This window comes from Pseudodesulfovibrio nedwellii (assembly GCF_027923765.1).
Classification (GTDB): domain Bacteria; phylum Desulfobacterota; class Desulfovibrionia; order Desulfovibrionales; family Desulfovibrionaceae; genus Pseudodesulfovibrio; species Pseudodesulfovibrio nedwellii.
In genome coordinates, this window is the sequence record NZ_AP026709.1 from 2,151,619 (window position 1) to 2,209,289 (window position 57,671).

58 protein-coding genes (2 of these 58 only partly in view) are annotated in these 57,671 nt (G+C 50.8%); 22 read left to right on the forward strand and 36 right to left on the reverse strand.

Going from position 1 to position 57,671, the window contains the following annotated elements; translation table 11 throughout:
- Together cobA and SYK_RS10100 are read right to left on the reverse strand one after the other, a co-directional pair.
- Window positions 1–1,292, reverse strand: the 5' portion of a protein-coding gene (gene cobA / locus SYK_RS10095; RefSeq protein ID WP_281760137.1) for a uroporphyrinogen-III C-methyltransferase. It extends 217 nt beyond the left edge of the window; the window shows 1,292 of its 1,509 coding nt (coding positions 1–1,292); the start codon lies at window positions 1,290–1,292; its stop codon lies beyond the left edge, outside the window.
- Between the two features lie 184 nt (window positions 1,293–1,476).
- Window positions 1,477–4,143, reverse strand: a complete 2,667-nt coding sequence (locus SYK_RS10100) for a valine--tRNA ligase (RefSeq protein WP_281760138.1) — start codon at window positions 4,141–4,143, stop codon at window positions 1,477–1,479.
- Window positions 4,144–4,274: 131 nt separating this feature from the next.
- On the opposite strand from SYK_RS10100, the gene SYK_RS10105 reads away from it, so the two are divergent.
- The gene (locus tag SYK_RS10105) at window positions 4,275–5,525 is read left to right on the forward strand and encodes a BPL-N domain-containing protein (RefSeq protein ID WP_281760139.1); all 1,251 of its coding nucleotides are present in this window, start codon (window positions 4,275–4,277) and stop codon (window positions 5,523–5,525) included.
- Between the two features lie 146 nt (window positions 5,526–5,671).
- The gene (locus SYK_RS10110; protein ID WP_281760140.1) at window positions 5,672–7,573 is read left to right on the forward strand and encodes a flagellar assembly protein A; all 1,902 of its coding nucleotides are present in this window, start codon (window positions 5,672–5,674) and stop codon (window positions 7,571–7,573) included.
- Here the strand turns inward: SYK_RS10110 and truA are convergent, their stop codons facing one another.
- A complete protein-coding gene (gene truA / locus SYK_RS10115) occupies window positions 7,574–8,320 on the reverse strand; it encodes a tRNA pseudouridine(38-40) synthase TruA (RefSeq protein ID WP_281760141.1) in 747 nt (248 codons plus the stop codon). It lies immediately after the preceding gene.
- Between the two features lie 98 nt (window positions 8,321–8,418).
- Window positions 8,419–9,168, reverse strand: coding sequence for an RNA methyltransferase (locus SYK_RS10120; protein ID WP_281760142.1), 750 nt, complete (start codon window positions 9,166–9,168; stop codon window positions 8,419–8,421).
- 312 nt (window positions 9,169–9,480) lie between these two features.
- On the opposite strand from SYK_RS10120, the gene SYK_RS10125 reads away from it, so the two are divergent.
- Both SYK_RS10125 and SYK_RS10130 read left to right on the forward strand, forming a co-directional pair.
- Complete coding sequence (locus SYK_RS10125; protein WP_281760143.1) at window positions 9,481–10,449, forward strand: TAXI family TRAP transporter solute-binding subunit; 969 nt, start codon at window positions 9,481–9,483, stop codon at window positions 10,447–10,449.
- Window positions 10,450–10,638: 189 nt separating this feature from the next.
- Window positions 10,639–12,567, forward strand: a complete 1,929-nt coding sequence (locus SYK_RS10130; RefSeq protein ID WP_281760144.1) for a TRAP transporter permease — start codon at window positions 10,639–10,641, stop codon at window positions 12,565–12,567.
- Window positions 12,568–12,693: 126 nt separating this feature from the next.
- Here the strand turns inward: SYK_RS10130 and SYK_RS10135 are convergent, their stop codons facing one another.
- On the reverse strand, window positions 12,694–13,611 hold the full coding sequence (locus SYK_RS10135) for a diguanylate cyclase (protein ID WP_281760145.1): 918 nt from the start codon (window positions 13,609–13,611) through the stop codon (window positions 12,694–12,696).
- Window positions 13,612–13,872: 261 nt separating this feature from the next.
- Here SYK_RS10135 and SYK_RS10140 point away from each other — a divergent pair, with 261 nt between their 5' ends.
- The 3 genes from SYK_RS10140 (at window position 13,873) to thpR (ending at window position 16,306) form a co-directional block, all read left to right on the forward strand.
- On the forward strand, window positions 13,873–15,192 hold the full coding sequence (locus tag SYK_RS10140) for a malic enzyme-like NAD(P)-binding protein (protein WP_281760146.1): 1,320 nt from the start codon (window positions 13,873–13,875) through the stop codon (window positions 15,190–15,192).
- Window positions 15,193–15,566: 374 nt separating this feature from the next.
- Window positions 15,567–15,746, forward strand: a complete 180-nt coding sequence (locus tag SYK_RS10145; protein ID WP_281760147.1) for a hypothetical protein — start codon at window positions 15,567–15,569, stop codon at window positions 15,744–15,746.
- Window positions 15,747–15,748: 2 nt separating this feature from the next.
- Window positions 15,749–16,306 carry an RNA 2',3'-cyclic phosphodiesterase gene (gene thpR, locus SYK_RS10150; protein WP_281760148.1) on the forward strand — a complete coding sequence of 186 codons (558 nt, stop codon included), beginning with the start codon at window positions 15,749–15,751 and terminating at the stop codon, window positions 16,304–16,306.
- On the opposite strand, the gene SYK_RS10155 is transcribed toward thpR, so the two are convergent.
- Window positions 16,303–17,070: an exodeoxyribonuclease III gene (locus SYK_RS10155; RefSeq protein WP_281760149.1), complete on the reverse strand. Its 768-nt coding sequence runs from the start codon at window positions 17,068–17,070 to the stop codon at window positions 16,303–16,305. The genes thpR and SYK_RS10155 overlap by 4 nt on opposite strands.
- Here SYK_RS10155 and SYK_RS10160 point away from each other — a divergent pair.
- Window positions 17,069–17,269, forward strand: a complete 201-nt coding sequence (locus SYK_RS10160; RefSeq protein WP_281760150.1) for a hypothetical protein — start codon at window positions 17,069–17,071, stop codon at window positions 17,267–17,269. The genes SYK_RS10155 and SYK_RS10160 overlap by 2 nt on opposite strands.
- 90 nt (window positions 17,270–17,359) lie before the next feature.
- Here SYK_RS10160 and SYK_RS10165 read toward each other — a convergent pair whose 3' ends face one another.
- Window positions 17,360–17,947: a DJ-1/PfpI family protein gene (locus SYK_RS10165; protein ID WP_281760151.1), complete on the reverse strand. Its 588-nt coding sequence runs from the start codon at window positions 17,945–17,947 to the stop codon at window positions 17,360–17,362.
- 124 nt (window positions 17,948–18,071) lie between these two features.
- On the opposite strand from SYK_RS10165, the gene SYK_RS10170 reads away from it, so the two are divergent.
- Window positions 18,072–19,241 (forward strand): BaiN/RdsA family NAD(P)/FAD-dependent oxidoreductase, encoded by a 1,170-nt coding sequence (locus tag SYK_RS10170; RefSeq protein WP_281760152.1) that lies wholly within the window; start codon window positions 18,072–18,074, stop codon window positions 19,239–19,241.
- A gap of 112 nt (window positions 19,242–19,353) precedes the next feature.
- Here the strand turns inward: SYK_RS10170 and rdgB are convergent, their stop codons facing one another.
- Window positions 19,354–19,968 (reverse strand): RdgB/HAM1 family non-canonical purine NTP pyrophosphatase, encoded by a 615-nt coding sequence (gene rdgB, locus SYK_RS10175; RefSeq protein ID WP_281763265.1) that lies wholly within the window; start codon window positions 19,966–19,968, stop codon window positions 19,354–19,356.
- Window positions 19,969–20,053: 85 nt separating this feature from the next.
- Window positions 20,054–21,562: a two-component system sensor histidine kinase NtrB gene (locus tag SYK_RS10180; RefSeq protein ID WP_281760153.1), complete on the reverse strand. Its 1,509-nt coding sequence runs from the start codon at window positions 21,560–21,562 to the stop codon at window positions 20,054–20,056.
- 75 nt (window positions 21,563–21,637) lie between these two features.
- Here SYK_RS10180 and rimO point away from each other — a divergent pair, with 75 nt between their 5' ends.
- Window positions 21,638–22,966: a 30S ribosomal protein S12 methylthiotransferase RimO gene (gene rimO, locus SYK_RS10185; RefSeq protein ID WP_281760154.1), complete on the forward strand. Its 1,329-nt coding sequence runs from the start codon at window positions 21,638–21,640 to the stop codon at window positions 22,964–22,966.
- 91 nt (window positions 22,967–23,057) lie between these two features.
- Here rimO and SYK_RS10190 read toward each other — a convergent pair whose 3' ends face one another.
- Window positions 23,058–23,522 (reverse strand): hypothetical protein, encoded by a 465-nt coding sequence (locus SYK_RS10190; protein ID WP_281760155.1) that lies wholly within the window; start codon window positions 23,520–23,522, stop codon window positions 23,058–23,060.
- Between the two features lie 275 nt (window positions 23,523–23,797).
- Here SYK_RS10190 and SYK_RS10195 point away from each other — a divergent pair, with 275 nt between their 5' ends.
- The 4 genes from SYK_RS10195 (at window position 23,798) to serS (ending at window position 27,377) form a co-directional block, all read left to right on the forward strand.
- Window positions 23,798–24,238, forward strand: a complete 441-nt coding sequence (locus SYK_RS10195) for a universal stress protein (RefSeq protein WP_281760156.1) — start codon at window positions 23,798–23,800, stop codon at window positions 24,236–24,238.
- Between the two features lie 77 nt (window positions 24,239–24,315).
- On the forward strand, window positions 24,316–25,416 hold the full coding sequence (gene hisC / locus SYK_RS10200; protein WP_281760157.1) for a histidinol-phosphate transaminase: 1,101 nt from the start codon (window positions 24,316–24,318) through the stop codon (window positions 25,414–25,416).
- Window positions 25,409–26,068, forward strand: coding sequence for a (d)CMP kinase (gene cmk, locus SYK_RS10205; protein ID WP_281760158.1), 660 nt, complete (start codon window positions 25,409–25,411; stop codon window positions 26,066–26,068). Before hisC ends, cmk begins: the two co-directional genes overlap by 8 nt.
- A 31-nt stretch (window positions 26,069–26,099) precedes the next feature.
- Window positions 26,100–27,377: a serine--tRNA ligase gene (gene serS / locus SYK_RS10210; protein WP_281760159.1), complete on the forward strand. Its 1,278-nt coding sequence runs from the start codon at window positions 26,100–26,102 to the stop codon at window positions 27,375–27,377.
- A 120-nt stretch (window positions 27,378–27,497) separates the two neighbouring features.
- Here the strand turns inward: serS and SYK_RS10215 are convergent, their stop codons facing one another.
- The 19 genes from SYK_RS10215 to argJ all read right to left on the reverse strand — a co-directional run bounded on the left by SYK_RS10215 (window position 27,498) and on the right by argJ (window position 45,609).
- On the reverse strand, window positions 27,498–28,172 hold the full coding sequence (locus tag SYK_RS10215; RefSeq protein ID WP_281760160.1) for a MotE family protein: 675 nt from the start codon (window positions 28,170–28,172) through the stop codon (window positions 27,498–27,500).
- On the reverse strand, window positions 28,132–28,572 hold the full coding sequence (gene fliJ / locus SYK_RS10220; RefSeq protein WP_281760161.1) for a flagellar export protein FliJ: 441 nt from the start codon (window positions 28,570–28,572) through the stop codon (window positions 28,132–28,134). The genes SYK_RS10215 and fliJ overlap by 41 nt, the downstream gene beginning before the upstream one ends.
- A 40-nt stretch (window positions 28,573–28,612) precedes the next feature.
- Complete coding sequence (locus SYK_RS10225) at window positions 28,613–28,786, reverse strand: hypothetical protein (RefSeq protein ID WP_281760162.1); 174 nt, start codon at window positions 28,784–28,786, stop codon at window positions 28,613–28,615.
- A gap of 83 nt (window positions 28,787–28,869) precedes the next feature.
- Window positions 28,870–30,207, reverse strand: a complete 1,338-nt coding sequence (locus tag SYK_RS10230) for a hypothetical protein (RefSeq protein ID WP_281760163.1) — start codon at window positions 30,205–30,207, stop codon at window positions 28,870–28,872.
- A 71-nt stretch (window positions 30,208–30,278) separates the two neighbouring features.
- Window positions 30,279–31,466 carry a DNA polymerase IV gene (gene dinB / locus SYK_RS10235; RefSeq protein ID WP_287411238.1) on the reverse strand — a complete coding sequence of 396 codons (1,188 nt, stop codon included), beginning with the start codon at window positions 31,464–31,466 and terminating at the stop codon, window positions 30,279–30,281.
- 34 nt (window positions 31,467–31,500) lie between these two features.
- The gene (locus SYK_RS10240) at window positions 31,501–32,904 is read right to left on the reverse strand and encodes a cobyrinic acid a,c-diamide synthase CobB (RefSeq protein WP_281760165.1); all 1,404 of its coding nucleotides are present in this window, start codon (window positions 32,902–32,904) and stop codon (window positions 31,501–31,503) included.
- 53 nt (window positions 32,905–32,957) lie between these two features.
- Window positions 32,958–33,689: a tetratricopeptide repeat protein gene (locus SYK_RS10245; RefSeq protein ID WP_281760166.1), complete on the reverse strand. Its 732-nt coding sequence runs from the start codon at window positions 33,687–33,689 to the stop codon at window positions 32,958–32,960.
- A 75-nt stretch (window positions 33,690–33,764) separates the two neighbouring features.
- Complete coding sequence (gene nhaA / locus SYK_RS10250; RefSeq protein WP_281760167.1) at window positions 33,765–35,135, reverse strand: Na+/H+ antiporter NhaA; 1,371 nt, start codon at window positions 35,133–35,135, stop codon at window positions 33,765–33,767.
- Window positions 35,136–35,170: 35 nt separating this feature from the next.
- Window positions 35,171–37,744, reverse strand: coding sequence for an EAL domain-containing protein (locus SYK_RS10255; RefSeq protein ID WP_281760168.1), 2,574 nt, complete (start codon window positions 37,742–37,744; stop codon window positions 35,171–35,173).
- Window positions 37,744–38,982, reverse strand: a complete 1,239-nt coding sequence (locus SYK_RS10260; protein ID WP_281760169.1) for an ABC transporter substrate-binding protein — start codon at window positions 38,980–38,982, stop codon at window positions 37,744–37,746. Before SYK_RS10260 ends, SYK_RS10255 begins: the two co-directional genes overlap by 1 nt.
- 195 nt (window positions 38,983–39,177) lie before the next feature.
- Window positions 39,178–39,657: a metallophosphoesterase family protein gene (locus SYK_RS10265; protein WP_281760170.1), complete on the reverse strand. Its 480-nt coding sequence runs from the start codon at window positions 39,655–39,657 to the stop codon at window positions 39,178–39,180.
- A gap of 27 nt (window positions 39,658–39,684) precedes the next feature.
- Window positions 39,685–40,509 carry an MlaA family lipoprotein gene (locus tag SYK_RS10270; protein WP_281760171.1) on the reverse strand — a complete coding sequence of 275 codons (825 nt, stop codon included), beginning with the start codon at window positions 40,507–40,509 and terminating at the stop codon, window positions 39,685–39,687.
- Window positions 40,506–41,153 carry a Tgt2/MlaC family protein gene (locus SYK_RS10275; protein WP_281760172.1) on the reverse strand — a complete coding sequence of 216 codons (648 nt, stop codon included), beginning with the start codon at window positions 41,151–41,153 and terminating at the stop codon, window positions 40,506–40,508. Before SYK_RS10275 ends, SYK_RS10270 begins: the two co-directional genes overlap by 4 nt.
- A 23-nt stretch (window positions 41,154–41,176) precedes the next feature.
- Window positions 41,177–41,623 carry an outer membrane lipid asymmetry maintenance protein MlaD gene (gene mlaD / locus SYK_RS10280; RefSeq protein ID WP_281760173.1) on the reverse strand — a complete coding sequence of 149 codons (447 nt, stop codon included), beginning with the start codon at window positions 41,621–41,623 and terminating at the stop codon, window positions 41,177–41,179.
- Window positions 41,617–42,471, reverse strand: coding sequence for an ABC transporter ATP-binding protein (locus SYK_RS10285; RefSeq protein ID WP_281760174.1), 855 nt, complete (start codon window positions 42,469–42,471; stop codon window positions 41,617–41,619). Before SYK_RS10285 ends, mlaD begins: the two co-directional genes overlap by 7 nt.
- A gap of 8 nt (window positions 42,472–42,479) precedes the next feature.
- Window positions 42,480–43,286: an MlaE family ABC transporter permease gene (locus tag SYK_RS10290; RefSeq protein ID WP_281760175.1), complete on the reverse strand. Its 807-nt coding sequence runs from the start codon at window positions 43,284–43,286 to the stop codon at window positions 42,480–42,482.
- Window positions 43,287–43,467: 181 nt separating this feature from the next.
- On the reverse strand, window positions 43,468–44,082 hold the full coding sequence (locus SYK_RS10295) for an HD domain-containing protein (protein ID WP_281760176.1): 615 nt from the start codon (window positions 44,080–44,082) through the stop codon (window positions 43,468–43,470).
- A gap of 138 nt (window positions 44,083–44,220) precedes the next feature.
- Complete coding sequence (locus SYK_RS10300; protein ID WP_281760177.1) at window positions 44,221–44,418, reverse strand: tautomerase family protein; 198 nt, start codon at window positions 44,416–44,418, stop codon at window positions 44,221–44,223.
- Window positions 44,419–44,427: 9 nt separating this feature from the next.
- Entirely contained in the window at window positions 44,428–45,609 is a 1,182-nt protein-coding gene (gene argJ / locus SYK_RS10305; RefSeq protein ID WP_281760178.1) for a bifunctional glutamate N-acetyltransferase/amino-acid acetyltransferase ArgJ, read from the reverse strand.
- 114 nt (window positions 45,610–45,723) lie between these two features.
- On the opposite strand from argJ, the gene SYK_RS10310 reads away from it, so the two are divergent.
- On the forward strand, window positions 45,724–46,458 hold the full coding sequence (locus tag SYK_RS10310) for a sulfite exporter TauE/SafE family protein (RefSeq protein ID WP_281760179.1): 735 nt from the start codon (window positions 45,724–45,726) through the stop codon (window positions 46,456–46,458).
- Window positions 46,459–46,523: 65 nt separating this feature from the next.
- Window positions 46,524–47,003 (forward strand): DUF3124 domain-containing protein, encoded by a 480-nt coding sequence (locus tag SYK_RS10315; protein WP_281760180.1) that lies wholly within the window; start codon window positions 46,524–46,526, stop codon window positions 47,001–47,003.
- Window positions 47,004–47,030: 27 nt separating this feature from the next.
- Here the strand turns inward: SYK_RS10315 and SYK_RS10320 are convergent, their stop codons facing one another.
- Entirely contained in the window at window positions 47,031–47,516 is a 486-nt protein-coding gene (locus SYK_RS10320; protein WP_281760181.1) for a CinA family protein, read from the reverse strand.
- Between the two features lie 86 nt (window positions 47,517–47,602).
- On the opposite strand from SYK_RS10320, the gene SYK_RS10325 reads away from it, so the two are divergent.
- Both SYK_RS10325 and SYK_RS10330 read left to right on the forward strand, forming a co-directional pair.
- Window positions 47,603–48,025: a hypothetical protein gene (locus SYK_RS10325; RefSeq protein WP_281760182.1), complete on the forward strand. Its 423-nt coding sequence runs from the start codon at window positions 47,603–47,605 to the stop codon at window positions 48,023–48,025.
- A 968-nt stretch (window positions 48,026–48,993) separates the two neighbouring features.
- Window positions 48,994–49,347: a DVU0772 family protein gene (locus SYK_RS10330; RefSeq protein ID WP_281760183.1), complete on the forward strand. Its 354-nt coding sequence runs from the start codon at window positions 48,994–48,996 to the stop codon at window positions 49,345–49,347.
- Window positions 49,348–49,435: 88 nt separating this feature from the next.
- Here SYK_RS10330 and rnhA read toward each other — a convergent pair whose 3' ends face one another.
- The 6 genes from rnhA to SYK_RS10360 all read right to left on the reverse strand — a co-directional run bounded on the left by rnhA (window position 49,436) and on the right by SYK_RS10360 (window position 54,241).
- Window positions 49,436–49,921, reverse strand: coding sequence for a ribonuclease HI (gene rnhA, locus SYK_RS10335; RefSeq protein WP_281760184.1), 486 nt, complete (start codon window positions 49,919–49,921; stop codon window positions 49,436–49,438).
- Window positions 49,914–50,429, reverse strand: a complete 516-nt coding sequence (locus SYK_RS10340) for a hypothetical protein (protein WP_281760185.1) — start codon at window positions 50,427–50,429, stop codon at window positions 49,914–49,916. Before SYK_RS10340 ends, rnhA begins: the two co-directional genes overlap by 8 nt.
- Window positions 50,430–50,474: 45 nt before the next feature.
- Window positions 50,475–51,704: an ABC transporter permease gene (locus SYK_RS10345; protein WP_281760186.1), complete on the reverse strand. Its 1,230-nt coding sequence runs from the start codon at window positions 51,702–51,704 to the stop codon at window positions 50,475–50,477.
- 253 nt (window positions 51,705–51,957) lie between these two features.
- Window positions 51,958–52,668: an ABC transporter ATP-binding protein gene (locus SYK_RS10350; RefSeq protein WP_281760187.1), complete on the reverse strand. Its 711-nt coding sequence runs from the start codon at window positions 52,666–52,668 to the stop codon at window positions 51,958–51,960.
- A 2-nt stretch (window positions 52,669–52,670) separates the two neighbouring features.
- Entirely contained in the window at window positions 52,671–53,759 is a 1,089-nt protein-coding gene (locus SYK_RS10355; RefSeq protein WP_281760188.1) for an efflux RND transporter periplasmic adaptor subunit, read from the reverse strand.
- Window positions 53,756–54,241, reverse strand: coding sequence for a YkgJ family cysteine cluster protein (locus tag SYK_RS10360; RefSeq protein WP_281760189.1), 486 nt, complete (start codon window positions 54,239–54,241; stop codon window positions 53,756–53,758). The genes SYK_RS10355 and SYK_RS10360 overlap by 4 nt, the downstream gene beginning before the upstream one ends.
- 129 nt (window positions 54,242–54,370) lie before the next feature.
- Here SYK_RS10360 and hflK point away from each other — a divergent pair, with 129 nt between their 5' ends.
- From hflK to SYK_RS10380, 4 genes are all read left to right on the forward strand, one after another.
- The gene (gene hflK, locus SYK_RS10365) at window positions 54,371–55,444 is read left to right on the forward strand and encodes an FtsH protease activity modulator HflK (protein ID WP_281760190.1); all 1,074 of its coding nucleotides are present in this window, start codon (window positions 54,371–54,373) and stop codon (window positions 55,442–55,444) included.
- 12 nt (window positions 55,445–55,456) lie between these two features.
- Window positions 55,457–56,308 (forward strand): protease modulator HflC, encoded by an 852-nt coding sequence (hflC, locus tag SYK_RS10370; RefSeq protein ID WP_281760191.1) that lies wholly within the window; start codon window positions 55,457–55,459, stop codon window positions 56,306–56,308.
- Between the two features lie 280 nt (window positions 56,309–56,588).
- Entirely contained in the window at window positions 56,589–57,311 is a 723-nt protein-coding gene (locus tag SYK_RS10375) for a LexA family transcriptional regulator (RefSeq protein ID WP_281760192.1), read from the forward strand.
- A gap of 107 nt (window positions 57,312–57,418) precedes the next feature.
- A protein-coding gene (locus tag SYK_RS10380) for a diguanylate cyclase (RefSeq protein WP_281760193.1) crosses the window boundary here: on the forward strand, window positions 57,419–57,671 show its 5' portion. Its footprint extends 1,055 nt past the window's final position; the window shows 253 of its 1,308 coding nt (coding positions 1–253); its start codon is at window positions 57,419–57,421; its stop codon lies beyond the right edge, outside the window.

Here is a 57,671-nt window from a genome sequence, read left to right on the forward strand (position 1 = left end):
TCACCGTTTTCCAAAGAAGCTTCAATTTCATCACCAGAAGCCTGAACTAATTTAGTCTCGTAGACTGGCAGAACCGTGACGTTACATCCGGCTTTCTTCAACTCCTCAGGCAAAACTTCACGGGCGACCCTTGCGCGGGGGATAAGTACATCCGCTCCCTGAATGTCGAGAGCAAGCAATCCCTTGACCACGTGTTCGGCCACGTACTTCTCAGGCACAAAATCAGGCTCAATGCCACGAGCACGAAGTTCGTCTGCCGTTGCAGGGCCAATGGCCGCAATCTGCATACCACAGAAGATACGGGAATCCAGACCGATTGCCTTGAGTTGTTCCCAGAAAAACTTCACGCCGTTAACCGAGGTAAAAATCACCCATTGGTATCGGGCAAGCTGCAAAATGGCGGTCTCGACATCGGCGTAGTCATCAATATGTTCCACAGAAATGGTCGGGAACTCGTGAACACATGCGCCATGGCCACGTAAAATATCCACCAGACCGGAAGCCTGTTCACGAGCACGGGTCACGACAACACCCTGACCGAGCATGGGTTTCTTTTCAAACCATGCCAGCTTCTCATGCAGGGAGCAGACGCCGCCGACAATGATGATGGACGGAGCCTTCCAATCACGTTTTTTGGCTTCATCTGCCACATTTTCCAATGTAGAAACGAACGATGTCTGGTTGCAACGAGTGCCCCAACGGACCAATGCCACTGGAGTATCAGCTGCACGGCCATTGTCCATGAGGTTCTTGGCGATCATGGGCAAATTGCCCACACCCATGTAGAAAACCAGTGTAGAAGTGGACTGACCGTACACGGCCCAGTTGTTACCGGATTCGCTTTTGGTCGGGTCTTCGTGGCCGGTAATGAAACAAACAGATGTGGTGTGGTCACGGTGTGTAACCGGGATACCGGCATAGGCTGCGGCAGCTACTCCGGCAGTGATACCGGGGACAACTTCAAAGTCGATACCGGCCTCGACCAGTTCTTCGCCTTCTTCGCCGCCACGACCGAACACATACGGATCGCCGCCTTTAAGTCGACAAATAACTTTGCCGGACCGTGCTTTCTCAACAATCAGATCGTTGATCTTGTCCTGAGGCAAAGTATGGTCTCCACCTTTTTTGCCCACATACAAAATCTCGCACTCCGGCTTGCACCACTTCAAAAAGTCAGCGTTGGCCAAATAGTCGTAGATCATGATGTCACAGGTCTCGATAATCTCTTTCGCACGCAAAGTAAGCATGCCCGGATCGCCCGGACCCGCTCCAACTAAAAATACGTTTGCCATGATGTTTGCCTCCGGCGGCTGGGGGAAGGGGAGGAAAAACCCTTTGAAAAGGGCTTTTCCTCCCCTTCCCCCAGACCCCCATCCCCTCCTTTTCCCAAACTTTTTATCGCGCTTCGCGAAAGTGGAAATGGAGTGAGAGTCTGATTTTCTATTTATATATTGTAGGTCAACACAATCGTTTATGTTAGCCCATCACGCTTTCGAGGCGTGCTTTGAGTTCGGCCAGCTTGGTCTTTTCTTCTTCCATCTCAGCCAACTTTTTTTTCTCGCCTTCGACAACCGCCTCGGGAGCGTTGTTCACGAAGCCGGGGTTGGAAAGCTTGCCGGACACGCCCTTCATAGTCTTTTCGAGCTTGACCATGTTCTTGTCCAAACGAGCCAATTCAGATTCGAAATCCACTACGCCTTCTAACGGGACAGACAATTCATTGCCCTGTACCACGGCTGCGCCGGAAGCCTTGGGCGCTTTCACATCCGGGCCGATGGTCACAGTATCAAAACGGGCAAGTGACTGAATCAGGTTGACGTTCGCCTCGAGCACAGCCTTGTCCTCGTCGGACACGGTCTTAATGAGCAAGTCGAGCTTCTTGGCCGGCTCGATCAAAAGTTCGGTACGAATATTACGGGTACCGGAGACCACACCCATGAAGAGTTCCATCTCCTTGACAGCGGCATCATTCAGGCACTCGTCACGGGTATCCGGGAACGGCAGTGTTGCTATATCCTCAGGACGATCATCGCCAGCCGGACGGGGCAATACGGACCAAATTTCCTGCGTGATAAACGGCGTTACCGGATGAAGCAGGACCATGATCTCGGACAAAACGGTCCACAGCACTTTCTGTGTGACAGCCTTAGCCTTTTCGTCCTCGCCGTACAGCGCAGGCTTGACCATTTCCAAATACCAGTCACAGAATTCGCTCCAAATAAACTTGTAAAGAATCTGGGCGATCTCGTTGAACTTGTATTCCTCGGTAGCCTTGGTAATGGATTTCTTGACCTCTTCAAGGCGATGCAGAATCCACTGATTTGCAAGGTCATCCGCTTCGGAGAGTTCCACTGCCGGGATTTCGTCTGGCAGGTTCATCATGGCGAAACGAGTAGCGTTCCAAATCTTATTCATGAAATGCTTGTAGCCTTCGATACGCTGCTCCGAAAGCTTGATATCACGGCCCATGGCAGCAAAGCTCGTCAGAGTGAAACGCAGAGCATCTGCTCCATACTTCCCGATCATATCCAACGGATCGATAACGTTGCCCGTGGATTTGGACATCTTCTTGCCCTTTTCGTCACGGACAAGGGCGTGGATGTAGACATGATGAAACGGAATTTCATCCATAAACTGGAGACCCATCATCATCATGCGTGCAACCCAGAAGAACAGGATGTCGAAGCCGGTAACCAGACAGGAAGTCGGGTAATACTTCGCCAATTCCTTGGTCTCATCGGGCCAACCCATAGTCGAAAACGGCCAGAGAGCGGATGAGAACCAGGTATCGAGCACATCTTCGTCACGAACAATTTTCGCGGAACCGCACTTGCAGCATGTGGTCGGATCGTCGATGGCCACGGTCAGTTCGCCGCACTCCTCGCAAGTCCAGGCCGGGATGCGGTGTCCCCACCAAATCTGACGGGAGATACACCAGTCACGAATCTCGTCCAACCAATTATAATATGTCTTGGTCCAATGTTCCGGGAAAATCTGCGTCTTGGAAGGTATGGCAGCGCGAGCTTTTTCAGCCAACGGTTTCATGGACACGAACCACTGTGTGGAAACATGCGGCTCAATCACGGATTTGCAACGATAGCAAACGCCAACCTTATGGTCGTGATCCTCGATGGATTTAAGCTGTCCAAGAGTTTCAAGTTCTTCGAGAATAAGCTTGCGGGCAGCCACGGTGTCGAGTCCCTGATATCTCTCAGGGGCATTTTCGTTGACGACGCCGTCCTCGTTCAACACGGAAATAATTTCGAGATTGTGCTTACGCCCCAGTTCCCAGTCATTCATGTCATGGGCCGGAGTCACCTTAAGACAACCAGTTCCAAACTCAATATCGACATACTTATCACCAATAATCGGCAATTCACGGCCAATAATGGGCAGAATCGCAGTCTTGCCGATCAAATGATTGAAACGATCATCCTCGGGGTGCACGGCGATGGCCGTATCACCCAGCATGGTCTCAGGACGGGTGGTGGCGATAATCAATGTGCCGGAACCGTCGCCCAGTTTGTACTCGACATGGTGGAGCTTGCCGGGCTTCGGCTCATGCTCGACCTCATCGTCAGCCAAGGCGGTGTGGCAACGGTTACACCAGTTGATGATGTAGTCACCCTTGTAAATCAAACCTTGCTCGTACAGCTCGACAAACACCTTGCGAACAGCCTTGGCGCGCTGATCATCAAAGGTGAAACATTCACGGCTCCAGTCAACGGATGCGCCCATACGGCGGATCTGACTCAAAATATGATCGCCCTTTTCCTGCTTCCAATCCCAGACGCGCTCAATGAACTTTTCACGACCGAGATCATGACGGGTGAGGCCTTCTTCCTTGAGCTGACGTTCAACCACGTTCTGTGTAGCGATACCGGCATGATCCATACCCGGAACCCACAACACGTTCTTGCCCTGCTGACGGTTGAACCGGCAAAGGATATCCATGATGGTCAGGTTGAGTGCGTGCCCCATGTGCAACACGCCGGTGACGTTCGGTGGCGGAATGACGATGGAATAAGGATCGCCTTCAGCCTCGGGATCGGGCGTAAAAGTCTTGTTTTCTTCCCAGTGGTTTTCCCACTTTTCCTCGACATCCCACGGTTCGTAGGCTTTGGCCAACTCTTTACGTGCCATGAAAATCCTTCCTTTATGAGGGCAAAAACGTCGACACGTGGTGCCGACGGCCTGAAATATCGTATGGTTGCGCTTGCCTCTCGGGGCAGGCCTTGATAGCGTGCGCACTACCCTTGTCGAGGGGGCCGCATATGTCAAGTATACATATATATTGGGACGAGTCTCATTTTTGGGGATTATTAGTCACACGGGCGTTGTCCGCGTGGGGTATCCCGCATCGTCTTGTACGCGGCCATGAAATAGCTGATGGAGCGCTCTCTGGCAAGCTTGGTGACACGCCCAAGGTTCTTATCGTCCCCGGTGGACGCGCCAAAGGCAAGGCAGATCGCCTGACCGCTCGCGGTATGGATTCCATCCGTAATTTCGTCCACAACGGTGGAACCTATATCGGATTCTGCGGCGGCACAGGAATGGCTCTCAGCGAACCCTACGGGCTGGGACTATCGCCATGGACACGTAAAGGGTATAAAAACCGCTTACATCACTTCCTCTCCGGCCATGTTAAAGCCACACTCGCCAGCGAACATTCACTGATTCCCGAAGGGATGGACACTGCTCTGCTCCCGGTTTGGTGGCCCGGAAGATTTGAACCAAGGAATGATTCCGTGACAGTGTTGGCTCGATACGGCAAACCCGGCCCCGATTTCTGGGTGGCTGATATCAATCTTTCCACCCTGCCCAAAGGAACCATGACCGACTGGGAAAACCTGTACGGCATCCATTTACGCCCCAATTTCATGGAAGGGTTACCCTGCGTCACGGCCAACGATTTTGGCCGGGGCAAAGTCATATTGAGCTACGCTCATCTGGAGACACCCGCTTCTCCACACGCCAACCGTTGGCTCCAGCATCTTCTGGGCGAAGCTCTGAACGAACAATTCGATAACGGCCCGGTTCCGGCATGGGACGTTGCCGCACGCCCGGAAAACTGGGACGATGACATCCTGCAAAATGCCAGAAAGGCTATGGAACAGATCATCACCACAGGCACCGAACACTTTCTGCTGTTCTGGCGCAACCCATGGCTGCTTGGCTGGCGGCGCGGCATCCCCGGCGCGGGCATTAACTCCCTGTATTCACTCATCTGCGAATCCCTAGCCACCAAACCAGACGACAAGACGCTCATCTTCTGGGCCAAAAATCGTCATCGCTTCAAGGAACTCATGGACTTGCTCATCAACGGCCTGACCGGTTACCTGCTGGCCGAACGGCTCTCCATGACCGTCTTCCACTCCGACCCGTTGGCAATTTCCAAGGAAAACCTTCGCGAACAACGGCGCGCCCTGTTTGGCATCCCCCCAGAGCCAGGTGGCATTCATGCCGACCTCGTGACACTCCTTGAAGAACTTTACTGGCACCTCTCCCTACAAGGCGAATCATAACTATTTTTGAAAACATCGGTTTTTTCAAATAATTGCCAGACTCAAGAGTCCTGTGATAGATAATCACCGATGTCTTGCACACAATTTCCCCGACCAGTGCGCAGACCTACATTCGTGCAACCTTTCTGTGATTCGCGGTGGAATTAATGGCAGATGAAAAAGCACTCAAGAAAAACCCGGACGCTCGGTTTCGCTTTGCCCTGTCAGAAGACGGCATGAAACTCGGCGTGAACCGCTATTTCCCGCCAAACGGCGGGAAGAATCCTAGTGTAGAACTTCTTCGCAAGCAGGTAGCCGAAGCCGGGGTTCAACTTCCCATCGATAACGACGCAGCCCAACGCATCATTGACGCCATTACACAAGGCAACGAGTTCAAAGGCATTGCCCTTGTCCGCGGCATTCCTGCAACAGAACCCATGGATGCGACACTCATGGGCCTAGGAGATCTGGAATTCCCAGTTTTTCCGGGGGACAGATTTATTCGTTTCCGTCAGGCCCAGCAGTCAGGAAATGGACAAACCATTGACGGGCGAGAGTTGACACCAAAGGGCAACTTCACGCCGGAAGATCTTTCTGTCGAAACAGGTGAAAACGTCGAGTGGGACCCTATTACCGAGTCCTACGTCGCTCAGATATGGGGCATGGCGCGGGTCAAGGACAACGTTGTCTCTGTTGACCCCATCGCACATATTTCAGACGACGCCGTCGTTGTCACAGGGAATCTGCACCATCAAGATTTTAAGGGGACACCCATCACCCCGGCACGCATCGACAAGGAAATGCGTGATCTCGGAGTTGTCATTGATCTGGACATGGACCTGCTTGATACAAAACTGGCTCAGGCCAAAGATCTCGGCATCCCCCTACAAGATCAAATTTTCGTCAAGGGCGGACATCCTGTTCCAGGACGCGACGGATGGCTGGAATACCTTGTGACCACCCGCGAAACGGCAGGCACCGAAGACGAATCCGGCCGTTTGGATTTTCGCAACCGCGGAACCTATCCCATGGTCAACCCGGGACAAATTATAGGCAGACTGCATCCGCCCACCGCAGGAGAAGGTGGCATCGATATTTACGGCAAGACAATTCCCGCCCATGAAGGAAAAGCCCTGCACGTCCACCTCGGTGAAAATGTCATTGTTCAAGACGACAAAGTGACATTCGAATCCAAGGCCAAGGGTGTCGTGGTCATGGAAAAAGGAACACTTTCCGTCACTGAATGCCTGATTATCCCCGGCAACGTGGACCTCAACTCCGGCAATGTGAAAGTCGAACATGGCTCGGTCAAGATTCTCGGCTCAATTCAAGCTGGCTTCTCCGTCTCTGCTCCATTGCATGTCATTGTGGAAGACTCCATCGAAAGTGCCACAGTCTATGCAGGAGGTCAGGTGGAGGTAAAAGGCGGCATCCTCATGCCGGACGGCGGTCAGATTGTCTGTGATGGCGACGTCATTGCTGGCTATCTCGCCAATGCCAATATCAAGGCCGGAGGTGATGTTTATGTGGCCAATGAAATCCTGAACTCCACAATTCAAGCTGAAGGCCGCCTTTTTGCCACTTCAGGCAAAGGCGTTATCAACGGCGGCACGATCCTGACCCGCAAGGGGCATGAGATAAACGAGGTCGGTTCAGAGCTTGGAGTTACGACAGTCATCGGCGTATACATGGAATATCAGGAAGATGAAGAACTGCTTCTGGAACGCAAAAAGATCGTCCAAGCCATCAAGAAAATCGACGAGGCCCTCGGCTCGGAACCGCCAAAAGCTATTCTCTCCCGAACACCCAAGGAAAAACGTCAGGCCGTGGCCGAAGTTCTCAAGCATCGAGCCACTCTTGTCCAACGACGCAAGACCATCAACGAACGGATCACAGAATTGGCACTGGCTCACCAGCAGGAAATGGACGGTATCGATATCAAGATCAAACGGCTGGCCTACCCCGGCACGACCATCCAATTCGGGAAAAAAGCCAAACAAATCGCCAAACGAATGGAGGCCTGCACGTTCTATTTCAGCTTGAAAGACCGTGACATCGCCATCAAATAATCAGTAGGGATACTCAACTCGTACAAGGGTCAACCCTTGCGGCGGCACAGTAGCTGGAGCCAATGTGCGATCGCGGGATTCAAGAATGGTCAACACGTCTTCCGGCGTCAATTTCCCGCGCCCGCAGGCCACAAGACAACCGATCATATTACGCACCATCTGCTTCAAAAAGCCTTTGGCAGTAAACCGCCAGACTGACTCATATTCCGTGATGCCGGGATGCCGGGAAATATCGTTCACGAGCCGAATGGTTGTTCCAACCACGGTTCCTTTATTCTGGAAAGCAGCAAAGTCGTATTCACCCACAAGAACTTGCGCAGCCACTTCCATGGCCTCAAGGTCAACCTTTCCACAATTCCACACGAACCGACTACGCTGAGGCAGACAAAAATCTCGCTCGTGCCACAGTGTATATTCATATGTCTTTGAGCCAGCGGAATACCGGGCATGAAAATCTGACGGAACGACTTCCTGAGAAACCACGCGAACATCCTTGGGCAACAAACCGTTAAGGCTCCGCCTCCACGGGTGCGCCGCGCATTTCTCCTCGCAATCAAAATGCACCACCTGCCCCAGAGCATGGACACCGGAGTCAGTCCGTCCTGAACCATGAACACGAACCGGACCACCCATAATGACCGCAAGGGCTTTTTCAAGCTCTCCCTGCACGGTCCTGTCATTGGGTTGTAACTGCCAGCCACAGTAATCAGTGCCGTCATAGGCGATAGTAAGTCGAATGCGAATCATGGGGGTGGGTATACGCTATACAAGGGACATTTGAAAAGTCGCTTTATGGAGCGAATCCGAAGGGACCGAGGAGCTCTTTTCTGACGTAAAAAGTGGCATTACTTTTTCACGCCGGGACCATATGTTTTGACAAACCACTGTACCTGTCGAGAAATGCCCATAAGCAAATTGAACTCGTTGCGCCTCAAGTTTATTTTGGAAAAGAACCGCCGCACTGGCAACATCCAGTAATCCGGATTGTCATCCTTAAGAAAATTAATGGCGAGCAATGTTTCCTGAAAATTATGGAACATGGTTTCCTGCTCCTGAACGGTCGCGGGCCTTTCTTCAGGCGGACCACCCGGGACAAAGGGTGTATCCAATGACCGCTTGAAACATTCATACAAAACAACAACCACGGCCTGCGCAAGATTCAGCGAAGTGCCTTCCTGACTTGTAGGAATGGTCATCAAACCGGAGCAAAGAGCCGTCTCTTCATTGGTCAACCCCTTATCCTCCGGGCCAAAAACCAAAGCGACCCGGCCTCCTCCGCGTAAACGTTCGTCAACAACCCCGGCCAAAGAATCAGGGGTCAGGATGCCCTTACGCCAGCCGCCGGTCCGTGCTGTCGTGCCAAAAACGGCAGTACACCCATCCACAGCTTGCGCCAACGTTTCGACAATGGTCGCGGATTCAAGCACATGGCGAGCATGGACTGTAGCAAGCGGCAAAGCCTTTTCCATATTGAAACCACATGGGGCCACCACCACAAGGTTGGACACCCCCATATTCAAACAAGCGCGGGCCACCGAACCAATGTTTTCAGGGTATTTTGGTCTGAAAAGAACAACTCTTAATTCTTCAAGCATGTGTACCTCCTCAATCAAACAGCGTGAAGGCATGTAGCACACGCCATACAAATAGCAAAAGTGAGGAATTCAACCGCGGTGGAGGTCACGACTTTGACCGTTCAGTCAAAAAACCCAATGATATTAAATCCCTAATAAAATCAGTACGTGACAGACCTTAAACAAGAGAAATCCGTTGAAATATTTGGCGTACTGTGCCACAACGTTCTATCGATCGAAGAATTTCGTTCGAGGTGTTTTTTACCACGTTATAGATCGATGGTAAAAATAGTTGCGGTCCTTACTAACTTCTGTGGTCCTTTAGGAGGAAACATGAAACGGATTATCATCCTGGCCCTTGCGCTTGCCGTTGTCCTCGGCATGTCTTTTTCTGCGCATGCGAAAAAACGCTATGTCTTCGGCGGCGGGCCTGCTGGTGGAACCTTCCAGGTTGTCGCCAACGGTATCCAGGTATTTGAACCTGTCAAAAACAGTGAGAACTTCTCTATCAAGGCGCAGTCTTCCGGCGGCTCCGTCGAAAACCTTCGCACCACCAACGCCGGTCGTGTTGCATTCTCCACCGTTTATGCCGGTCATGTCTTTCTTGGTCGTAACGGCCAGATGAAAAATGATCCCCGCAAATACGAAAAAGTCATGGCCGTAGGCTACCTCTATGGTGCTCCTGCCCAGCTTGTCGTACGCAAGGGTTCCGGCATCAAGTCCACAAAGGACCTGGAAGGCAAGAAAGTCGGTGTCGGCAATGCCGGTTCTGGGGCATTTGCCAACTGTGAACTTTTCTTCACCCACATGGGCGTTTGGGACAAGATCCAACGAAACGCCATGGGTTACAATGACGCTGCTCAGGCTTTCGGTAACGAACAGCTCGACGCATTCTGGCTGTTTACCGCTTTTCCGTCCGGCGCTGTCATCATGGCTGCTCAGACCAATGACATCGAGCTCATTGATCTGGCCGCAGACGCCAATGCCACCGGTTACTTCGAGAAGTACCCCTACTTCGGTAAATTGTCCGTTCCCGCCGGTACATACCGTGGCGTGGATCAGGACGTTCCCTCCTTCTTTGACTCCGCCCTGCTCGTCGCCAATGCCGATGTGCCTGAAGAAGTCGTGTACGAGATGATGTCCGCTGTCTGGTCAGACGCTGGCCTCAAGCACATGCTCGAACAAAAGAAGACCTTCAAGGACATGTCGGTTGCCAACGGCATCAAGGGTATCGACCCCAACGTCATCCCTCTGCATCCCGGCGCAATCAAGTTCTGGAAAGAAAAGGGCGTCCTCAAATAGACGACCAATCGGTCTAAAAGACCCTACAGAAACTCGGACGGACGGGCCGCAAGGCCCGTCCGCTTTCAAGGGCGGGCGGCTATGTCCGATCCCGTGCCCTGTCATATATCATCACTCCCCCCAGGCCTGTGGCTTCTGGTGGTGTGACGTTCCAACCGCGACCCATCGCGCGGTCGCCACGAGTGTACAATGTACGACAAGTTGACAAAAATTGAGCAATTCTTTTTTGATTTTCTGTCCGTGGGCTTGGTCCTGTTCTACTCATGGTCCGCCATTTTCGAGCCTGCGGCCACCCAATACCATCGGGGTATTTATGTTATCGTGACCTATATCCTGGTCTTCCTGATCTACAAATCCAGAAACCTTTTTTTCCGTATAATTGATTACCTGCTCATGGCGGCATCGGCTGTCACCATAGGGTATTGGATCGTCAACTTCGAAGCCATCAACTACCGTACAGGTATTGAGACAAATCTGGACCAATGGATGGCCATGGTCGGCGTATTAATCGGCGTTGAACTGGCACGGCGCGTTGTGGGCAATGTCTTCGTCGTTATCGGCGTGGGCATGTTGATGTTTGGCATGTACGGCGAACATATGCCGGAACTCATTGCCCATGCGGGTGCGTCTTTCCCTGAATTATGCACCTCGATCTTCTATCGTTCAGACGGCGTATTCGGCATCATGGCGAATGTTCTGGCAACGTATATCATCCTGTTCGTGCTCTTTGGCGCGTTTCTGGAAAAATGCGGTGCGCAAAAATTCTTCATCGATTTCCCGCTGGCAGCAGTTGGACACAAGATAGGTGGTCCGGCCAAAGTATCGGTCATCGCTTCCGGCCTGTTCGGGTCCATATCCGGTTCGGCAATCGCTAACACAGTGTCCACAGGCGCATTCACCATTCCCATGATGAAAAAAGCGGGCTTCAAGCCGCATGTCGCAGGCGGTATCGAACCAGCGGCATCCATTGGCGGCATGTTCATGCCACCAATTATGGGCGCGGGTGGATTCATCATGGCGGAAATGACAGGGTTGCCCTATTCACACATCATGCTGGTCGCGCTTTTTCCGGCGGTCATGTACTTCTTCTCGGTTTTCGTCATGGTGCATTACGAAGCCAAGAAAAGCGGTGTCGTGGGTGAAAGGTACAAATACTCCGCCATGCAGATATTCAAGAAGGAGTGGCTCTACACACTGCCACTCATCTTCATCACCATCTTCATGCTTGCGGGTTATTCCCCCGGCTATTCCGCTATTGTGGGGCTGGCGACATGTATCGGCCTGTCCTTCAAGGATGAAGGCCAACGCATCGACCCGACTCTGCTCTGCATCATGGGGTTGATGGTTGTATCCCCATGGCTGGTCAAACTCGTGGGCGCCGCCGGTGGTCCCGAGGCCATGAAGGCCGTCAAACCATTCCTGTCTGGTCGTATCCTGTTGCTTTACGGACTAATCATGGCCGCAGGTGTGTATGCCTATCGCAGACAGACCGTATCCGGCATGAAGAACGAACTTGGCGGATTCGTGATGGCTGCCCGTATGGGAACCATCAACTCGCTCAAAATCGGTGCGACTGTCGGCGTTATCGGTATCATCATCGGCGTGCTGACGTACTCAGGTCTGGTGTTGACCTTTGCCGACATCGTCATTGAACTGGCAAACGGCAATCTGGTGGCGACTATCCTGCTCATCGCGCTGGCATCGCTCATTCTCGGCATGGGGGTCCCCGTCACTGCTGCTTATCTGATCACCGCTGTCGTGGCCGTGCCTGCGTTGACCCATTTGGGCGTCAACGAGGTGGCTGCACACATGATCGTGTACTGGCTGTCGCAGGATTCCAACATCACGCCCCCGGTCTGCATCGCAGCATTTGCGGGAGCGACCATTGCCAAAGCTAATATGTGGAAGACGGCGTTCACATCATTCAAGTTCGCCAAATTCCTGTACCTGGCACCCTTCATGTTCGCGTACATCCCGGCCTTCTCTCTGAATGCACCACCACTGCAAATCGTTATGTGGTTCTCCATCATAACAGTGTGTGTATTTGCATATTCCTGGTTCATGAGTGGCATCTGGTTCAGCCCGCTGAAAAAAATGTTCGGTGGCGCGTCTACTTAAGATTAATCAAACAAATATAAAGGGGGATCAGGGCAACCCGATCCCCCTTTTTTATGAAAAGAGCAATAAAAAAGACACCCTGAAATTGGAGTGCCTTTGTGCTTTAAATGGTCAGTATAGTTATAATCACTTTGCTTCGTATTTCACGTCATTGATATGCGTACAATTACGACCGGATTCCTTGCTCAAGTAAAGTTGATTATCGGCTTTCTCCACTACGCTTTCAGCTCGTTCGCCGTTTGCGGAAAGGGCCCCACCGATAGACGCCGTGACCTTGATGCGATCATCTTCCTGTTCCACCCAGGAGTGTTCGATGAGCATGCGCAGACGCTCTGCGATAACAGCCATTTTCTCGATCGTTGTGTTGGCAATAAAAATAACAAATTCTTCGCCGCCCCAGCGACATGCAACATCCAAAGGCCTGAGTACAGACCGCAGTGTTTGCGCAACCATAGCGAGGACCATATCGCCGACATGGTGTCCCCACGTATCGTTGACATTTTTAAAATGGTCTATGTCCACAAACAAAACACCGAATGGGACACTATTTTCCTGCATGGTCTGATCGAGTCGTTCCATGGAAATATCTGCATAACGTCGATTGCCAATTCCAGTGAGTTGGTCAGTGAGTATCTCTTTACGAAGCTCTTCTATTTCTTTGAGTATATCAAGATTTTCACCATTGTCGGAAAAGATTTCAACAGCACCGACGATTTTACCTGTGGAGTCCCGCATGGGAGAAGCTCGGACAAGCACTGGAACGCGGTGTCCAAATTTGTGGTGCATAAAAACACTGGCCTCTTGCTCTTTCCCTTCTTGCATGGTTGCCAACATGGGACACCCATTCAGACAAAGTTCTGTACCATTACAGTCTACATGGCGCAGGACATGATCAGAACAACTTTTCCCAATCATTTCCTTGGCCGAATACCCACTCAATCGCTCAGCGGCTTTATTCCAATATGTAACATTGCGATCCAAATCCAAAAAATAGACACCTTCTGAAAGGGAATCGAGCAAACCTTTATAAAATCCATCCTCCATAAGTACCTCTCTTATATTTCAACATGCCGATAAAATCATACGGAAGCAAGAATTGTATCTTTTTAAACAGGTGCTTGAGAGGATTAAGACCCATTGACTTTGGCCCAACCCACTGATTTGATTGAACGCTCAAACAATAAGTCAGTTGTGCAAGTTGGAATCGGACTCAAAGCGTTGGTGCACAAAGAAAAATTCTACTTGACGCAAAATGAAAAACACCCTTACCAAAGTTGGCAAACAGAATAATATGGAGGCCTGATCATGGCACTGTTCACGAAGCAAGAGGCATTGGATTACCATTCCGACAAACGCAAGGGCAAACTGGAGGTCATCTCCATCAAGCCGTGCGAAAACCAGAAGCATCTGTCCATGGCATACAGCCCGGGCGTTGCCGAAGCATGCCGCGAAATTGCTGCGGACAAAGAAAAGGTCTACGACTACACCAACAAAGGGAACCTCGTTGCAGTCGTCTCCAACGGTACCGCCGTTCTGGGCCTTGGCAACATCGGCCCCGAAGCCGGTAAACCGGTCATGGAAGGCAAGGGCGTTCTGTTCAAAATTTTCTCTGATATCGATGTCTACGACATCAACATCGACGCCAAAACGCCTGATGAAATCGTTTCTTTCTGCAAAATGCTCGAACCCACCTTCGGCGGCATCAACCTCGAAGACATCAAGGCTCCCGAATGCTTTGAGATCGAGACCCGTCTCAAAAAAGAAATGGGTATTCCCGTTTTCCATGACGACCAGCACGGTACAGCCATCATTTCTGCCGCAGGAATCATGAATGCGCTCGAAATCTCCGGTAAAAAGATCGAAGAAATCAAGATCGTTGTTTCCGGTGCCGGAGCCGCTGCCATCGCCTGTTCCAATCTCTACGTTCACATGGGCATCAAGCGCGAAAACATCTTCATGTTCGATTCCCGTGGCCTGATCCACGCCGGACGCGAAGGTCTCAACGAATTCAAACAGAGCTTTGCTCAGGCTGAAGATCGCGGTTCTCTGGCCGACTGCATGGTTGGCGCCGACATGTTCCTGGGCCTGTCCGTCAAGGACGCCATCAATCAGGATATGGTCAAGACCATGGCCGATAATGCCATCATCTTTGCCTGCGCCAACCCCGATCCAGAAATTCCGTACACCGACGTCAAGGAAGTACGCCCCGACATCATCATGGGCACAGGTCGTTCCGACTTCCCCAACCAGGTGAACAACGTCCTCGGCTTCCCGTTCATCTTCCGCGGTGCGCTCGACTGCCGCGCCTCGACCATCAACGAAGAAATGAAAATAGCCGCTGCCGACGCTCTGGCCAAACTGGCCAAGGAACCCGTTGCTCAGGACATCTGCGACGCTTACGGCGTGGACAGTCTGGACTTCGGCATCGACTACATCATTCCCAAGCCGCTTGATCCGCGTGTGCTGACCTGGCTGGCTCCTGCTGTTGCCAAGGCCGCCATGGATACCGGCGTTGCCAAAATCCAGCTCGACCTCGACCAGTACAAGAAAGACCTCGAAGCCCGTATGGAAGCTTCCAAAGCCCGTACCAAGGCCGTGGTCGATTCCTTCGATTACGACATCTAGTCCTTTAGACTAAATCATCAAATCAAGCCCTGTCTCGGATAATCGAGGCAGGGCTTTTTATGGTCGTTTTCATTTTGGGAAGGCAGCCTCCGGCGGGCCTACCGGCGGTCGCCTTCTGCGGGACCAGAGAACCTTTTGAAAAAGGTTCTCTGGACTCTCCAAAACTTTTTGTCGCTCGCTCCGCTCGGGGTCATTCGGTTGCGACAGGTTAACTTTGAAAAAAGAACAAATTGCACCGACAGGTGCACAATGGGATCCCAAAGGGCACAACCCTTTGGCTGGTGCAGGACAGCGTCCTGCTTGTTCGATTCTATCCGTCGAAAACAATTTCCAACCCCATTGCCCGATGGCTGGTTGTCCTTTATACTTGGTGCATGGATGAAAAAACAATTGAAGAACTCCACACACTGGCCGAGGAAAACGGTATCGACCCAGAAGCTCTGCTGGCAATCGCCAACGCTGACGGGTTACCCGAAAATCTTCAGGACGCCATAGCCGCAGTACTCGGCGACGTCGCGACTTTTGGTCATGCGCTGAACAAACTGGATAAATAGCCATGCCTCGCCTCTTTATCGGCCTTGGGCTGCCAGACTCTTATCAACAAACCGTGAAGCCCTTCACAGACAATCTCAACACAGGATTGGACTCATCCGTGCGCTGGATTCGCCCCGGCAACTGGCATCTAACGCTTAAGTTTCTGGGGAACACCGACGAAAAGGATATTCCCACTATCGTTGATGCGCTTTCATCCATTCATTTCCCACAATTTCCCATGCAGGCAGGAGACGCAGGGGCCTTTCCAAATGTAAACAGACCTCGTGAGATCTGGCTGGGACTCAAGCAAGGGGCGCAACAATGCGCTGATCTGGCAGACATGATCGAAGACGCTCTGACGAACATGGGCGTAGCTCGGGAAAAGAAACGATTTCGCCCCCACCTGACTATCGGATGGATCAAAAAAACGGGGCAGGACGACTGGAAATCCATTCTCACCACAGCGAATCAAGACTGGCCTATTTTCACGACAGAACGGTTCACCCTATGGCAGAGTGAACTCAAACCGACCGGCGCGGTGCATACTGTGCTGAATAATTTCTCTTTGAGAACTGACTAAACGTCAATCTCAACAGCCACAGGGCAGTGGTCTGAACCCATGACATCGGGTTCGATCCATGCGCCCACGACCTTGTCTTTCAATTCTTCGGACACAAAGAAATAATCAATGCGCCATCCCGCATTATTTTTACGGGCATTAAAACGGTAAGACCACCACGAATAATGGTGTGGTCCTTCTTCAAACATGCGGAAGGTATCCACATAACCGGCAGCAATAAACTTATCGATCCACGCTCGTTCACTGGGCAAAAAGCCTGAACGGTTCGAGTTTGGTTTGGGATTCTTCAAATCAATCTCGGTATGTGCGGTATTAAAATCACCACCCACCACAATAGGTTTGTCCTTCCGCAGTTCCTCAGCATATTCGAGAAAACAATCGTAGAAGCCCATCTTGAAGTCGAGCCGCTCGTCCGACATCTGACCGTTGGGGAAATAAATATTGAAGAGATGAAAATCCGGGTATTCAAGATGGAGTACACGGCCTTCATTCTGAAAACGAGGGTCAGGAAGCCCCATGGTCACGGCCATCGGTTCCGGGTTGGAAAAACAGGCCACACCGGAATAGCCTTTCTTTTTCTTGGACCAATTCCAGTAATAATTGGAATAGGAATCCGGTTCGCGATCATCTTCGCCGAGCTGATCGGGGTGGGCCTTGGTTTCCTGCAGCATAACCACATCACCGCCGCAACCGTCCAACCAGTCGCGAAAATCCTTTTTGATCACGGCACGATAGCCGTTAACATTCCAGGAGTAGATGATCATGCGCACCTCCAGAAAAAATGAAGGGGAACCGGTTTGCACCGATTCCCCTGAAGTGCCGCAATGCGGCCGAAAACTAGTGTTCGTTCGGGGAACTGACCTTGATCATCACCAAAGCGCCGATCGTCAGGGACAGACCCAGGAAAAACCAAAAATAACCCATCATAATCGTATCCTCCGTAAAATCTCGATTAGTCAGTAGACTTTTATCAGAAAGTTTGGCGGATGGAAAGACGATTCCTCGTAAACACACAGTCAAATATCGTTTATTGTTTTACGCTGAAATGCAATTTTATGGCTCTATGGTTGAACCAAGCACTTTTAAAAATTCCCGCATCCACTCGGGATGGGCAGGCCATGCTGGACCGGTAACAATGTTCCCGTCGACGCAGGCATTGGAAAACGTTTCATTGACTTCGCACCATGTAGCGCCTGCGGCTTCAATGTCAGGCTTGACCGCGGGATAGCCCGTGCAGGACTTGCCCTTAATTACATCGGCGGCTGTCAACAGCTGCTGACCATGGCAGACTGCGGCAATGGGCTTGTTCGCCTTGGCAAAATGTTGCACACAGGCAATCACAGCCGGGTCCAGACGCAAATATTCAGGGGACCGTCCGCCGGGAATTACCAGCGCGTCGTAGTCTTCTGCTTTAATTTCATCAAAAGTAGCCGTGATCATGAAGTTGTGTCCCGGTTTTTCCGAATAGGTCTGATGCCCTTCAAAGTCGTGCACAGCCGTGGCCACGGTTTCTCCCGCCTTTTTACCGGGGCAAACGGAATCCACGGTATGCCCCACCATCAGAAGCATCTGGAATGGCACCATTGCCTCATAATCTTCCACGAAATCACCAACCAAAAGCAGAATTTTCTTTGCAGCCATGAGGTCCTCCAAAATGTTCGGATTTGACTTTATTCTGTGGTCCTCATCCTTTTTTTTGTCAACCACCCTTATGTGACGAAAGCACGAGCTTGCCTCGCACCCCGCTCTGCCGTAGAACGTCCCCATGGCACACAACGACGTTCTTATTCTTGGAGCCGGAGCTTCCGGCCTGTATTGCGCCATGACCGCCGCCAAACGCGGCCTCAAGGTCATGGTTCTGGACCACGGCGCCAAGCCTGCACGCAAAATTCGCGTGTCCGGCGGGGGCAAGTGTAATTTCACCAACCTGGATGTGACGCACACCGATTACATCTGTCGGAATCCACATTTCGTAAAATCCGCATTGGCGCGTCTTTCTCCGTGGGATGTAATCACGCTTCTGGCCGAAGACAGCATCACCTATGAGGAACGCGAGCACGGCCAGCTCTTCACCGAGCAGGGGGCCGGAAAAGTCGCAGGGTCTCTGATGACCCGGTGTACCCGAGCTGGAGTGAATGTCAGAATGGGATGCGAAATAAAAAACGTATCCGGGACCGGACCGTTTACCGTGACAATCAGCGATGACGTCGTCACTGCGGACAAACTGGTTATCGCTTTGGGTGGTCCGTCATGGCCTCAGGTCGGAGCCACGGACCTCGGCTTCCGGCTTGCGAAACAATTCGGCCTACAGATGGTCTCACCTCGTCCGGGATTGGTCCCGCTAATATTTCCAAAGCAACTGCAAGACTTTTGCCGAGACATGGCAGGAAACGCTTTACCAGCCACAGTGGAAACCGGGGGTACTCGCTTCACTGACCCGTTACTGTTTACCCACAAGGGAATTTCCGGCCCGGCCACGTTACAAGCGTCGTCGTACTGGCGCACTGGAAAGCCTGTAATTATTGATTTTCTGCCGAATCAACCATTGGAAGATTTTATTGAGGAGCACCGAAGCTCCAATGCTCAGTTCCGCAACCTACTGGGCCATGTCATGCCCAAACGGTTGCCCGGCTTGCTCGTCTCAGGCGCACTCGGCGAGACATCCGTCAGCCAACTTTCTGCAAAACAAATCGAAGCGGCCGCCAACCGGATTCACCGGTTCACGGTGGTCCCGGCGTCTACAGAAGGCTACGCCAAGGCTGAAGTCTGCGTAGGTGGAATCGACACCGACGAAATTTCATCCAAAACCATGGAGTGCAAAAACGTCCCGGGCCTTTCCATCATCGGAGAAGCCATGGACGTAACCGGACACCTCGGCGGGTTCAACCTGCATTGGGCATTCGCATCTGGTGCTGCTTGCGGAGAACACCTATAAAAACGGTTGTGTAAAGCGCTGCGCTGCCACACTGATTAAAAAAAGGAAGAAGGGGAGAGACACTTGAGTGTCTCTCCCCTTCTTGTATCAAATACTATTGAAAAGTTGAGAATTAGGCCTGAGCCTTCTCCCAAAAATCCGGCCAGAGTTTAAGCAATTTTTGCATGGCGTTACCACGATGAGAACGCTTATTTTTGACGTCGGCATCCAATTCAGCCACATGGCAGCCCAATTCAGGGTCGATGACGATGACGTCGTACCCAAAACCGCCTTTTCCCTTGTAGCCGTGTCCCACCTGAATTTCGTAAGCTCCATCCGTATTGATTTCTTGGCCGTTGGGCGCGGTAGCGGCCATGACGCAACGGTAACGTCCCGTGCGTTTATCGTCGGAAACGTCTTTCATCTCAGCCAGCATTTTTTCATTATTGGCGTGATCGTCGCAGTCTTCGCCAGCGTACCGGGCGGAGTATACGCCGGGACGAGCGTCCAACGCATCGATTTCAATGCCGGAATCGTCTGCTACCGCCACAAGACCGGTAATCTTTGCCACTGTGCGCGCCTTGATGAAAGCGTTCTCAAGAAAAGTGTCACCGGTTTCAGGAATGTCTCCGATCTCCGGGAACTCAGACAGGCTCTTCACCTGCACGCCGAATGGCTCCAGCATGGAGGAAAGTTCTTTAATTTTGCCTTTATTATTGGTGGCGAGGACAATGGTTTTCATGGCTATCCCTTGTGCGGCTATCGGTTCGGAACCACGTTACCACACCCCTTACGGGATGTGGCAACCTGAAAAAATATGTTGTGAGGATTCTTTACTCGGACTCAGCGTCTTCCGCAACCGCGAGCAATGGCGGAAGGAACAGGGTCAATTTGGTCCCGATCTTTTCCACAGAAACCAGATCAACCTGTCCACCAATTTCAGCAATAATCTTTCTAGTCTGAGCAAGACCAAGTCCTGCCCCTTTATCTCGGGTAGAAAAAAACGGGCTGAATATCTTATCGCGAATTTCAAGCGGGATACCCTCGCCGGTGTCCTCCACGGAAAGCACGGCGTGATCCTGGTTCATGCAAGTGGTGACAAACAGCTTACCACCGTCGAGCATGGCCTCCAGAGCATTTTTGACCAAATTGATAAGACATTGCTTAATAAGGTCCGGATTGGCCTGCACACGCGCCATGGTCGGGTCCAGGTCCACATGCGCTACCACTTTCTGATTGGAACACGGCAAACGCATGACGTTCATGGTGGTTTCCACCAATTCGTTCAGGTCCACCTCTTTGACCTCTGCACCAGTGGGACGGGTAAAATTAAGCAGGCTCTTGAGTATCTCGTCCAGCCGTTTGGATTCGTCGAGTATAATGGACAGCTTTTCACGAGCCTTGTCGTCCATGCCTTCATACCGCATGAGAGAATTGGCAAAACCACTGATGGAAAAAAGCGGATTACGAATTTCATGGGCCATATAGGTCGACAACTCTCCGATAGACGCCAGTTTTTCCGCCTGCTGCAAACGATTTTCCATAGATGTCCGAAGGGTGATGTCTCGTCGGGAGGCCACCACATGATTGACAGTTCCGTCTTCATCAAAAATCGGCGTAATGTAGACTCGAAAATACCGAACGCGACCATCTTCCCCGACATGACTCGTCAAAGCTTCAGCCGGAGCCCGTGTAGACATAGCCTGTTGGAATGGGTCCTGAGAAAACTCACACTCGCCGTTACTGGAATCCGTAAAAACTTCGCAGTAGAAACGCCCCAGGATTTCACGTTTGGGAACTCCCTGCTTATCCACCACAACCTTGTTCATACCTATCACCTTGCCATCATGATCTAGAAACAATATTTCCTGATCAATCTGATCGACAATGGTCTTAAGCATATTCTGAGTATGAAGCAGGTCTATTTTGCAGGCCACCCAGACTTTATCGGAAGTCAGTAAGTTGATAAAAAAACTGGCGGCACTGCGTTCCACCAACGTGATGCTCGGCGGTAAATAGTTACGCAGCTCATATATCAGGCTCGGACGACCTGTGGCTTCGATAATCATGTTGATCTCGGGGTGATGCTCCAGCATGGTCTTGTACCCGGCATAGGTGGGGATATGTCGACCCGAATCGTCAGCTTCGGGCAGGACGCTCTCTCCCGGAAGGGCCGCAGCGACTACGCCGATTTCCTTCAGCGCTTCATCGTTGCTCTGGTCCTTGAACATTTGCCAAAACGTCAAAAGGGCGGGGATATCGCCGATGACGCCGATGACATACCGTTTGTCATTGATACACGAAGCTCCGAGCAATTTGACCTCCTCTCCGTACCTGTGCACACTTGTCCGAGCCGGACTCTGGTTTCCGGCTTTCCAATAATACAGCATTTGCAAAGCCAGAGCAAAGGAAATGAAATGTCACAACCAACTGACAACACAGTAAGAGTTTATACAATAAGCTTGGGTTGCCCCAAGAATCGCGTGGATACGGAACGACTTCTCGGAACTCTCGGCTCAGCTATGGGCCCAGTGGAATCCGTGAAAGAGGCCGATCTTGTGCTCATAAATACCTGCGGATTCATTCAACCTGCCACCGAAGAATCGATCACGACTATTTTGGACGCAGTCCGGGATGCAGCTGAAGTCATGGAAAAGACAGGACGAAAACCACTATTATGCGTGGCCGGATGCCTTGTCTCCCGATACGGGCAGGACTTAAAAAAGGAACTGCCTGAAGTGGACCTGTGGCTCACGACCGAAGAAATGCATCTGTGGCCGGATATGGCAGCCAAAGCCCTCTCGGTTTCGGTGGAGCGGGATACGCCGCGCAACCTGTCAACCGGCCCAGCGTATGCCTACCTGAAGGTCTCCGAAGGCTGTTCCCATAACTGTCGATTCTGTACCATCCCGTCCATTCGGGGACCGCACAAGAGTTGGCCCGTGGACTTTCTCATCGATGAAGCGGAGCAACTCGCCAACTCGGTCTCGGAGATTATAGTGGTGGGTCAGGATTCCACGGCCTACGGCTCGGACCTGGGCTCCGGCCATGATCTTGAAACGCTGGTCAAAGGCGTAGCTGGCATATCCGCCCTTCAGTGGCTACGCATCATGTACCTCTATCCTGCAGGCCTGACCGAATCCCTGCTTTCAATCCTCAAGGAACATGTCCCTCCATTCTTGCCGTATTTCGACATACCACTTCAGCACGCGCACCCGGATGTGCTTTCATCCATGGGCCGTCCGTTCGCCCGGAACCCGGAAAAAGTTATCGACAGAGTTCGGTCCTTTTTCCCGGAGGCCGCACTGCGCACGACTTTCATCGTTGGCTATCCGGGTGAAACCGAGGAACATTTCGAACACCTCATGGATTTTGTCCGCAAAACCAGATTTCACCATCTTGGCGTCTTCCCGTACTGGCCTGAAGATGGGACGCCCGCTGCGGCCATGGACAATCAGGTGCCGGACGAAATCAAAATGGAACGCCGGGACGCGCTTATGGAGCTTCAGGCCGGAATCAGCGAAGAGATTCTCTCACAATACGAGGGCAAGACTCTGCCCGTGCTTATCGAACAGCCGTCAGAGGAGTGGCCCGGCCTGTATGTGGGCCGAGCATGGTTTCAGGCACCGGATGTGGACGGTGTCACCTACGTCAGTGCGCCACCTGAGGTGGAACTGACGCTCGGCTCAATCGTGGACGTAGAAATAGAAAAAGCAGACACTTATGATTTGTCGGGATTGGTCTAGATTGCTTCAAGCGGCGAGATTATAAAAAATCAAAAGAAGCCGTCCGGGCCGCTTACGCAGCCCGGACGAGAAATGGCAGGCAGTTCTTCGGTTAAACGTAGTCGCCCCGATTGAACTTGAACTGTTCGGTTGCAGTCAGAGTTTCCAATTCATCAACAATGGACTTAATTTCGGGAGCAAGGTCTGCCTGACCGCCCTTGAGCGCGGCTACCTCACCTGCGATCTCATCAAGTGTCGTATAAGCGGACTTAAGTCCCCCTTCCGGTCCTGCGAGTGTCGCTGCATAATTATCCCATTTGTCGAGAATGGATTCTACCTGTCCGGCCACCTGAGCGGAATTGTCGTTCGTGCTTTGCACGGCACCGACATTTCCTGCTGCGATCAGGGGATTCACAATTGGAGGCGGCACAGCACCCTGCGTCTTAGCAGGAGCGTCTCCCCGCGCCACTTCCTGGTTGAGAATGTCCCCGAAGGCGTTTCCAGGCTGGCGTACCTTGTCCTTCCGTTGCGGTTGCTCCGGTTGGACGCCCTCGATCTGATCAGGACGGATCATCATAGTTCTACTCCTATCCTGTGGTTTGCTTAAGATTGTGCAAAGACCTTGCCAAGGGCATCAGGTTGACAACCATTTGAAAATTCTTATCTTTTAAGTATAAGCACCCGGAAAAAACTTCCACTTCCTCACGAAGGTCCGCGTCTGTTTCCATCTGACTGTAATGCAGAAGAAAAAGGTTGTCTATTCGTGCTCGGAGGGGCATAAAAAAAATAGGGAAAATCCCTTTCCTTTGATGCAAATCAAAGGAAAATGACAATACAGCAAGGAGGAGAACCATGGCTGACGTCAAGAAGATTTTGTGTGCAGTGGACTTTTCCGACTATAGCCCGATGGTGGCTGACTATGCAAACATGATCGCCAAGTGCTCTCAAGCCGAAGTGATCGTGCTTTATGTCGCCCCGTCCCTCAGCCAGTATGTGGGATTCCACGTACCGCCCAGTTCCATTGAGAGCTTTGTGGGTGAAATTGTGACCGGTGCCGAAGACACCATGAACACATTTGTGGCTGAAAACTTCAAGAATCTCAGCGTTGAAGGGAAGGTCGTCACAGGCTATCCCGCCGAAGAAATCCTTGCCATTTCCGAAGCCGAAGGTGTCGACATGGTCGTCATGGGTACCCATGGACGAAAGGGCATCGACCGTATCCTGTTCGGTTCCGTGGCTGAAAAGGTCGTCAAGAGCTCTGCAGCTCCCGTTCTGACAGTGCGCCCGGACTAGGACGCTTTACTGACGGACATAAAAAATATATAAAGGACGGCTTCGGCCGTTCTTTTTTTTATTGAGATGAGGGAAATATGAGAGATTTTAGCGTCCGTCCAGAAATTCAAGACTTTGCACCATACGTGCCGGGTCTGACCATCGAACAAATTCAGGAGCGGTATGGCCTCAACACGGTCATCAAGCTCGCCAGCAATGAGAACCCACTGGGCACGTCCCCCTTGGTCCAAAAGGCTATTGCCAAAAATGCTGCCCGTGCTTTCCGTTACCCGGAGAACCATTCTCCGAGACTGGTCAAAGCCATCGCACAGACTGCGGGTGTTTCTGAAGACTGCATTCTGGTGGGCAATGGTTCGGACGAAATCATCGACATGCTTTTCCGTATGAAAGGGATTCCCGGCAAATCCAATGTGGTCTGTTATGAAAATTCCTTTGCCATGTACCGGATGTGCGCCAAGCTGACAGACCTTGAGTATCGCGAAATCCCACGCGACGACGATCTTGAACTGCCACTGGCCGCCATGGCCGAAGCCGCTGACGAAAACACCGCTATGGTTATCGTGACCAGCCCGGACAATCCCACAGGACTGGCTGCCACGGTGGACGATCTGTCCGTATTGGCAGGAGTGCTACCGAAAGACTGCCTGCTGGTAGTAGACGAAGCGTATATCGAATTTGCATGGCCCCCCGAATCATATTCTCCGGTTCAAGCCTTTGACCTGTTCGAAAATCTGGTGGCTCTGCGCACATTTTCCAAGGCGTATGGTTTGGCCGGACTCCGTGTCGGATACGGCATCCTGCCGCCCAAGCTTGCCGCATTGATGAAAAACGCTCGTATACCTTTCACGGTCAACCTGCTGGCCGAAGAGGCAGCACTGGCCGCACTTGAAGACGAAGTGTTTTTCAATGAGACACTTCAACTGGTCATGCATGGTCGTGAATATTTCACCGAAGAATTGACCCGTCTCGGCTGCAAGGTCTGGCCGAGTCAGTCCAACTTCGTCATGTTCGAACCTCCCAAACCGGCTCAGACTGTGTTCAAAGCTCTGCTCAAAAAGGGCATCATCGTCCGTCCTCTGGGCAGTTTCGGACTGGGCACGTGCATTCGCGTCAATGTGGGAACAAACGCCGAAAACACGACATTCATCAAAAAGTTAGAGGACATTCTCAATGGGTAAGCCCCTCATTGTGACCATCGACGGCCCAGCCGGGGTCGGCAAATCCACCATGGCCAAACAATTGGCCGGGCACCTGTCCATCCCGTATCTTGATACCGGAGCCATGTTCCGATCCATCGCCTGGAAACTGGGCGATGGGGCATGGGATTGGGATAAAGACCGAATTCAAATGACGCTGGATGGCATGAACTTCGGATTGTCAGGTATTGGTGAAGATTCGGTACTAACGTTGAACAACACGCCTGTCGGCAGCGAAATTCGCACGGAGCAGGTCGGCATGTGGGCATCCAACATTGCCACGTTGCCAGTGATTCGTACTTTTTTGAAAACGGCTCAGCAAAACTTAGGCGAAAAGTTTTCACTGGTGGCCGAAGGACGCGACATGGGGACCGTCATTTTTCCTGGCGCACCGCACAAATTCTTTCTGGATGCATCCGTGGAAGAACGTGCCAACCGTCGGTTCAAACAACTTTCATCCATGAACAAGCCGGCTGATTTTGACGAGCTTAAAGACCAAATTTCCAAACGAGATCATCAGGATCGCAATCGAGTGGTGGCTCCGCTCAAGGCCGCAGACGATGCCATTACTATAGATTCGACTGAAATGAATAAAGAGCAGGTCTTCACCGTCTTGAAAGACGGCGTGGCCTAGGATATTACGGGGATCGAACGAGGAGTTACCCATGCTTGATTTGAAAATGATGCAAAAGAATCCCGAAATTGTTCGGGAGAGCCTGAAGAAACGCGGCTCGAAGATAGATGTTCAGGGATTTACCGATCTTGACACGCAACGTAAGGAATTAATCGCCGAAGTCGAAGCGCTCAAAGCCGAAAAGAATGCTGTTGGCCCGGAAATCGCCAAACGCAAAAAGGCAGGCGAGGACGCATCCGATCTGCTCAAGAAAATGGGTGAAGTCTCTGGTCGTACCAAAGAATTGGACAAAGAACTCACCGAAGTTCAGACAGCCCAAAATGAATGGATGATGTCCGTTCCTAACATCCCACACGAGTCCGTGCCCGTCGGTGCTTCCGAGGACGACAATCCGGTCCGGCGCTACTGGGGTGAAAAACCGGAATTCGATTTTGAACCCAGGGAACATTGGGATCTCGGCACTGAACTCGGCGGTCTTGATTTCGAATGTGCAGCCAAACTGGCAGGCTCCCGCTTTTCCATCAGCTTCGGCTGGTGTGCCCGTCTGGAACGTGCCCTTGCCCAGTTGATGCTCAACACCCAGACTGAACAGCATGGTTACACCGAGGTATTGCCTCCGTTCATCGTCAACAAGGCGACCATGACAGGCACAGGCCAGTTACCCAAATTTGAAGAAGATTTATTCAAATTGACAGATGACCGCGAATTTTATCTCATTCCCACGGCCGAAGTCCCATTGACCAACATCTATGCAGGTGAGGTTATTGACGGAGACATGCTTCCTACCAAATTCTGTGCGCAAACCCCGTGTTTCCGCTCTGAAGCGGGCTCCTACGGCAAGGACACCAAAGGATTGATTCGACTACACCAGTTCTACAAAGTAGAAATGGTCAATTTCGCCCATCCTGACAAATCTTTCGAAGCCCTTGAGGATATGACTGCGGCTGCCGAAAAGATTCTCCAACTGCTCAAAATCCCGTATCGGGTGATCGAACTGTGTACCGGAGATCTTGGTTTCAGCGCGGTCAAAACCTATGACATTGAAGTCTGGTTGCCCGGTCAGAACGCGTACCGCGAAATATCCTCCTGTTCCAACTGCGGAGATTTTCAGGGTAGACGCGCCAACATCAAGTTCCAGCCCAAAGATTCCAAGAAAAAGCAATTCGTTCATACTCTGAACGGCTCCGGCCTCGCCATTGGTCGTTGTCTCGTGGCTGTCCTTGAAAATTATCAGCAGGCCGACGGCTCTGTCGTCATTCCTGATGTGCTCAAGCCCTACATGGGTGGGATCGAAGTCGTGAAGCCGTAACAAGCTGTACTTGAAGAATACAAGAGGCCGGTGGAATAATGTTTCACCGGCCTCTTTTTTTGCGCATAAAAAAGGGGCGCAGCCCATACGAACCGCGCCCCTTGCATATATTCGATAAAACTACATCCCTTCGTTGAAAGGAATCTGAAGCTTGGTCAGCTCTTCTGACAGCTTGGCTGCTTTTGATGCTTCCACAAAGGACAAAATCTCACCCGCCTGACGACCACGCATCCCTGACAACACCTTGACGGCCAAGTCATCATCCATATTCTGCAAAATCTCAGCGGCCTTCTTGGCCTTGGTATTGGAAATCATATCCACCAACTGTTTAACGCGCTTGTCCTTGACGCTCTTGGCTTCCGTCAGCATTTGCTTGATCTCGGCATGAAGCTTCTGCACCTTGACGGCCTCGGCCTTGATGGAAGCCTCCATCTCCTTGAGCGTCCGCTCCTTGATGGCGAGTTCCTCTTCCTTGCGTTTAAGTGCTTTCCATTCCTTGGGCAGGTCATCTTCGGTCCGCAAAGAGGCAGCTTTGTCAGCCTCGGCTTCAGCCTTGGCTGTGCGGTTGGCTTCGGAATCAGCTTTGTCGGCAATGGGAGTCGTGGACTCTTTCCCTTCCTCTGCAGCAATGGCGAGACTGGAAATTCCGTCAGGCAAGACGGTCTCAACAGCTTTAAGCGTCAGAGAATCGACACTGAGCATACCGAACACGGCAAGCTTCAGCAGGGCCAAAAAAACGAGGCTGGCGAGAACTCTAGAAATCTTTAGATTTGTACCGAAGCGTTGCCATTTCATCGTTTTCCTTCTCTTGACGGGCGTTTTCTTCTTCATGATGCTTCTTAGATTGCGTTGCTTTGAGCTTCTCCAGGAGCTTCTTGTCCTTGGAGCGTTCCACAGCCTCCGCCCGACATCTTTGCAATTTGAGTTCCAAACTATTGAGATTCATCTGGGCAATGGAAATATCTTGATCCAGAGCTTCCTTGTACTGTCGCCACAACCACATATCATTGGCTGATTTGTGTGACCCACTCTCTTTCAGCAAATGCTCACGCAACAGCTCTTCCAATTCAGAAACCTTGGCGGCCTGTTCATCTCGTGCCGCTTTGGCCCGGGCCAAAGCCCCCTTGGCCTGCTCCTCAAGCTGTTCCCGATAATCGAGAACCTTGTCGAGCTTGAATGAAAACTGTTTGGACACGTTACTCTCCTGCCACAACTATCTGCGAAATCACACGGACCTATTTCTTGACCAACACAGGACTACCAGCCAGACCACAGTAGCCCTTTTCTTTGGTTTCGTCCGCCCACCGCCACATCATGCACATGGCAACCTGGCACATCTTCATCTTATCATCCTGTGTCTTGAGTAAAGGGCAGAACATAAATTTCGCATCACTATCACTGACCAGCATGGGGTTCTCCTTTAAAAAAGACGGCGCGTCGCCAACCGCGACGCGCCGTCAATATAGCGTGCATTGCTGTTTCTTTCCAGCACTTACCCTTCGGGGACTTCCGCAGCAGGAGCAGCCTCAGCCTCAACAGGGGCAAAGATGGGGGCCTGCTTACGAGCCACAGGACCACCGCCAATGGAAATCAATGTTTCCATACCAAGCATGCCCTTGAGCTTTTCCAGAGCCAGGACAGACCGACGGCCTTCCTTGTCCAGCACTTTTGCATACCCGCCGTCAGCAATGATGTCAGCGTAATCGCTGGAATCAAGCTTGGGATCATTCTTGAACCGAGCCTCGAAATTCTTGGCATACTGACGAATCAGCACATCCATTTCGATGTCGGACATATTCACCACACCGGACATGCCCAGCACAACGGCTTCAGGAGTCAAATCGTCAGACTCAACGACTTTCTTAAAACTCCGAGCATACCGCAGGCTACCGTCATAAATATGGCTACGCTTGACCACGTTCATCCCAGCCCAACCGGCATTGAGCCACTTGAACAGGAAGACGGAACTCTTCGGAGCAGCCTGATCGTGTTCCACAAAAATCTGCACAGAACCGGATGAATACATAAAAGTGTCCATCCAACCAATCATGCCTTTGTTCAACCCTTCAAGACCAGAATAGAAATAATCCCACTCTTTGTCGTTCAAGATCGCGCCCTTACGACCTACATCGGACTTCCCGTCCTGTTCGGTCACGGAAACCAATATATTCTTACCCTGATACTTAAGTAAAATAATCAACCTGTCCAAATCATAGGCATAGTAGGCTTCGGCAAAGGAGTCCGGGGTATTGGCCTCAAACTCACGACCACGCGTAATCACAGGTTCAGTCAAAGTAGGGAGTTCCTCCCACAAACCTTTTTCACGAGCCAGGAATTGACTGTCTTTATGCCAGCCGGACAATCGAAGCACAGCGGGACACAACAGATAATTCGGAATATCCGGATTGTAAAAATACCGAAGAATGCGATCCAAATCGGTACGCACTTCCTGACGCAAGCAGATACCATACCCCTTGAACCGTTTGGCCGGAGCAATATTCTTGGGGTCATCCTGCATATTCACGACAAAATCCAACATGGGCTGAATCTTGTTCACAGCCAACATGGAATCATCCCCTTTCAGCACCTCGAACAGATGGTCAATGCCGGACTCAACGTCCTTGGCCAACGAAGCTGGTTTAGGAGACAATTTCACGTCCATAAGACCTTCCGGTTCCTCGGCTCGCACCGGGGAAGTAGCGGTCAGGACGCACAGGCCCACGATCAGGGCGAAAAGGCCTTGAACAACAGATAAGACTCTGAAAGTATTATTCTTCATATAGTATTCGTATTGGTTGAGCCGCGCTTGAACACGGACGGTTTTTTTCATGTCCTCAAAACTCTATGTAGTAATCTTCCTCAGCTTTGGCAAGGGCGAGGCTATTGTCCTGAAAAACCTAATCAATCATCAGACTCTGCCGGTTTTTTCCTGAATCCCAATAGTTCCACACGGGTAACGGCCTTTCCACCGAACTTGCGGCGCACTTCATCCACTGCCTTATCCAACTCGCTGGTAGCCTCTGCCTCATGTGGTGATTCTTCAAAAAGAGTCACCTGCCGCGTCCTTGAATCGAAGTTGGAAACCCCTACACCGATAAGCCGGACTGCTCGACGCAACTGCAATTGTTCCAGCAATTCACAGACTGTCTCGAAAATAACGGCAGTTTCATCTGTTCGGCCTCCAAGACTCTTTGACCGCGTGATCTGCTTGAAGTCGGCATATTTAATCTTGAGCGTGACAGTCCGCCCCTTGTATTCATGCCGTCGCAGATCGGCCCCCACGCGTTCCGACTGGGTTAACAACCACTTTCTGAGGATTTTTCTATCTGTCGTATCCTCATGAAATGTGTTTTCCGCACTGCAACTCTTGGCCCCGGAAGACTCCATAACCGGATTGGGATCTATACCGCGCGCGCGATCATGCAATGCGCCGCCATATTTGCCAAGCCTTTCCTCCCAAAAATCACGTGGCTTAAGCAAAACATCACCACAGGTCCGCACGCCAAGGCGTTTCAATATCTCCACCAATTTCTTCCCCACACCGGGAATCTTCTTCACCGGCAGGGTTTGCAAAAAGGCAGAGGCCTCGTCATGTCGTATGATATAAATACCATTGGGCTTATCCATATCCGAAGCAATCTTCGCCAAAAAGCGGACAGGGGCCGCTCCAACGGAACACGTCAATCCCGTGACTTCCACCATACGGGCCTTGATTCTACGACACACCTCTTCAATGGGACCAAAAAGACGTTCGAGACCGGTTCCGTCCAGATAGGCTTCATCCACGCTTGCCTGCTCTACCGTAGGGGAAAACTCCCGCAACACGCCCATGGCCTGCCGTGAAATTTCCTTGTAACGCTTCATACGTCCCGGCACGAGAATAATATTCGGACACAATTGCCGAGCCTTGACCACGCTCATGGCCGAGTACACGCCAAAAGCCCGCACTTCATAGCTGGCAGCGGATACAACGCTTCGATCCGAAGTGCCGCCCACAGCCACAGGCTTACCGCGCAACTCAGGATTATCGAGTTGCTCCACTGACGCGAAAAAAGCATCCATATCTATGTGGAGTATCCAATTCTGCATCCAATAAATATCTCAGAAAAGGTTAGATCAAAAATTAATTCTGTCCGGCCCGTGCAAAGACCTGTTTGCACTCTTCCACAAAATTTCGCGCCATATCAGGGTTGCTCCCAAAATGCATATGAACATAGGAGCCAAGTGTATTGCCCACCTGAAAACCCTCAGGGGTGTCGATGGGACCTTTGCGCCCGGTCATGGAATAAATGGAAAGCAATGATTGCATGCAGGGGTCATCCTGAATGGAAGAATAATGAAATTCATGACCACGAGCACAAGTACCGGCAGGGCCAAGCACCGTATCCGCCTGAGTAGTCACTTCCCGATAGCCCAATGCGCGAAACTTTTCGAACATTTCCGCTCGAATGGGGAATACCCCGGACATGGCATACCGCCCCCGTCCGGTGATGATGTCATTCATCAGATACATGAACCCACCGCACTCGGCATAGACAGGACGACCGGATTCACAAAATTCCTTGATCTCCCGACGAAGCTTGTTGTTCTGCCCCAATTCAAAGACATACAACTCAGGATACCCGCCACCGAGGTACAGGCCATCCAATTGCTCAGGCAATCGTGTATCCTCAAGCGGTGAAAACTCTATCAACCGTGCTCCGGCCTCACGCAGGAGTCGCAAATTTTCTTCGTAATAAAAGCAAAAGGCATTATCCCGAGCCAGACCAATGGTCACACTTGGCAATTGCGGCACAGGCTCAAACGGTGGCACGACCTCGATATCAGGCAGGGCGTCCAGCAGGGAATCCAAATTCAGCCCAGTCTCCACCCAATCGGCCAGCCGTTGATAACGACTCATATCCGGGCCTTCCTGATCTGGGGTGACAAGCCCGAGATGACGCGATGGTGTTGCGATGGCTTCATCACGTTTCAGACAGCCAAGCACTGGAACATCCGGTACCAATGACATGGCTTCATGAAGCAATTCACAGTGAGAATCGCTGCCCACACGGTTGAAGATGACCCCGGCAATATTTACATCGGGATCAAATCCGGCATACCCGGAAACCAATGCAGCCGCAGATCTGGCCATGGATCGTGCATCCACAACCAAAATGACGGGCAACCCGAGATTCTTGGACATCTGCGCCGTGGACCCATGATCAGCAGTACCGGAAATACCGTCGAATAACCCCATGACGCCTTCGATGATAGCCACGTCGCACTCTGCGCCATATCGATTAAAAATATCAGTATTGGTCGACTCACTGAGCATCCAACCATCCAGATTATGACTGGGTACAGGCTCTCCGTTTCGGGCACAGGCCAACGCATGATGGCCGGGATCAATAAAATCTGGACCACATTTGAAGGGCTGTACGGCCACCCCTTTACGCACAAGTGACGCCATCAGACCAAGCGAAATCGAGGTCTTGCCGCATCCACTGTGCGTTCCGGCAACAATAAAGGCCTTGAGAGTGCTCATTCGTGTCCTTTGTCCACTATACTATCCGCAAAAACCATCAACAGAATCACCGTCTAAATCAATCCCTTGTTCGTCAGGTAATCCAGCATCTTCTTGCCTTCAGGGTGGGTCGGATCAAGCGCCAAGCACCGAGACACGGCCTCGCCGCACTTGGCCCAATCCTTGCGATCAAAATGGGCACGCGCCAGATTGTACCAAAGGTTCTCGTCATTATCGGCGAGATCAATCGCACGTTTATAGTAATCAACAGCCTGCCCGGTTAGCTTCTTTTTTCTCAAGGCTATGCCATACTCGTTAAACAGATGCTTGTGATCCTCACTAAACGCTGACTCAATCCTGATGATTCTGTCAAAAACTTTTCTGGCCTTATCGTCCTCATCCCGGGCCAACAGACAAAGTCCGATACCAAAGTTAGCCCGTACGTTCTGTTCATCCAAATTAAGCGCATTGGCATATTCGTATTCCGCAGTAAAATTTTCTCCGCGTTTACGAAACTTGTCACCACGGGCCACGGATTTCTGGACCTTACGTAAATTTCCGACAACTTCCTTGAAGAGTTGCGGCATGGGCAGATAATCAGCCAGTAACTGATCTTTGGTTACCTCCTCCACTTCACCGAACGGCACATTCTTATTGTTCAACCCTTGGAGTTCGATCATATCATCTTCTACCTCACGGGCGTAGTACAAGGCAGTCTGATTGACTCGTCGGGCAGTCGTGCCGGTGCCAATTTTGGCCATCCGTTCAATAGAAAAAACACCCTCGATAGGGCTGACTGGAATCATATTTTTTTATCCGTTATTTCGTTGAAGTTTCCGCCAGTCCCTTAAAACCGGCGAGTCTGAGCATAATACACATCTTCAGCGTTGTTGAGAAGCCTGCTCCTTGAGCATTTCCTCAAGAGAAGGCGCACTGCGCAAAACAAGATAACCGGCAATTCCGGCAATAACAGAAGCCCCGAGAATGGCTGTCTTGGCCCCAGTCAACATGGCTGGAGAATCTCCAAAGGCCAATGTCGCAATGAACAGTGACATAGTGAAACCAATACCACCAAGCATCCCCGCGCCAATGAAATGTTTAAGGTGAATTCCGCGTGGGACTCCCCCGGACAACTTGAAAATCAGCAGCACAGCAAGGACAATGCCGATGGGTTTCCCCAGTACCAACCCAAAGGAGGTTCCAAGAGCTACCTTGCTCGAAAGCACTACCCCCATATCTCCACCGAGCATCACGCCAGCATTGGCCAGTGCAAAAATAGGCATGATGGCATAATCAACCAAAGGGTGCAGCCCGTGTTCCAACCGCTGCAACGGAGTCTGAGCACGGGAAGATATATACTGCATGGACAGCAAGGCTGACTGCATGGCCGAATTGGTCAACACCGAGGCTCCCGGACGAACCGAGGCTTTATAATCATCAAGAATGCCAGTAGCATTGTAGGAGAAAGCCGCAGCATCACACTTGGTTCGAGCCGGAATCATAAACGCCATAAGTACGCCAGCAACCGTAGAGTGGACGCCTGATTTGAGGACCGTCAACCAAACAAGTATTCCCACTGCGGCATAAAAAGCGGGGGAACGGATGCCCATCCGGTTCCCAGCAAAAGCAACGAGTAGGAACGCCCCGGCTGCCAAAAGAAGCCAGAAAGAAATATCGGAGGTATAAAAGAGCGCAATAACCAGAATACCACCCAAATCATCAACAATAGCCACGGCGGTCAAAAAGATTTTGATCTGATAAGGAATCCGATCGCCCAACAGACTGAGGATTCCGAGAGCAAAAGCAATATCCGTGGCCATTGGAATAGCCCATCCACTCGCAGAGTCAGTACCCCAGTTAATTATTACATAGATGGAAGCAGGAACAATCATGCCCCCGATAGCAGCGGCAATAGGAAGGACAGCCTGACTGCGGGTCGACAATTCGCCCACCATAAATTCACGCTTGATTTCTAGACCGACCACGAAAAAGAACAGGGCCATAAGCCCATCGTTGACCCACAAGATGACTGGTTTGGACAAAGAAGCGTGACCGAAGCCAACAGTAAACTTGGTATTCCAAAGGGCGACATAGGTATCAGCCCATGGAGAATTGGCCCAAAGAAGAGCTACTGCGGCGCAAATGATGAGCAGTATGCCACCCGTCGCCTTGGACTTAAAGAACTCTTGGAACGGCAAAAGGACCTGTTCGATGGGTTCCAATCCACAAACCATGAGTTCTTTGATAGCCATGGTTCAGCTTCTCCCTTTGAAAGTTATCGCCCCAATCAGGTTCCTGTTCCACTTGCCAGCAGTTTGTCCACTTCTCCCACGGTCATGGGTTTGTAGAAGAAATATCCCTGGACAAATTTGCACCCTTCATTTTCCAGAAACTCCAACTGCCCGGAAGTTTCCACTCCCTCTGCAACGATCTTAAGCCCAAGGGACTCTCCAAGAGAGAAAACAGTTCGCACAATGGCCTGACTATCCGCGTCAGTTTCCACGTCGATCACAAAACTCCGATCCACCTTGACCACATCAATGGGGAACCTTTGCAGATAGGACAGGGAAGAATAGCCTGTTCCAAAGTCGTCAATGCAAATCCTGACACCGATGTCCTTCAAATGCTGAAGCATCTCTTCGGCAAGGGCCGGATTATCCATGAGAGCGGATTCAGTAATCTCAATATTGAGGGAATCCGATCCCAACCCAGAATCTTCCAAGGCACGGGCAACTTGTCCCCCCAGCATGGAATGACCAAAATGTTTCCCTGAAATATTAATATTGATGGTCAACTCGCTGCCGGACTTGACTCCAAGAACGGTCTGCCATCGCTTGACCTGCGCGCAGGCCTCCTCAAGGACAAGATTGTCGATCGAGTAGATTAGCCCTGTATCCTCGGCCAAAGAAATAAAATCGACAGGCCCAATAATGCCGTGTTCCGGATGCTTCCAGCGAACCAACGCCTCAAAACCGCAAACCCTACGCGTATCGAGCCGAACGATGGGCTGGTAGTACACCTCAAATTCACGCAAATCCACGGCACGGCGCAGATCCGTCTCCAGTTCCATCAACTGTAATGCCTGATCGTGCATCTTGCGATTGAACACCTTGAACCGGGATTTGCCCAACTCCTTGGCGCGGTACATGGCTGTATCAGCGTCACGCAGTAAGGCCTCAGGACGATCATAGCCATCAGTCTTGAGTACAATTCCGAGGGATGCCGAGGTAAAGACTTCATTGCCACCGATATTAAACGGCTGTCGCACCCCTTCAAGAATACGCCGAGCAATGGCGATGGCGTCTTTGGGAGCGGAAATTTCTTCCTGCAAAATAGCAAATTCATCACCACCGAATCGAGCAATAGTATCCACGGACCGACCACAACTTTCCAAGACACGGGCAACGCCGCGCAAAAGCTCATCACCCGCATCATGCCCCAAGGAATCGTTAACCACTTTGAAACGGTCAAGATCCATATATAGGACCGCAAACATATGTTTACGACGACGGGAACGTTCCATAGCCATCCGCAGGTGATCCAAAAACAAGGCGCGGTTGGGCAACCCCGTCAGCGGATCGTGGAAAGCCTGTCGCTTCAACTGATCTTCAGCCTTCTTGCGCATGGTGATGTCTTCGATAGACCCCTCATAGCAAATCAGGTTGCCTTCGTTATCCACAATCTTACGCACATTCTCCGCGATCCAGATAATACGGCCATCGCGCTTACGTACCTTGGAGATGAAATTCTTAATTTCATCCTTGTCTTCAAAATTATGTAAAAATTCCTTACGCCGACTCGGGTCCACGTACATCTGCGTACCAATGTCGTAAATGGAGCTCATAAGGTCTTCAGGCGACTTGTATCCGAGGATACGGGCAAGAGCCGGATTGGTATCCTGAAAACGACCGCTGGGCGAAGATTGATAAATGCCCTCTACGGCATTCTCAAATATAGCACGGTATTTTTTCTCAGCCTTGCGAAGGGCATCTCCGATCACCTTTCTCTCGGCAATTTCGATCTTAAGTTGGGTGTTGGTCCGCATAAGCTCGCCGGTCCGTTCTTCGACCTTCTGCTTCAAGGCATCACGGGCGTCCTGAAGCTGGTGTGTCTTCTGTCGGACACGATCTTCAAGGTTGCTCACCAGCTCAGATATCTGCCCGGTCATGGCTTGCATGGCCTTGGCCAACTGCCCCACTTCATCATTGGACTTGATATCTGGGACGTTGGTAAAATCCTTGACCGCGACGCGGCCAGCGTATTCAGACAACTGCGTCAATGGCTTGGAGATATTCAAAACAAAAATGAACGCCAGCAAAACACTGGCCCCGAAAAGAATGAGCATGACCACTTGCTGTTCGACCACGGCTTCCTGAATATTTCGCAGAATGACCGCCATATCCATGCCGATATGCACATATCCGGCAATACCGGTCAGAATCGGGCTTGTCACATGCAAAAAATCTTCGCCGTCCAACCGCACGTTACGAATGATATGCTCTTCCTGATTATGCTGAAAAGATGTCTCGGCGACCATGTGAGATACAGCATCTGGCACTTCAGGAACAAACGTATGCGCAAGGATTCTTCCCTCTTCATCAGCCACCAAAACATACGAGACGCCTGCGATGGACTGATACTGGTCGATACGGGACTGCACCGACCCCGCATCCTGACTCAAAATTGTTGAAATATCAGACTCTGCGACACTCCGGGCCAAAGCAAGGGCTTTTGACTCGTATTCGCGCGTCATTTCACGTTTAATCCGATTACTAAACGTCAAAGAAGTCACCACGGCAATCATGCCGAAAACGACGACCATAAAGATCAATGGCTTGATAAAAAGTTTTGGAGCTTTCATTACCGCCACTGCTCCCAATTTTCAACGGCCTGGAACAGACCGTCAATCACCGTCGTAAAATACACGGCATCCAATCCTTGATGACCATTCCGACTGAAATCGGCTTTGACACCAATACCAAGATCAAAGTCCTTGATTGAGGCAAGCACCTCTGGAATCCGCGTCTTCATAGGATCATCCGACATACGCGTGATCATTTCACCCAGCACCACACCGTTGAGAAATCCCTCAAAACTCACATAGCTAAACTTTCTTGGCGTATAATCATCATTTTGGGCCACGGGCTCATAGTGATAGCCATCCATGATCTTACGATACAGCCGCACACCCGGCAGACTCAGATCCGTATAACTCGGCACAACTTGAGAATTAATCAGATTCTTTGTGTAGTCCCTGTGAACCCGGTTCCCTTCTGTCATCAACAGTTCAAGCATCTTGTCACTGTCAGCAAAAGATAACCCAGCAATGGGTGCCTTATACCCAGCATTCCGTGCATCACGAATAAACGCAGCTTGAGAAGCGTAAGTACCAACGACAATAATAGCCTCCGGGTCAGACTCCATCAACAAGGCAACCTCTGAAGAAAAGTCCTGCGAAAAAGAAGCTCCGCGTCGATAGGCTGCTTCACCGGAAAGAAGGAGACCATGACGCTCAAGGGCCCTGTGCACACCGTCCCAACCAGTTCGTCCATAGGCATCGCTCTGATAAAACACCCCAATGCGCTTACGGCCAATCGCGACGAGTCTGTCCACTAGCCCCCGAGTCTCATCAAAATAGGATGCCCGAAGATTGTAAACATACTTACCGAACGGCTCTGTGCGTAGCGGCTGTGCACCGGTAAAGGGGAAGAGCAGAAAAATATTTCTGTCTTCAAATTTCTGAAGCAAGGGAAGAATATGCGTGGTGGTCGGCGTTCCCACATAGGAGAAGAGCGCAAAAACATCATCATGATCTATGAAGCGAATCGTGTTCTGAAAACAAGGGGCAGGGTTGTAGCCATCGTTGGCAGGGATAACCTTGATGGTCCAACCATTTGCTCCGCCTACCGCGTTGAAATGGTCGATATATGCCATGAAACCACGATAAAACTCTATACCGAGTTCACCGTTGGCACCCGTAAAGGCGGCAGACATGCCAAACGTCAACTCACGCGAAGTATCTGCTCTGGCAGGGACGCATGGAAAGGCCATCCACGCAAGCAGGAGCAGAGTCATCGCACAACGCCATATGAGAGTCATTTTTAGCACGGACAATTTATGCCATTCATACCAAAAAAGCGCAACCAATCTACCACTTTTCATTGGCTAGCACCCAAATGAAAATTCATTCAATACCAACACGCTTCATAGACACCGTCAGAGCCGTGTCATGTATGAACAAAGACCGCATTTCACAATGCGCTCAATCAAAAAACATACTTTTTGGATGGGATATTAAACGGCGTGAACAAACTCACAACTCATGGAGCCATCTTTATCGACTGTCACCAGAGCCAAAGAACCTGATTCACCTAAAGAGCCGGGATTTAAGAGTTGAACCCCTTCAACAACTGACCAATCCCTGACATGGGTATGCCCATAGCAAACCAGATCATACTCAGCTCCAAAAGCCTGAGCCACAGCAACCGGGACTTGTGGACGTGGTCCCCACCCATGGGTGACACCAACAGTCAATGGTCCCAGCTTACGCGATAACATAGGCTTGAGCATGTCAGCCAGTTGCGGGTCCCAATCACAATTGCCACGCACACAGATAAAATTTTCATGCTGCATGAAATAGGACCATATCGCGAAAGAAGTGATGTCACCACAATGCACAAGTACATCGGCAGGGGCAAGCCACGTAGAATACACTTCATCAAGCCAGGCTGGAACCGAGCTCATGTGGGTATCCGAAATAACGGCAATCTTCATAGAAAAAAGGGATTACGTCAGGAAACGTTATTCAGCGACTTTCTTTGCCCGGAAGCGAATGTAGGCATCACGGACCGCCGCGTACTTGTCCACGGCACCTTCGGTCAGGACTTCGTATTCATTGCCTTTCAACTCAAGGGACAAAGTATTCAGGTTGTTGTAAACCCGAATCGCTGCGAACTCGATGAAGGTGAACCGACCATAAGTCAGGGGATCACAGTATGCGTCTGCCACCCAACCCACGGACTCACGGATAGAACTGGGGCCAATAAACGGCCAAACCAGATAAACACCATGACCGATACCGGCCTTGCCAAGCGTCTGACCAAATCCGTCTGCTGTGGGACGTTCTGGCTCCCAATTGCGAGGTGTGCCACTGGTCACATCGCCCAGACCAAGGAGACCAAACGAAGTGTTGGCAATAAATTTGGACGTCTCCATATAGGCGGCGTCAAATTTACCCGTCAAAATATTGTTGAGAAAACGAACCGGAAACAGCAGGTTGGTGAAAAAGTTATTCACCCAGCTACGAGGTTTGGCAGGGACCAGCCATGCGTATCCTTTTGCCGTAGGACGGAAAAAGCCGTGATACAGTGCGTCATTAATCTCGAACCAGACTCTATTCCAATAGTAAAGGGGGTCTGCCACGAGTTTATGTTCAGCATAATCGCCGTCAATATCATCAAAATCATCCTCATCACTGATATCACCAGCGGAGAACTGAGCAAGTTGCACCTGATCGTCAAGGGCGTTGGCATCAGCCGCAAAAGAAGCCCCCGCAAACCCCAAAAGTAGAGCTACGACGACCAAAAGAGTCAGCAAATTTCGATGTATTTCAGGCCCTGTTTTCACGATGCAGGTTCTTCCTTATCATTATCGTCAGGATCATTTCTATCGAGTTTTTCAACCCGCTCATTAATCAATTTCAACAAATCCTCTGGCTTTCCTTCTTTGAGTACCGAAGAAAATTGACTCCGATAATTCATCACAAGGCTCACACCTTCGGCGACAACATCGTAAATCATCCACTCTCCATGAACGATTTTCAAACGAAATTCAACTACAATCTTTTTGTCTTTGTCAATGATTTCCGTAAAGACTTTCGCCTTATTGCCGGAAACCAGCTCTTTCTTGTAGTTGACTTTCTCACCATTGTAGGCCGGAATGCGCTGAAGATAGGACCGCTCCAAAAGACGAACAAAGGCTTCTGTCAGATCGACACGCATCTCTGGTGTCATTTTGAGCCAAGGTTTGCCTACCGAGTATTTGGTCACCAAGCCAAAATCGATATATTTTTCCGACGCCTTGCGCAGACGCGTAATGGCGGCATCATGCTTGTCAGGGTCCACCATATCCGGATCGGACAGCATAGTTATTAACTTGTCTGTCCCTTCCTTGACTCGATCCATCGGAGTCTGGTCAGCCGAGGCAACGGAACCGCTCCCGATAACCAAACAAACCAAAAACAACGATAAAAGTATCTTTTTCAACAGCATGCAGGTCCTTTCACACAAGATATTTATACTTTGCCAAAGGCAAACTTACTGATCAAATCCTCAAGATCTATAGCCGACTGAGTGTCAAACAAGGTGTCCCCGGGATTAACAGGATCACCAAGTCCGCCAGGCACTATCTTCACAAACTTGTCTCCGATAAGGCCGCTGGTCTTAATGGCAGCAATGGCGTCATCAGTCAACTTTACCTTCTTGTCGAGCATCATGGTAATGGCCGCCACGCCTTTTTCCTGGTCCAAACCTATCTCGCTCACAAATCCGATTTCCACGCCAAACATCTGGATGGGGGCGTTCACTTTGAGCCCGGAAATATCCGTAAAGTTGGCTTTCACTACATAATATTTATCCGTGAACAACTGCACGTTGCCCAGCTTGACGCTCATGTAGACCACGGCGAGCAAACCCATGACTACGAAAATTCCTACAGCAGTTTCTTTCTTCATTTTCAACATCGGTCACCCTTTCGGATCGTTGTTTTTTCGCCAAGTATCTTATTGCAATTGAGCTTCATCATGGACGGATCCAATGGCGGCATTGTCAACCGAGGAGCCGACCGCTCCTGAGTGGTCCGATCCAGAAAATGTCTCAAATATGGGTCTTCAGTTTTTTCAAGATCCTCAATGGTCCCCTGATACAAGCACTTGTGCTCTCCGAGAATCACCACGAAGTCGGCCAATGCACGCATACTCGACAGATCATGAGTGACTACGACCATGGTCATGTCAAAATGACACATCATTTCAAGCAAAAGCAAATCCAACTCTGCGGACAGGATTGGATCCAAGCCGGACGTCGGTTCATCGCAAAATAAAACCTGCGGGTCCATGACCAAAGCACGGGCCAACCCAGCCCGTTTTCGCATGCCGCCGGACAGTTCATTGGGGTACAGCTCCAACGCATGTCCAAGACCGACCATTTCCAATCGATCCTGCACAATACGCATTATCTGCGCTTCACCAAGTTTTGTGTGCTCACGGAGCGGCAAAGCCACGTTGTCCTTGAGCCGCAAAGACCCGAGCATCGCACCATCCTGAAAAAGGACGCCGGTCCGCTGTCTGAGGCAATGCTGCTCCTTTGCCGATATGGCACTGACATCATGTCCGCCCATAAAAATTTTCCCACTGATGGGGGCCTGAAGCTGCAAAATATGTCTGATAAGCGTAGATTTGCCGCAGCCCGAACCGCCAACAACCATAGAAAGCTTCCCGCCAGGGAACTCTATATTCAAGTCACTGACCACCGGCCTGCCACCGTATCCAACGGCCAAGTCTTCAAGTCGTATGTTTGGTGCGTTACTCACAGTCACCCCTACCACAACAGCGACGTCAAAACATAGTCCGCCGCCAAGGTTACCACACAGGACTTGACCACGGCATTGGTTGTGGACTGACTCACTCCTTCCGGCCCTGCGTGCCCGGATCGGATATGGGTATAATACCCTTCAAAACAGCACACGGTGCAGACAAGCAAACCAAAGACGATGGACTTGACAAATCCGCCTTCGATGTCCTCCCAGCCCAAAGCTCCATTGACACGAGACCAATAGACACCGCCATTGGCACCCAACAACTTAACGCCAGTTAACCATCCGCCCCACAGGGCTATCAAATTGAAAAATGCAGTCAAAAGAGGGAAACTGATCAAACAGGCAGCCATTTTAGGAGCCACCAGATAGCGCATGGGATTGATATCCATGATGGTCAGGGCATCAATCTGTTCGGAAATACGCATGACGCCGATTTCAGCAGTCATGGCGGAACCGGCCCGGCCTGTCAGCATGATCGCGGTAAGAACTGGGGCCAACTCGCGGACCATGGACAAGGCGACGCCTGTACCAAGGAATCCGTCAGCACCAAACACGGAAAGAGCATAATAGAGCTGCATGCCCATGACCATGCCGGTGAATAGACCGATCAAAGCGATAACGCTCACGGACTGAACACCTATAAAATATATCTGACGGACTATCTTGGAGAACTGCCCCCGACCGGCAAAGATCAGACGCAACGAATCAAGGAGGAAAAGAAACATCCCCCCGATTTCATCAACAATTTCCCGGCACAGTGTACAGGGAAACAAGATAGGTATAGAAAACTCCCGCGTCTTATCAGCCATAATCTACTCACATCATTTATGATGTGTCGGAAAAAAAACGTTCATAAGGCAAACAACCCAAGTACTATAAAGAGCAAAGTATCAAGTACGACATGTACCTAAAATAGTATTAAACAGCAAGACCGTGAGGCGTTTTCCTTGCGATTCACGATATTTTCCCGATTTTCCCTACCATTGGTCTCTACTTTTTCCCATCTTTGCCATTCTTACGGGTCCACCAGTCTGGGTCCGGTCCCAAAAACCACCAGTCCTTATGGTCTGTTTTAGCGATAGTTTCGGCCAGCTCCTTTCCCCATTGAGTACGCACCCGCTGCAATGCAGATTCCAACCATTGACCTGCATATTTATTGCCGTGATCGAACTCTTCCTTGAGATTCATGATAAAATCCAACTGGTCGGCATCCTGCGCCAACTGGGCCTCAAGGGTTGCTGTTTCTTCCAGCTCTTCCCAATAGCCGAGCATTGCGTCTTCCAGCCCGGTACCGCCGCAGGCGTGCTTCAAAGCCTCGACTCGGTCCGAGCTGTTATAAATCCGGTTCACGTAGTTGAAATCCCCGGTACGCGCCTCGTGCAGGTCATGAAACAGGCACATATATGTCGTGCGAGCCACATCCGCATCAGCCATTAGCGCAAGCACATGCCCGATGACTGCTGTCCGAAAAGAATGTTCAGCCACGTTCTCGGAGCCTGAACCCAAAAACTGATAGCCGGTTCTTGGCGTCTTGCGCAACATGCCGCATTCATTCAAAAAATCAACTATTCGGGTCAATTTGTCCCGACCTGTCATATCAACCATGAGGATGCCTCCGGCGGCTGGGGGAAAAGAAAGGCTCTCCCTCTCTCTTCCCCCAGCCCCCCATCCCATCCCTTTCAAAGCGCTTTATTGCTGCTTCGTAGGGATAAAGATGGGAGCGTATTGCATTAATTATTCTATTTATTTGTCAGGGAAACGTTCGGAGCAAAGTTCTCCGGCCGCCCCCCAGTTGTCTTTAGGAACTTCTTCGATAATGACCGTCACGGCTTCAATCCGACAACCGAGAATTTTAACAATCTCACGGGTAAAAGTTTCCACGAGTTCGCGCTTCTTTTCCTTGGGCGTTCCAGCCCATGTCTGCAAAGTTAGTATCGGCATTGTCTTCTCCTACGAGCGGTAATCCGCGTTGATACTCACGTATTCCTTCGTCAAATCCGAAGCGAGCAGCATGGAGCTACCCGGGCCACCACCAATATCTATATGAATAACGATATCCCGCTCGCTCATGATGGGACCGAGCAAATCGTCCATATCACCGGGTTCAGGAGTTCCGTTATGAAACACAAGAATTCCACCAATTTTCAGCACGAGATTATTGGCCTTGAAATCCGCACCGGAATAACCGGCTGCACAAATAATACGGCCCCAATTAGGATCAGAACCAAACAACGCGGTTTTGACCAACGGGGAATTACCCACGGCTCGTGCCACCAGCTCAGCGTCCTCATCCGTCTTGGCGCCGGACACTTGAATAAAGGCAACCTTGGTACCACCTTCGGCATCCATGACTATTTTATAAGCCAAATCTTCCAGCACATTCAGCAGGTGCTTACGCAACAAAATATAATCTTCTTCGGACTCAATGGACACACCGGATGCGCCATTGGCAAGGGCCATAACACAATCATTGGTCGACATGTCGCCATCCACAGTCACTCGATTGATGGACAGATTCACGCAATCAACAAGCATGGCCTGCCACGCCTCGGCGGAAATATCTGCATCGCAAACGATGAATGAAAGCATGGTTGCCATGTTCGGGGAAATCATGCCTGCCCCCTTGCACATACCGAGCAGGCGAACTTCGCCGCCTTTGAGCTCAAAAGACACATCACACAACTTGTGTACGGTATCCGTCGTCATGATGGAATGGGCCGTATCTTCCGGCGTGGCAACACCAAGGTTCTCGCCAAGCGCAGGCATGGCTTTTTCCCATTTAGCCATATCGAACTGTGCACCGATAACGCCGGTGGAAGCAGGAAGCAATTCATCAGCCGGAACATTCAGTGCTTTGGCTGCCAGATTCAGGGTTTCACGACAATTGGCGCGCCCTTCGTCACCGGTACAGGCGTTGGCTTGCCCGGAATTAATCAGGAACCCGGACATTTTTCGTCCGTCTGCCAGCATTTCCTGACACTGCAACACCGGTGCAGCCTTAAATTTATTCGTAGTAAACACGCCTGCGGCCACGGCCGGAGTGCTGCTGACAATAGCTCCAAGATCGAGCTTGCCCGGTTTCTTGAACGACGCCGCAGTAGCAGCAAAAGTATATCCAACGGGTATATTCATTAGTTTCTCCATATCAGATTTCTCAGTCAGATCTTTGCTTTACCTCAGAGTGCGCCGTGTGAAAAGGGGGAACATGTTGCAGGACTATGACAGAAGGCGTAACACGACGAGTTAATGGAACCTCTCATAATCGCACTCGTTCTCGCCACTTTCTTTTTCGCGGCCTTCATGAAAGGAACGGCAGGTCTCGGTTTCGCCACCACCTGTCTGGGGATCATGGCGAGTTATCTCGACTTACGACTGGCTATCCCACTGGTCATCATTCCGTCCCTACTCTCAAATACCATGGTCATGATAGACGCCGGAAACTTCTGGTCCATCTTTCGCCGGTTCTGGCCATTATATTTCTCTGCTCTGCCCGGCCTCTTTCTCGGATTATGGATACTCGGCAGCAATGAAACGGATCTGCCCCGCATGGTACTTGGTACAACCATGGTTTTGTATGGTGCATGGGGATTGTGGCGTGGCCATCTTTCGCTGAAACAAACCAAACCGCTTGAGATGTGCGTTGGCCTCCTGACCGGCTTAATCAACGGACTGACCGGCTCCCAAATTATGCCCATCATGCCTTATCTCATGTCTCTGAACATCTCCAAAGATGAATTGGTGCAGGCCATCAACACTTCGTTCACCATTGCCAGCCTCGTCATGCTCGCGGGATTGGGAAAACTGGGCCTGATCTCCATTGAGAACATGATTCTCTCAACGGTGGGAATCATTCCCGTGGGTTTGGGGATATGGCTTGGCGGCAAGGTACGCCGCAAATTACCGGAAACCGTATTCCGCAAAATAGTACTCGCTCTGATAGGGTTGCTCGGACTCGGACTTGTCATACGCGGCATGCTCTAACCCTTGCAATCACCGACTTGACGGGGCATAGAATAAGCACGAACTAGCAACCTAAGGAGCCATACATGCGTATATCCATTTCCCGTCTGACTCTGACCGCACTGGCCGTCGTAATGTTCTCTCTGCCCGCACTGGCTGGCCGAGAAATTAATCTATCCAAAGGCCAAACCATCTATGTCCCGGTATATTCTCACATCTATCAGGGCATCAAAGGTAAACCTTACAATCTGTCCGCCCTGCTTTCCATCCGCAATGTGGATTACAACGATTTCATCACAGTCACTGCGGTTCAATATTACGATGACAATGGCAAAATGCTGAAATCATACTTTGAAAAACCAATCACCATTCCGCCCATGGGAACAACTGAAGTCCATATACCTGAACGCGACACTTCAGGCGGTTCCGGGGCAAACTTCACGGTGGTATGGGAAAGTGCCAAGAAGGTTTCCACACCAATCATTCAGGCGGTCATGATCGGCACGGCCTCAACACAAGGCATATCCTTTGTGTGTGACGGCGTAGCTATCGAAGAAAAGGAATAGTTCCACCCCGCCACATCCAAAAACAGATTACTTCGTCACGCCGAGCAATCCGTTGACCGCGGCCATAACAGCCTGTCCCTTGATGTCTTCACGGGAACCGGAAAAGTTATACAGACGTGCACGGGTACCGGACGGCCAGGCCCATGCCATCCAGACAGTTCCGACGGGTTTGTCAGGAGTTCCACCGCTCGGTCCGGCAATGCCTGAAATTGCCACGGAAACACGCGCACCCACAGCCTTGAGCACTCCTTGCGCCATGGCCAAAACCACGGGTTCGGAAACCGCACCATGTTTTTCCAAAATTTCCGATGATACACCAAGCAAGTTGGTCTTGACCTCATTCGAGTAAGCGACCACCGACCCGGCAAACCACTCCGAACTGCCGGGCGTGTCGGTCAGGATGCTTGCCAACAGCCCCCCGGTACACGATTCGGCAGTGGCAAGGTAGTTATCTTCCACGCGCAGGCATTCGCCCAATTCAACAACAGCTCGAGAAATAAGATTCATATCCATTACGTCCTCCAAGTACGTGTTTACAAAATCTCTGAATAGGTTGCAATCTCGACCTGTCCGTTTGTATTATCACCAAAGGAGGACCAATGACCGTCACACCATCTGACTTGGCGAAACTGGCACTTGAACGCCACCGTCTCCCGTGGAACTGGAGTTTACAGTTCGCGGCACTGGTCCTTTTTTGCCTGATGCTTCTCTTTCACAGCCCGTTATTCCTAACTGCCACGATTATTCTTTGCGCGACCGGATTTCTCCGTTTAAACATGGATGAACCACCGGACAACTTGTGGTTTCGATTTGTAATGGCTGGCATCGAATGGGAAAAAGACTGGATCGCCGCCCCCTGGAACTGGGTCAAATGGACCAAGTTCATTTTCATATTCATCATCACTATCGTTTTCCTCTGGGCTCTCTGGGTCCGCGAGGCGGCAACCCTCGGATTGATTCTGGGTTTTGCTGTTCTGATCAGGGTTGTGATTGAGAATATTGATAATGGAATTGAGCCGTAATTTGTTGCAGCGCATTCTTTTGCCGTAAGGATAAGAAGAGGAAGAAAGGAAGGAAGAACATCTTTCTTTGATGGGCGTTGCGTGCTTTCGCAGTGAGGGGGCAAACGGTATTGTTTCAAAAGTTTCGCCTTTACGGCGACCTGCTTTTTTTGAGGCGAAAAAAAGGAGGCAAAAAACGCCTTCTTCGCTGTGCGCCTGATAGCGAACCCAAGAGCCTGTACGCGACTTCATTGCCCGACAAGATTGCCTGTGACACAGACTCGGTCGGGCTACGTTACGCCGCGCGGGACAGGCTCTAAGGCCCGCTATCAATTGCCCGTCGCTGTAAGATGTTTTTGGGTGTAGGTGTTCATCTTTGATTCTAAGTTCTTCGATATCACACATGTTTTTTGAATCTTCATGTCATCGTGACCAGTTTTTTCCATCATAAGTATTCGCTTTTGATTCCAAGCTCTTCGTTATCCATAGAGGGCCTTGGGGTGCTCCAGCACCCCAACACCGCTCTCCCTCCGAAGAAGATTTCTTCCCCGTCCAACCAGACGAAGACCGAACCCAGCCCTTGATTGGCGGCTTAGAAGCTGACCAATCGAAGGAGGCGGCTCTGATAGGGGAATTAGATAATTTATCTTAAACTAAGAGAGAAAAGGAGAGGCAGGGCTTATGCTTTTAATCGGGTGGAGCCGACTCGATTGGATCAGATTCTCGCCGCCGATCATGGGGGCGGCCAAACGAGCGCAAGCGACCTTTTTTGCTCCTTTTTTGGGCGCTGCCAAAAAAGAAGGCCCGCCCGGCAGGGCATGGAAAACGTTGGGTGCTGAAGCACCCAACAATGACTCTCGCCAAAGGCGCATCTTCAATTCTTCATCCCCAAAAACAAAAAAAATAACCTCAATCCAAACTCACAGATAGACAGAACTCACAGGTATGATTATCCTTACTAAAACAAAAGAAACAACCGGAGGGAAAATATGAGCGATGACACCAACACCTGCAAGCAATGGCTGAACGAAGTCAACTGGGATATGATCCACGAAGATGCCGTCACCCTGTATCTTGAATGGGGCAACAACAATTACCGTGATGCCATGCGTTCACCGGTGACCACCAGCGGCGAATATTCCATCTATTTCGCCATCGACACATGGGAAAGCCCCAAGGTTGTCCTGATGAAGATGGACAACTACGGGTCCACCATCCTGTGTGCCAAAAAACTGCCGGAAAACCTTGCCAAGGAACTGCACGAAGAGATCAAGGGCATCAAAGGTATCCTTGAACTGACACCATCCATCAAGGAATGGCTCATGAAGGAACTTGAAGCATAAAGTTCGCCCGCATTTCATTGAATCAAAAAGACAACGGCCCGGCGCACTGAGTGCACCGGGCCGTTTTTCATTCTTGATTGATATGGAACTACTCCATGCCTTCATCTTCCAGAAGATCACGACCTGATGCAGCGTTACGCGCCAGATCATCGACACGTTCATTGAACATGTGGCCGGAATGGCCCTTAACCCAATTGAAATTGACGTCCTGCTTCTCGATAAGTGGCATGAGACGGCGCCACAGATCCTGATTCTTGACCGGTTTCTTAGCGGCGGTTTTCCACCCATTGCGCTGCCAGTTCTTAAGCCACCCTTTGGTAATGGCCTGCTGGACATATTTTGAATCAGTCCACAGCTCTACCGAACAGGGACGACTCAATGCGCCCAAACCAATAATTACGGCAAGCAACTCCATACGGTTGTTGGTCGTTCTTTTGTAGCCTTGGGCGAACTCCTTGTAGTTGTCCGCTCCTTCGCCTTTGTATTCGCCATAAATCATGACCGCGCCATATCCGCCGGGACCGGGATTGCCCAAGCAGGAGCCATCGGTATACATGGTGACTCGCTCATTCACTGGCGGTCTCCTCTTTTTTCAATTGTTCGAGTTTCTTGTAGATTTCCATCAACACTTCCTGAATGGCCATGGGCCAATCGCCTTCCTGAAAAGACGGTAGCAGGAACGTTGTTTTAAGCGATTCGATAAAGTCTTTGGCGAGCGCCTGTCGCATCATGGGCGGAAACCGCAATTTGACCTCATTAATAGACGGGGCCAAACCCATATACATGGTTTTGCCATCCAGCTCAGGCATCACGAAATCGCCGCCGTAAATTTGAATTTTGCAATCCATGCCGTATTCTTCACGTAGAGACCGAGTAAATGACACAATGAATTTTTTTTGTGTCTTGTCCAAAGTCTTGGTCTCGTCATAAACCGCGCCCTCCTGATTGAGGACGTCTACCACATGTTTATTGTTCATATAGAAGGCCCAGATCACGGCCGCAAAGACCAGCACTAATGCCAAGGACCGAAACATCTTCTCTTTCGGCGACTCGCCGTGCACTCTGGGGATCTTGATTCGCATATGCACTCTCTACCGTGAGGTCGCTTTTCGTGCAAGCCCGACGGCTTACCCTTCGCCTCGCAACGCCTGAATCGGGTCAAGTCCTGCTGCCTGCTTTGCAGGCTTCAAACCAAAGATCAATCCAACCGCTTGCGATCCAGCCAAGGCCATGAAAAACGCCTTCCATGAAAATTGAATCGTCAAAATATCCAACCGCGAAAGGAATTGGCCCAATCCTAATCCAAGGAACAGCCCAAGCACACCCCCAAGCATAGTCAACGCACAGGCCTCCACCAGGAACTGGCCCAGAATAGCAGAATTGCGTGCACCCATGGCCTTTTTCAACCCGATCTCCTCGGCGCGTTCACTCACTGAAATGGAAAAGAGATTGGCAAGCACGAATCCACCGACAAGCATGGCGATACCTGCGGTCACACCCAAAAAGATCGTCAGCCCCCCCTTGAACATGGACAGGAACTGCAAGACTTCATCAGCCGTCAGAATGGAAAAATCGTCGTCATCTTCCGGTGCCAAATGATGCAAATTCCGCAACAGAGAACGCAGATTCTCGGTATGCGCCTCCATATAATCCGGCTCATAAAACTTCACCCGCAATGCTCGGAAATATTTCCGATCCATATTATATCGCTGCACCAATGTCGCCAACGGCACGATAATACGGTTGTCGATGTCACCACCTCCGCCCGAGGCGAACCCTCGGTAGGACAGTTTACCCACCACCTGAAACGGAATATCACTGATGTAGATAACTTTGCCGACCGGCGATTCATTGCCAAATAATTCCCGAGACGGCTTGTCGCCCAACAGAGCGATCTTCGCACCTGTGGCATCATCCTCAGCCGTAATATCGCGGCCCTCGGCCAGCGGCCAGTTCCATGCGGACGCATATTTCTCGGTCGTCCCGATAATGCGGACGTTCTGATAATTCTTGTTGCCGACCTTGACCGTCTGCCCAAACTTGGCACGCATGGGCACGACCTGATACGCACCCGGCAGCGAGTCCCGAATCCGTTGCGCATCCTCCCGACTCAAGGTCAATGTACGCATACCCACGGCCCGCTGCTTGAAATTGCCGCCAAACACCAACGCCGAGTCCGGGCCAAACATCTCGACAATTTCCACGGCCTTTCTGTTCGCGCCATCAACCGCCGTCACGATCAACGTCAAACTCGCAATGCCAAACGCAACCCCCAAAATCACGAAAAAAGATCGGAGCTTAAAAGCCCACACAGCCTCAAACCCCATACTTATTATTCGTGCTACGAGTCGTATCATTGCAAGTGCCCCCAGCCCCCCATCCCCTCTTTTTCCTCAACTTTTTATGTCGCTTCGCGAAGTAAAGGGAAATCGAAAGTCTATTCTATTTTACAAACATCAATCAAAATTTTTCATTTCAGGGAGCCACCACATCACACGCCCTCACCGCAGGCGACCCAAAAAGTTTTGGAGAGTCCAAAGAACCTTTTTCAAAAGGTTCTCTGGTCCCGCTGAAAACGACCGCCGGTAGGCCCACCGGAGGCTCCCACTTCTAAACTCGTGTATCCTCGACGATGCACCCATCGTGTAACCGGATAACTCGTCCGGCTTCCTTGGCAACATCTTCGTCGTGCGTTACCAACACAATGGTCTGTCCGGCTTCATGCACAGAATGAAAAAGCTTCATGATCTCGGACGATGTTGCAGAATCAAGCTGCCCGGTTGGTTCGTCTGCGAGGATAATCTGCGGCTCGTTGAGCAACGCACGGGCCATGGCCACTCGCTGCTGCTGCCCACCGGAAAGTCGTGAAGGCTTAAAATCCATACGATCAGCCAACCCAATCTGCTCCATGAGCACACCGGCCCGAGCGAGCAACTCGGCTCGCGGCTTGCCAGAATACAATCCGGGCAGGATGACGTTCTCCAAGGCCGTGGCATAGGGAATAAGATAAAAGGACTGGAACACAAACCCGAGGGATAAATTACGTAGATCAGACTGGGCATCGTCATCGAGAGAAGCGGCATCCCTGCCAAGCAGTCGGTAAACCCCGGCCGTAGGCCGGTCGAGCAAACCAATTATGTGCAAAAGTGTGGACTTGCCGGAGCCGGACGTACCTTGCAAGGCAATGAATTCACCGGAATCAACATCGAGTGTGATGGACTTGAGCACCTCGATACCCGACTCGGTATCACCGTTCTTTTTTTCTCCCTGCGGGAAAAAGGTCTTATTGATAGCATCAAGACTGATGGCCGGATGGGACATGCTTAAATCCCCTTCTTGCCGACCTTGGCACCGGGCAGAACAAGCTGAGTGGCTACGGTATCACCTTCGGAGAGACCATCGAGCACTTCACTCGTTTTCAAACCGACCAAACCAAGCTTGGGAGAAACTTCTACAGGCTCGATCTGGGGATCATCTACACGAAAACAGACCTGACGATTCTTAACCCACTTAAGCGCAGTGTTGGGGACCGTCAAAACGTCCTTTTTTGTTTCCACGATGATTTTACACTGGGTGGTCATTTCCGGACGCAACCACTTGGATTGCTCTGGGGAAACCTTCACGAGAGTCCTATAATATACGATATTATCCCGAACTTCCGGCTCGGGATAAATGCGGTCCACAGTTCCTTTGAAAACTTCGTTGCGAAAGGCGTCCACAGTGTAGCGAACGGATAAATCGTCAGCCACGCGACCAACGTCGGTTTCATCCACATAAATCCACATTTCCAATTTGGTAGGATCAAGAACCGTAATCAGATTGGACACGGACAGGCCGGATACGATGGTCTCACCTTCCTGAGCCGCCACCTGACTAACCACTCCATCAATGGGCGAATGAATCTTGGTGTAGGAAAGTTGAACTTCAAGCGTTCTGAGCTTCGCGCGAGAAGAGGCCACGCTGTGCCGAGCCATTTCCGCGTCCTGATAGGCAATATCTAACGAATCCTGTGCTTCAAGCTTCTGCTTCACCAAAGAACGCTTTCTGGGCAGATTCTTCTGCATGTATTCAAGCTTGGCCTGTGACAAATTGAGATTGGCACGGGCTTCGGCAATACGGGAACGCAGTTCTCGGGAATCAATTTCGGCGATGAGGTCACCTTTTTTGACAAGGTCCCCTACCTTAACGGGAACAGAATCGAGTACACCAGTGGCCTGAGCACCAATCTTGACCTGTGCGCCGACCTGCGCCTTGACGATGCCGGTGGCCTCAAGAACTTTTGAGACATCACCCCGCTGGACAGTGGCGGTCTTGATGATCTTGACCTTACCTTTGGATTGCCCTGCATTGAAATACCAAACACCCCCGCCGGTCAGAAGGGCGGCAATGAGAATGAATATGAACTTTTTCATAATTTTCGCTTGTCTTTATCTTGTTCTATCTGTCCTTGGAGCACATCCGTAAACCGAGACTCTCCCCATGATTTACGCCGCATGAAAACGTCACGAAAGGTCACAGCCTTGAAGGAGTATCCACAGTCATCACGCAACCAACCGCCGTGGTAATATAACGACTTGGCCGGGTAATTACTACATAAAGCAGGCCGAGATTCATAATCAGTGCAAATATTGTCGTTGCCAAGCTTTGAACAATTAAAAACGAGGACACCGAATTCATCCTGCCTGACAATACGAAAACATTCATGCAACGGATCGGACTGACAAAGTGCTCGAAACTGTTTTTCCGTTTTCAAAAACCGGCCAGCATCTTTGAGCAGAATACCTCGGCAACACTTACCGCACATTCGGCATTGGCCCACGACTTCTACATCACGTTTCAGAACAAATGATCGGAAACGACGAAACAAACCTGTCAAAAGTTTTACCATCGACATCTATATATTTCCTGTTTTTTCATATGAAATATACCCCATACTCAAGCAGATATATGTTCGCCTAAAATACGTCGTTTTTTGCATGACTGCCTTGACCTGCCTTCGCAATGTGCCTACTTGTGAACTATTATGAATTGGGATTGGGAAAAATTACAAAAGCAGCAACAGGGGCGCCCGGGCGGAAAACCGCCGAACTTTGATGATTTCCAGGATCAACTTGATAAATTCAAAAAATTCAATTTGCCAAGCTGGAAATTCATCATACCAATTTTTATCGTTCTCTGGATCGCCAGCGGCTTCTATATCGTAGAACCCGATGAAGTGGGCGTGGTAAAACAGTTTGGACAATTTAACCGCATCACAACTGCGGGTCCGAATTACCACATTCCATTTCCTGTGGAAAGCGTACTGACGCCCAAGGTGACCCAGATCCGACGTATTGAATTTGGTTTCCGCTCCGTGGGCACGGCGCGCAGCAACAACTTCCAACAAGGAGTCAGCCGAGAGGTCAAGGAAGAATCCCTGATGCTCACTGGCGACGAAAACATCGTATCCGTACAGTTCATTGTTCAGTACATGATCAAAGACGCCGAGGAATACCTGTTCAACGTCAACGACCCCGAAAAAACCCTGGCTCACGCAAGCGAAGCCGCCATGCGTGAAATCATCGGTAAAGGCAAAATCGATGATGCCCTGACCACAGGTAAACAGGAAATCCAAGCTGAAACACGCGTATTGATGCAAAACATTCTGGACACGTACGAAACCGGCCTGTCCATCGTTGCTGTGCAGATGCAAAACGTTCATCCGCCCGCAGAAGTCGTGGACGCTTTTAAAGATGTAGCCAGTGCTCGCGAGGACAAAAGCCGCTTCATCAACGAGGCCGAGGCTTACCAGCGCGATATTCTGCCCAATGCACGTGGTGAAGCCGCGCACATCGTCAATGCAGCCCAGGCTTACAAGGAAGCCAAGATTCGCCAGTCCCAAGGTAATGCCGCGAGATTCCTGTCCGTGCTGACCGAATACAGCAAGGCCAAGGAAATTACCCGCAAACGCTTGTACCTTGAGACCGTGGAATCCGTCCTAGCCAACCCGGAAGTGGAAAAATTGATCATGTCCAGCGAGGCACTCAAGCAATCCGTTCCCTACCTGCCCCTGGAGAAGCTGCCTAAAAAACAGGCCGCTCCCAAGGCAAAGCAATAAGGCAGGTTCACCATGAAAAAAACTACCATACTCTTTAGTATACTGATTATTGTCGGCGCATTCGTGGTCACGTCAGCTGCCTTTACTGTTGACCAGACCCAATCCGCCATTGTCATTCAGCTCGGTCGTCCAGTTGGCAACCAAGCACTCGGCCCCGGGCTGCACTTCAAGCTACCTGTCATCCAAAATGTGGTATTCTTTGATGCCCGCATTCTGGACTTTGACGCCAGACCCGAAGAAATTACCACCACGGATAAGAAGTACATGAACGTGGACTCTTACACCAAGTGGCGAATCATCGACCCATTGACCTTCTACACCAAGGTGCGCACCATTCAAGGTGCTCGGGCCAGACTGGACGACATCGTTCGTTCCCAGTTGCGCGTGGCTCTTGGTCGATACACCCTCATTGAGGTCGTATCCCACAAGCGTCAGGAAATCATGACTGCCGTCACTAAACGGTCCAAGGAACTGCTTCTGCCTTACGGCATTGACGTGATTGACGTACGCATTAAGCGTACCGACCTTCCTGCGGAAAACGCCCGTTCCATCTTCGGAAGGATGAAGGCTGAACGCGAACGTCAAGCCAAGCAATACAGATCGGAAGGGCGAGAAGCATCTGCCAGAATCAAGGCCACTGCCGACAAGGAAAGAACCATCATTTTGGCTGACGCAAACAAGCAGGCTGAAATTGTTCGAGGCAAGGGCGAAGCCCAGGCAACGAAAATTTACGCCGATGCTTTGAGCCAGTCTCCGGAGTTTTACGAGTTCACTAGAAGCTTGGAAGCGTACCGCAAAGGATTTAACAAAAATTCCCGGTTTATAATGACACCGGAAAGTCCCTTCCTAAAGTACATGCAATAACATACTGTTTTAGTCCGCAATTTTGGGAAAATGGTCATCTTTCAATGACCATTTTCCCTCTTTTTTTGCCCAAAAACAGGACAACACGGGACTTGACAAAACCGGGACTTTCTCCCAATGTCTGCACGTATTTTTTGCACAAAACAGCTAACATGCTGATTTAAATAAAAGATATTTCCAAATGTCACCAGTGACGAAAATAGCACATTCTATTTCGTTGCGTATTGCAAACTAAACTGGTAGAAAAAACATCACTTAAACGTCACGAGAAGGAGCCTTTATGCCGAAGAAGAAAAGGAGATGCGATGAGGCGCAGCTCAAATGGTTTGAAGAAGCGCTTGAAAGGATAAAAAAAGCCACTGGAGCTCGCACACAGGTGCAGCTGGCAGAAGTGCTTGACGTTCGTCAATCCAGCATCTCTGATGCCAAGCGCCGGTGTTCCATTCCGGCCGACTGGTTCCTCAAACTCTACCGCAGCCATGGGCTTGACCCGGACTGGTTGTCCGAAGGAGTAGAGCCTGTCTACATCAATGCAGACAAGGCCAAGGTCCCAGCTGACACCCTGCTTCGCGAAGCTCCGACCCCATATGGTCGCATGAACTCCAGAGGCCGCGTGGTTCCCGTATCCACCATGGCCGGCGCAGACAAGGAAGCCCCCGAGTGGGAACCGAAGTCCATCGAAGAGTTATCCGTACCTGAATCTTACTGTCGCCCCAAACTTCTGGTGGTCAAGGTAGACTCGGCCAGCATGGAACCGGTTATTGCGCGCGGCGGTTTCGTCGGCATTGACCGTGATCAGAAAGAACATCCTGACGGCGACCTGTGCGCGGTCTACTTCCCTCATCAGGGGTTGACTATCCGCCGCGTCTTCCATCAGGGAGATTCTTTCCTGCTCAAAGCAGACAATGAAAAATATTCCGATCTGACCATTCCGGCTTCCGAAATGAATGATCGTACTGTGGGCCGCGTCATCTGGGTCCTTCAGAATCTCGCTCCCATGTAAGCGACGAGAGAATGCACTTCAAAGCCGGCCAGGTTCTCCTGGTCGGCTTTTTTTATTTTCGTAAAATAATCATGGCTCCACAAATCCGTCCATGTATACTGTAAGGTATGCAAAGGAATCTCGACAAATCACTTCCCCATTTGGACACTCCTAAAGTTTTGCTGGTGGAAGACAGTAAATTCTTCGCTTCTATTGTGAGCAGAAGAATTGAAAAAGAGCTAGGCTTTCAGGTGGACTGGATGGAAACCTATGCCAAGGCCGCTGCCGCCATTGATTGTTGCAAGGATTCTTACATTGTAGCGCTTCTCGATCTGCACCTACCAGACGCCCCTAACGGTGAGATTATCCAACACGCCACCA

Coding starts and splice junctions, on each gene's coding strand:
- SYK_RS10100 (WP_281760138.1), bottom strand. CDS start 4,143: ATGGCACGTAAAGAGTTGGCCAAAGCCTACGAACCGTGGGATGTCGAG.
- SYK_RS10105 (WP_281760139.1), top strand. CDS start 4,275: ATGTCAAGTATACATATATATTGGGACGAGTCTCATTTTTGGGGATTA.
- SYK_RS10110 (WP_281760140.1), top strand. CDS start 5,672: ATGGCAGATGAAAAAGCACTCAAGAAAAACCCGGACGCTCGGTTTCGC.
- truA (WP_281760141.1), bottom strand. CDS start 8,320: ATGATTCGCATTCGACTTACTATCGCCTATGACGGCACTGATTACTGT.
- SYK_RS10120 (WP_281760142.1), bottom strand. CDS start 9,168: ATGCTTGAAGAATTAAGAGTTGTTCTTTTCAGACCAAAATACCCTGAA.
- SYK_RS10125 (WP_281760143.1), top strand. CDS start 9,481: ATGAAACGGATTATCATCCTGGCCCTTGCGCTTGCCGTTGTCCTCGGC.
- SYK_RS10130 (WP_281760144.1), top strand. CDS start 10,639: ATGTACGACAAGTTGACAAAAATTGAGCAATTCTTTTTTGATTTTCTG.
- SYK_RS10135 (WP_281760145.1), bottom strand. CDS start 13,611: ATGGAGGATGGATTTTATAAAGGTTTGCTCGATTCCCTTTCAGAAGGT.
- SYK_RS10140 (WP_281760146.1), top strand. CDS start 13,873: ATGGCACTGTTCACGAAGCAAGAGGCATTGGATTACCATTCCGACAAA.
- SYK_RS10145 (WP_281760147.1), top strand. CDS start 15,567: ATGGATGAAAAAACAATTGAAGAACTCCACACACTGGCCGAGGAAAAC.
- thpR (WP_281760148.1), top strand. CDS start 15,749: ATGCCTCGCCTCTTTATCGGCCTTGGGCTGCCAGACTCTTATCAACAA.
- SYK_RS10160 (WP_281760150.1), top strand. CDS start 17,069: ATGCGCACCTCCAGAAAAAATGAAGGGGAACCGGTTTGCACCGATTCC.
- SYK_RS10155 (WP_281760149.1), bottom strand. CDS start 17,070: ATGATCATCTACTCCTGGAATGTTAACGGCTATCGTGCCGTGATCAAA.
- SYK_RS10165 (WP_281760151.1), bottom strand. CDS start 17,947: ATGGCTGCAAAGAAAATTCTGCTTTTGGTTGGTGATTTCGTGGAAGAT.
- SYK_RS10170 (WP_281760152.1), top strand. CDS start 18,072: ATGGCACACAACGACGTTCTTATTCTTGGAGCCGGAGCTTCCGGCCTG.
- rimO (WP_281760154.1), top strand. CDS start 21,638: ATGTCACAACCAACTGACAACACAGTAAGAGTTTATACAATAAGCTTG.
- SYK_RS10190 (WP_281760155.1), bottom strand. CDS start 23,522: ATGATGATCCGTCCTGATCAGATCGAGGGCGTCCAACCGGAGCAACCG.
- SYK_RS10195 (WP_281760156.1), top strand. CDS start 23,798: ATGGCTGACGTCAAGAAGATTTTGTGTGCAGTGGACTTTTCCGACTAT.
- hisC (WP_281760157.1), top strand. CDS start 24,316: ATGAGAGATTTTAGCGTCCGTCCAGAAATTCAAGACTTTGCACCATAC.
- cmk (WP_281760158.1), top strand. CDS start 25,409: ATGGGTAAGCCCCTCATTGTGACCATCGACGGCCCAGCCGGGGTCGGC.
- serS (WP_281760159.1), top strand. CDS start 26,100: ATGCTTGATTTGAAAATGATGCAAAAGAATCCCGAAATTGTTCGGGAG.
- SYK_RS10215 (WP_281760160.1), bottom strand. CDS start 28,172: ATGAAATGGCAACGCTTCGGTACAAATCTAAAGATTTCTAGAGTTCTC.
- SYK_RS10225 (WP_281760162.1), bottom strand. CDS start 28,786: ATGCTGGTCAGTGATAGTGATGCGAAATTTATGTTCTGCCCTTTACTC.
- SYK_RS10230 (WP_281760163.1), bottom strand. CDS start 30,207: ATGAAAAAAACCGTCCGTGTTCAAGCGCGGCTCAACCAATACGAATAC.
- dinB (WP_287411238.1), bottom strand. CDS start 31,466: ATGCAGAATTGGATACTCCACATAGATATGGATGCTTTTTTCGCGTCA.
- SYK_RS10240 (WP_281760165.1), bottom strand. CDS start 32,904: ATGAGCACTCTCAAGGCCTTTATTGTTGCCGGAACGCACAGTGGATGC.
- SYK_RS10245 (WP_281760166.1), bottom strand. CDS start 33,689: ATGATTCCAGTCAGCCCTATCGAGGGTGTTTTTTCTATTGAACGGATG.
- nhaA (WP_281760167.1), bottom strand. CDS start 35,135: ATGGCTATCAAAGAACTCATGGTTTGTGGATTGGAACCCATCGAACAG.
- SYK_RS10255 (WP_281760168.1), bottom strand. CDS start 37,744: ATGAAAGCTCCAAAACTTTTTATCAAGCCATTGATCTTTATGGTCGTC.
- SYK_RS10260 (WP_281760169.1), bottom strand. CDS start 38,982: ATGACTCTCATATGGCGTTGTGCGATGACTCTGCTCCTGCTTGCGTGG.
- SYK_RS10265 (WP_281760170.1), bottom strand. CDS start 39,657: ATGAAGATTGCCGTTATTTCGGATACCCACATGAGCTCGGTTCCAGCC.
- SYK_RS10275 (WP_281760172.1), bottom strand. CDS start 41,153: ATGCTGTTGAAAAAGATACTTTTATCGTTGTTTTTGGTTTGTTTGGTT.
- mlaD (WP_281760173.1), bottom strand. CDS start 41,623: ATGTTGAAAATGAAGAAAGAAACTGCTGTAGGAATTTTCGTAGTCATG.
- SYK_RS10290 (WP_281760175.1), bottom strand. CDS start 43,286: ATGGCTGATAAGACGCGGGAGTTTTCTATACCTATCTTGTTTCCCTGT.
- SYK_RS10295 (WP_281760176.1), bottom strand. CDS start 44,082: ATGGTTGATATGACAGGTCGGGACAAATTGACCCGAATAGTTGATTTT.
- SYK_RS10300 (WP_281760177.1), bottom strand. CDS start 44,418: ATGCCGATACTAACTTTGCAGACATGGGCTGGAACGCCCAAGGAAAAG.
- argJ (WP_281760178.1), bottom strand. CDS start 45,609: ATGAATATACCCGTTGGATATACTTTTGCTGCTACTGCGGCGTCGTTC.
- SYK_RS10310 (WP_281760179.1), top strand. CDS start 45,724: ATGGAACCTCTCATAATCGCACTCGTTCTCGCCACTTTCTTTTTCGCG.
- SYK_RS10315 (WP_281760180.1), top strand. CDS start 46,524: ATGCGTATATCCATTTCCCGTCTGACTCTGACCGCACTGGCCGTCGTA.
- SYK_RS10320 (WP_281760181.1), bottom strand. CDS start 47,516: ATGGATATGAATCTTATTTCTCGAGCTGTTGTTGAATTGGGCGAATGC.
- SYK_RS10325 (WP_281760182.1), top strand. CDS start 47,603: ATGACCGTCACACCATCTGACTTGGCGAAACTGGCACTTGAACGCCAC.
- SYK_RS10330 (WP_281760183.1), top strand. CDS start 48,994: ATGAGCGATGACACCAACACCTGCAAGCAATGGCTGAACGAAGTCAAC.
- SYK_RS10340 (WP_281760185.1), bottom strand. CDS start 50,429: ATGCGAATCAAGATCCCCAGAGTGCACGGCGAGTCGCCGAAAGAGAAG.
- SYK_RS10345 (WP_281760186.1), bottom strand. CDS start 51,704: ATGATACGACTCGTAGCACGAATAATAAGTATGGGGTTTGAGGCTGTG.
- SYK_RS10350 (WP_281760187.1), bottom strand. CDS start 52,668: ATGTCCCATCCGGCCATCAGTCTTGATGCTATCAATAAGACCTTTTTC.
- SYK_RS10355 (WP_281760188.1), bottom strand. CDS start 53,759: ATGAAAAAGTTCATATTCATTCTCATTGCCGCCCTTCTGACCGGCGGG.
- SYK_RS10360 (WP_281760189.1), bottom strand. CDS start 54,241: ATGTCGATGGTAAAACTTTTGACAGGTTTGTTTCGTCGTTTCCGATCA.
- hflK (WP_281760190.1), top strand. CDS start 54,371: ATGAATTGGGATTGGGAAAAATTACAAAAGCAGCAACAGGGGCGCCCG.
- hflC (WP_281760191.1), top strand. CDS start 55,457: ATGAAAAAAACTACCATACTCTTTAGTATACTGATTATTGTCGGCGCA.
- SYK_RS10375 (WP_281760192.1), top strand. CDS start 56,589: ATGCCGAAGAAGAAAAGGAGATGCGATGAGGCGCAGCTCAAATGGTTT.